General features: G+C 70.7%; 45 protein-coding genes and 1 pseudogene (2 of these 46 running past the window's edge). 23 read left to right on the forward strand and 23 right to left on the reverse strand.

Annotated elements, in window-relative coordinates; translation table 11 throughout:
• Positions 1–792 carry the 5' portion of an FAD-dependent oxidoreductase gene (locus tag H958_RS0119315; RefSeq protein ID WP_028059867.1) on the reverse strand. It extends 696 nt beyond the left edge of the window, so the window shows 792 of its 1,488 coding nt (coding positions 1–792); its start codon is at positions 790–792; its stop codon lies off the left edge, out of view.
• A gap of 312 nt (positions 793–1,104) precedes the next feature.
• On the opposite strand from H958_RS0119315, the gene H958_RS0119320 reads away from it, so the two are divergent.
• A complete protein-coding gene (locus tag H958_RS0119320) occupies positions 1,105–1,404 on the forward strand; it encodes a hypothetical protein (RefSeq protein WP_051324527.1) in 300 nt (99 codons plus the stop codon).
• A 108-nt stretch (positions 1,405–1,512) separates the two neighbouring features.
• Here the strand turns inward: H958_RS0119320 and H958_RS0119325 are convergent, their stop codons facing one another.
• Positions 1,513–2,634 (reverse strand): BNR-4 repeat-containing protein, encoded by a 1,122-nt coding sequence (locus tag H958_RS0119325; protein WP_028059869.1) that lies wholly within the window; start codon positions 2,632–2,634, stop codon positions 1,513–1,515.
• A 120-nt stretch (positions 2,635–2,754) separates the two neighbouring features.
• On the opposite strand from H958_RS0119325, the gene H958_RS43675 reads away from it, so the two are divergent.
• Both H958_RS43675 and H958_RS47705 read left to right on the forward strand, forming a co-directional pair.
• Positions 2,755–5,316, forward strand: coding sequence for a GAF domain-containing protein (locus tag H958_RS43675; protein WP_051324528.1), 2,562 nt, complete (start codon positions 2,755–2,757; stop codon positions 5,314–5,316).
• A 301-nt stretch (positions 5,317–5,617) separates the two neighbouring features.
• Positions 5,618–6,724, forward strand: coding sequence for an isochorismatase family protein (locus tag H958_RS47705; protein ID WP_231379304.1), 1,107 nt, complete (start codon positions 5,618–5,620; stop codon positions 6,722–6,724).
• A gap of 30 nt (positions 6,725–6,754) precedes the next feature.
• Here the strand turns inward: H958_RS47705 and H958_RS38720 are convergent, their stop codons facing one another.
• Entirely contained in the window at positions 6,755–7,273 is a 519-nt protein-coding gene (locus tag H958_RS38720; protein ID WP_051324529.1) for a carbonic anhydrase, read from the reverse strand.
• Positions 7,274–7,352: 79 nt separating this feature from the next.
• Here H958_RS38720 and H958_RS0119345 point away from each other — a divergent pair, with 79 nt between their 5' ends.
• The gene (locus tag H958_RS0119345) at positions 7,353–7,703 is read left to right on the forward strand and encodes a VOC family protein (protein WP_028059871.1); all 351 of its coding nucleotides are present in this window, start codon (positions 7,353–7,355) and stop codon (positions 7,701–7,703) included.
• 14 nt (positions 7,704–7,717) lie between these two features.
• On the opposite strand, the gene H958_RS38725 is transcribed toward H958_RS0119345, so the two are convergent.
• Positions 7,718–8,212, reverse strand: coding sequence for a YciE/YciF ferroxidase family protein (locus H958_RS38725; RefSeq protein WP_051324530.1), 495 nt, complete (start codon positions 8,210–8,212; stop codon positions 7,718–7,720).
• 173 nt (positions 8,213–8,385) lie between these two features.
• On the opposite strand from H958_RS38725, the gene H958_RS0119355 reads away from it, so the two are divergent.
• Together H958_RS0119355 and H958_RS0119360 are read left to right on the forward strand one after the other, a co-directional pair.
• Positions 8,386–8,610 (forward strand): hypothetical protein, encoded by a 225-nt coding sequence (locus tag H958_RS0119355; protein WP_028059872.1) that lies wholly within the window; start codon positions 8,386–8,388, stop codon positions 8,608–8,610.
• 120 nt (positions 8,611–8,730) lie between these two features.
• Positions 8,731–9,261, forward strand: coding sequence for a DUF6328 family protein (locus H958_RS0119360; RefSeq protein ID WP_028059873.1), 531 nt, complete (start codon positions 8,731–8,733; stop codon positions 9,259–9,261).
• 81 nt (positions 9,262–9,342) lie between these two features.
• Here the strand turns inward: H958_RS0119360 and H958_RS38730 are convergent, their stop codons facing one another.
• On the reverse strand, positions 9,343–9,861 hold the full coding sequence (locus tag H958_RS38730) for a hypothetical protein (RefSeq protein WP_051324531.1): 519 nt from the start codon (positions 9,859–9,861) through the stop codon (positions 9,343–9,345).
• Positions 9,862–10,022: 161 nt separating this feature from the next.
• Here H958_RS38730 and H958_RS0119370 point away from each other — a divergent pair, with 161 nt between their 5' ends.
• Entirely contained in the window at positions 10,023–11,573 is a 1,551-nt protein-coding gene (locus tag H958_RS0119370; protein ID WP_051324532.1) for an aminotransferase class I/II-fold pyridoxal phosphate-dependent enzyme, read from the forward strand.
• Between the two features lie 20 nt (positions 11,574–11,593).
• On the opposite strand, the gene asnB is transcribed toward H958_RS0119370, so the two are convergent.
• Genes asnB through H958_RS0119385 form a run of 3 tightly spaced genes read right to left on the reverse strand, consistent with a single transcriptional unit; the run spans position 11,594 to position 15,169 of the window.
• Positions 11,594–13,447 (reverse strand): asparagine synthase (glutamine-hydrolyzing), encoded by a 1,854-nt coding sequence (asnB, locus tag H958_RS0119375; RefSeq protein ID WP_028059875.1) that lies wholly within the window; start codon positions 13,445–13,447, stop codon positions 11,594–11,596.
• A 4-nt stretch (positions 13,448–13,451) separates the two neighbouring features.
• Positions 13,452–14,162, reverse strand: a complete 711-nt coding sequence (locus H958_RS38735; protein ID WP_051324533.1) for a sugar transferase — start codon at positions 14,160–14,162, stop codon at positions 13,452–13,454.
• A complete protein-coding gene (locus H958_RS0119385; RefSeq protein ID WP_028059876.1) occupies positions 14,159–15,169 on the reverse strand; it encodes a DUF354 domain-containing protein in 1,011 nt (336 codons plus the stop codon). The genes H958_RS38735 and H958_RS0119385 overlap by 4 nt, the downstream gene beginning before the upstream one ends.
• 204 nt (positions 15,170–15,373) lie before the next feature.
• On the opposite strand from H958_RS0119385, the gene H958_RS0119390 reads away from it, so the two are divergent.
• Positions 15,374–17,254, forward strand: coding sequence for a sulfatase-like hydrolase/transferase (locus H958_RS0119390; RefSeq protein WP_028059877.1), 1,881 nt, complete (start codon positions 15,374–15,376; stop codon positions 17,252–17,254).
• A gap of 380 nt (positions 17,255–17,634) precedes the next feature.
• Positions 17,635–19,203, forward strand: coding sequence for a sensor histidine kinase (locus H958_RS0119395; protein ID WP_051324534.1), 1,569 nt, complete (start codon positions 17,635–17,637; stop codon positions 19,201–19,203).
• Between the two features lie 3 nt (positions 19,204–19,206).
• Here H958_RS0119395 and H958_RS38745 read toward each other — a convergent pair whose 3' ends face one another.
• Both H958_RS38745 and H958_RS0119405 read right to left on the reverse strand, forming a co-directional pair.
• On the reverse strand, positions 19,207–21,375 hold the full coding sequence (locus H958_RS38745) for a hydantoinase B/oxoprolinase family protein (RefSeq protein WP_051324535.1): 2,169 nt from the start codon (positions 21,373–21,375) through the stop codon (positions 19,207–19,209).
• Positions 21,372–23,501, reverse strand: a complete 2,130-nt coding sequence (locus tag H958_RS0119405; protein ID WP_028059879.1) for a hydantoinase/oxoprolinase family protein — start codon at positions 23,499–23,501, stop codon at positions 21,372–21,374. Before H958_RS0119405 ends, H958_RS38745 begins: the two co-directional genes overlap by 4 nt.
• 275 nt (positions 23,502–23,776) lie before the next feature.
• Between H958_RS0119405 and H958_RS0119410 the strand changes: the two genes are divergently transcribed.
• Together H958_RS0119410 and H958_RS0119415 are read left to right on the forward strand one after the other, a co-directional pair.
• Entirely contained in the window at positions 23,777–24,355 is a 579-nt protein-coding gene (locus H958_RS0119410; RefSeq protein WP_156028078.1) for a hypothetical protein, read from the forward strand.
• Positions 24,356–24,664: 309 nt separating this feature from the next.
• Positions 24,665–25,654 carry an L-dopachrome tautomerase-related protein gene (locus H958_RS0119415; protein ID WP_196807442.1) on the forward strand — a complete coding sequence of 330 codons (990 nt, stop codon included), beginning with the start codon at positions 24,665–24,667 and terminating at the stop codon, positions 25,652–25,654.
• Positions 25,655–25,907: 253 nt separating this feature from the next.
• Here the strand turns inward: H958_RS0119415 and H958_RS0119420 are convergent, their stop codons facing one another.
• Positions 25,908–26,438, reverse strand: coding sequence for a hypothetical protein (locus H958_RS0119420; protein ID WP_028059882.1), 531 nt, complete (start codon positions 26,436–26,438; stop codon positions 25,908–25,910).
• Between the two features lie 174 nt (positions 26,439–26,612).
• Here H958_RS0119420 and H958_RS0119425 point away from each other — a divergent pair, with 174 nt between their 5' ends.
• Positions 26,613–27,005, forward strand: coding sequence for a nuclear transport factor 2 family protein (locus H958_RS0119425; protein WP_028059883.1), 393 nt, complete (start codon positions 26,613–26,615; stop codon positions 27,003–27,005).
• A gap of 269 nt (positions 27,006–27,274) precedes the next feature.
• Here H958_RS0119425 and H958_RS0119430 read toward each other — a convergent pair whose 3' ends face one another.
• Positions 27,275–28,021 (reverse strand): hypothetical protein, encoded by a 747-nt coding sequence (locus tag H958_RS0119430; protein WP_156028079.1) that lies wholly within the window; start codon positions 28,019–28,021, stop codon positions 27,275–27,277.
• 338 nt (positions 28,022–28,359) lie between these two features.
• On the opposite strand from H958_RS0119430, the gene H958_RS47710 reads away from it, so the two are divergent.
• Positions 28,360–28,533, forward strand: coding sequence for a VOC family protein (locus H958_RS47710; RefSeq protein WP_196807443.1), 174 nt, complete (start codon positions 28,360–28,362; stop codon positions 28,531–28,533).
• 517 nt (positions 28,534–29,050) lie between these two features.
• A complete protein-coding gene (locus H958_RS0119445; protein WP_156028081.1) occupies positions 29,051–29,389 on the forward strand; it encodes a hypothetical protein in 339 nt (112 codons plus the stop codon).
• A 189-nt stretch (positions 29,390–29,578) separates the two neighbouring features.
• Here H958_RS0119445 and H958_RS0119450 read toward each other — a convergent pair whose 3' ends face one another.
• A complete protein-coding gene (locus H958_RS0119450; protein WP_028059886.1) occupies positions 29,579–30,574 on the reverse strand; it encodes a hypothetical protein in 996 nt (331 codons plus the stop codon).
• 523 nt (positions 30,575–31,097) lie between these two features.
• Positions 31,098–31,409, reverse strand: coding sequence for a MarR family winged helix-turn-helix transcriptional regulator (locus tag H958_RS45260; protein WP_081686059.1), 312 nt, complete (start codon positions 31,407–31,409; stop codon positions 31,098–31,100).
• 92 nt (positions 31,410–31,501) lie between these two features.
• Between H958_RS45260 and H958_RS0119460 the strand changes: the two genes are divergently transcribed.
• Together H958_RS0119460 and H958_RS0119465 are read left to right on the forward strand one after the other, a co-directional pair.
• Positions 31,502–32,254: an ABC transporter permease gene (locus tag H958_RS0119460; RefSeq protein WP_196807444.1), complete on the forward strand. Its 753-nt coding sequence runs from the start codon at positions 31,502–31,504 to the stop codon at positions 32,252–32,254.
• Positions 32,255–32,274: 20 nt separating this feature from the next.
• Positions 32,275–32,565 carry a hypothetical protein gene (locus H958_RS0119465; RefSeq protein ID WP_028059888.1) on the forward strand — a complete coding sequence of 97 codons (291 nt, stop codon included), beginning with the start codon at positions 32,275–32,277 and terminating at the stop codon, positions 32,563–32,565.
• 543 nt (positions 32,566–33,108) lie between these two features.
• Here H958_RS0119465 and H958_RS0119470 read toward each other — a convergent pair.
• Positions 33,109–33,825, reverse strand: a complete 717-nt coding sequence (locus tag H958_RS0119470) for a hypothetical protein (protein ID WP_156028083.1) — start codon at positions 33,823–33,825, stop codon at positions 33,109–33,111.
• Between H958_RS0119470 and H958_RS49125 the strand changes: the two are divergent.
• Positions 33,763–33,894: pseudogene (locus tag H958_RS49125) on the forward strand (hypothetical protein); the annotation flags it as partial. The gene H958_RS0119470 and the pseudogene H958_RS49125 sit on opposite strands and share 63 nt — an antisense overlap.
• A gap of 113 nt (positions 33,895–34,007) precedes the next feature.
• Here the strand turns inward: H958_RS49125 and H958_RS0119475 are convergent.
• The 4 genes from H958_RS0119475 to H958_RS0119490 form a co-directional block, all read right to left on the reverse strand.
• Positions 34,008–34,571: a suppressor of fused domain protein gene (locus H958_RS0119475; protein ID WP_037410764.1), complete on the reverse strand. Its 564-nt coding sequence runs from the start codon at positions 34,569–34,571 to the stop codon at positions 34,008–34,010.
• A gap of 9 nt (positions 34,572–34,580) precedes the next feature.
• Entirely contained in the window at positions 34,581–43,961 is a 9,381-nt protein-coding gene (locus tag H958_RS0119480) for a DNRLRE domain-containing protein (RefSeq protein ID WP_081686060.1), read from the reverse strand.
• Positions 43,962–44,435: 474 nt separating this feature from the next.
• Positions 44,436–45,170 (reverse strand): MBL fold metallo-hydrolase, encoded by a 735-nt coding sequence (locus H958_RS0119485; protein WP_156028084.1) that lies wholly within the window; start codon positions 45,168–45,170, stop codon positions 44,436–44,438.
• Positions 45,171–45,416: 246 nt separating this feature from the next.
• Positions 45,417–45,956 carry a site-specific integrase gene (locus H958_RS0119490; RefSeq protein WP_255325437.1) on the reverse strand — a complete coding sequence of 180 codons (540 nt, stop codon included), beginning with the start codon at positions 45,954–45,956 and terminating at the stop codon, positions 45,417–45,419.
• A gap of 251 nt (positions 45,957–46,207) precedes the next feature.
• Here H958_RS0119490 and H958_RS0119495 point away from each other — a divergent pair, with 251 nt between their 5' ends.
• Positions 46,208–46,780, forward strand: coding sequence for a hypothetical protein (locus tag H958_RS0119495; RefSeq protein ID WP_156028085.1), 573 nt, complete (start codon positions 46,208–46,210; stop codon positions 46,778–46,780).
• Between the two features lie 255 nt (positions 46,781–47,035).
• Here the strand turns inward: H958_RS0119495 and H958_RS38755 are convergent, their stop codons facing one another.
• A complete protein-coding gene (locus tag H958_RS38755; RefSeq protein WP_081686061.1) occupies positions 47,036–49,000 on the reverse strand; it encodes a GAF domain-containing protein in 1,965 nt (654 codons plus the stop codon).
• Between the two features lie 359 nt (positions 49,001–49,359).
• On the opposite strand from H958_RS38755, the gene H958_RS0119510 reads away from it, so the two are divergent.
• Both H958_RS0119510 and H958_RS0119515 read left to right on the forward strand, forming a co-directional pair.
• The gene (locus H958_RS0119510) at positions 49,360–49,635 is read left to right on the forward strand and encodes a hypothetical protein (RefSeq protein WP_028059895.1); all 276 of its coding nucleotides are present in this window, start codon (positions 49,360–49,362) and stop codon (positions 49,633–49,635) included.
• A 211-nt stretch (positions 49,636–49,846) separates the two neighbouring features.
• On the forward strand, positions 49,847–50,173 hold the full coding sequence (locus tag H958_RS0119515) for a hypothetical protein (protein ID WP_028059896.1): 327 nt from the start codon (positions 49,847–49,849) through the stop codon (positions 50,171–50,173).
• 473 nt (positions 50,174–50,646) lie between these two features.
• On the opposite strand, the gene H958_RS0119520 is transcribed toward H958_RS0119515, so the two are convergent.
• The 3 genes from H958_RS0119520 to H958_RS0119530 are packed head-to-tail and all read right to left on the reverse strand — an operon-like array spanning position 50,647 to position 55,147.
• Entirely contained in the window at positions 50,647–51,444 is a 798-nt protein-coding gene (locus H958_RS0119520; protein WP_028059897.1) for an SDR family NAD(P)-dependent oxidoreductase, read from the reverse strand.
• Positions 51,441–53,111, reverse strand: coding sequence for a hydantoinase B/oxoprolinase family protein (locus H958_RS0119525; RefSeq protein WP_028059898.1), 1,671 nt, complete (start codon positions 53,109–53,111; stop codon positions 51,441–51,443). The genes H958_RS0119520 and H958_RS0119525 overlap by 4 nt, the downstream gene beginning before the upstream one ends.
• Positions 53,111–55,147, reverse strand: a complete 2,037-nt coding sequence (locus H958_RS0119530) for a hydantoinase/oxoprolinase family protein (protein WP_028059899.1) — start codon at positions 55,145–55,147, stop codon at positions 53,111–53,113. Before H958_RS0119530 ends, H958_RS0119525 begins: the two co-directional genes overlap by 1 nt.
• A gap of 144 nt (positions 55,148–55,291) precedes the next feature.
• Here H958_RS0119530 and H958_RS0119540 point away from each other — a divergent pair, with 144 nt between their 5' ends.
• The 3 genes from H958_RS0119540 to H958_RS0119550 all read left to right on the forward strand — a co-directional run.
• Positions 55,292–56,449, forward strand: a complete 1,158-nt coding sequence (locus tag H958_RS0119540) for an NAD(P)/FAD-dependent oxidoreductase (RefSeq protein ID WP_407641158.1) — start codon at positions 55,292–55,294, stop codon at positions 56,447–56,449.
• Positions 56,439–57,170, forward strand: a complete 732-nt coding sequence (locus H958_RS43680) for a GntR family transcriptional regulator (RefSeq protein ID WP_051324536.1) — start codon at positions 56,439–56,441, stop codon at positions 57,168–57,170. The genes H958_RS0119540 and H958_RS43680 overlap by 11 nt, the downstream gene beginning before the upstream one ends.
• A 461-nt stretch (positions 57,171–57,631) precedes the next feature.
• Positions 57,632–57,671: the start of an NAD-dependent epimerase/dehydratase family protein gene (locus tag H958_RS0119550; protein ID WP_028059901.1), read on the forward strand. It continues 893 nt past the right edge of the window; 40 of the gene's 933 nt are visible here — the first part of the coding sequence; the start codon lies at positions 57,632–57,634; its stop codon lies beyond the right edge, outside the window.

The raw sequence follows: 57,671 nt of genomic DNA on the forward strand, positions 1-57,671 counted from the left end.
GATCGACATCCCGCTCGGCAGCGGACCGCGGACCCGCACCGCGACGCAATACGAGCGCTGCACCTCGAGCCGGGTGAAGAACAGGCCGCGGTCCAAGAACGGATAGTGCGACGCCACGACGACGCGGTCGGCGGTCACCGTGCCGTTGGTCGTGCGGATACGGCATGGCGCGGCGTCGCTCACGCTCAGTGCGCGCACGCCTTCGGCGACCAGCGAGCCGTCGCCCGCGACGGCCTCGGCGAGACCTTGCACGTAGCGGACCGGATGGAACGCGATCTGTCCCCGCAGTCGTACCGCGCCGGCGACCGGGAACGGCAGATCCACCGCGTCCGTCAACTCGACCGGCAGCCCGGCGGTGCGAGCGGCATCGAACTCCTCCTCGACGGCGCCGAGCTCGCCTGCGTCGGCCGCGTAGGTGAACGCGTCGCGCCGTTCGAGGTCGCAGTCGATGTCCTGCTCGCGGGCAAGCCCGGCGACCCGATCGACGGCCGCGGCGCTCGCCTGCGCGTACACGGCCGCCGCTTCGGGTCCGTGCGCGCGGCGGATCGTCGTGTACACCGTGCCCTGCAGCGCGGTGACCTTGGCGGTGTTGCAACCGGTCACCCCGTGACCTACTCGTCCGGCCTCGATCACCAGCACGCGAGCGCCGTCACGCTTGAGCAGCACGGCCGTGGTGAGGCCGGCGATCCCGCCGCCGATGATCGCGACGTCGACGTGGACGTCGACCGGCGGTGACAACGCCGCTCGGGCGCGCCCATCCAGCCACAGCGAGCCCGCGGCGGAGGTCGTCATGAAGTCATGAGTGGGTGGCGCTGACGCACAGTGGCGGTATCTACCCACTGCACCTTCGCAACCATCGACTCGATGACGGCCGCCACGGGCCTCGCCGCGGCGCGGATCGGGCGCGTGCCGGTCTGCTGACATCGGGTCACCCCGCGGACGCCCGGTTTTCGGGCGGGATCGAGCGGGGGTAGCGCGCAGGTCTGCGCCGGAGCCATGGGTCCGGTCGCTCCTTCTCCCTGGGAGGTGACCGTTGGTCATGGTCGACGCTTCGGACATTCCGTGGGAGACGCACGATCAGTCGATGTCCTTCAGGAGACTCTCATGAGCACACAGACCGGAACCCGCGACGACGGAATCACCGGCGCCCGCACCGCCCCGGCGCGTACCCGCCGCCAGACCACGGAGACGAAGGCGGCCTTCAAGACCACGGAGTTCTTCGCCTTCGTCGCGGTGCTCGTCGGCATCCTCGTCGCCGCGATGGTGGTCGACGAGACCAACGCCGGCGGCTTCGGCGCTCGCCAGGCCTGGCTGTACGTCACCATCCTCACCGTCGGCTACATGGTCAGCCGCGGCCTGGCCAAGTCCGGAAGTCGCGACCCGTACGACGCGGACGACCGCTGAGGGCGTGAGCCCGATCCTCGGACGGCGCGAGGGCGCGGCCGCTACGGCCGCGCCCCGCGGCGCCCCGGGAGCTGACCGGGTATGGCCGGCGACGGTCGACGCGTGCGGTCAGCCGGAGACGATCGCGGTGCGGTAGCGACGGTAGTTGACGTATCCGCCGCGCATCCAGAGCGGCCCGCCGCCGCGCGCGACGACGGGACGGACGTTCTTCTCGCCCGACCCGCTCGTGATGGCGGTGCGCTGCCACGTGGCGCCGGCGTCGCCCGTGTGCCATCGCTCGATCTCCCACTGCTCGCCGACCCGCCGGGAGAGATACACGACCGCGGGATCGGCGTGGTCGAACACGATGCCGCCGGAGTACTGCTGCTCGGCCCCGTCGTCGTCGAAGAAGCCGCCGGCGGGCGTGAGCTGGCGATCCGCCCAGGCGCTCCCGGTCCAGCACGCGTGGCGGTAGCGATGATCCGTGGCGGAGCGGAACACGGCATAGACGACCCGCGGCCGACCGCTGCCGTCGAACGCGACGTCGTGGACCCAGGCGTGATCGCGCCGGCGCGTCACGTCCCAGATCAGGTCGGCGTCGGCGGGGCTGAACGGTGGCCCGGGGATTCGCCGTCCACCGGCTCGGTACCACGCCCCGCCCGTGTAGCGGGCGTAGTAGAGGCTCGTCGCGGTCTCGCGTGGATGTCCGTCGGTGAACGCCACGTGGATCGTCTCGCCCCCATCGGAGGCGATCTTGACGTAGGGCCGCTGCCCCGGGACGCGGACGAGCGTCGCCGCCGGCGCCCAGCTGAGCCCGTCGACGGACGTCGAGAACGCGGGATTCCAGTCGCCGCCGCGCCAGAACAGGTGGATGCGCCCATCCTCGCCGGCGAGTTGGACCGGGTTGGGATACGTATATCCGCGCGACCCCGGCGTGTTGACCCCGACTCGCTGCTCGACGTCCCACTCGATTCCGTCCGAGCTGAGCCGGGAGTACATCTGCGGACCGCCGTGCGCCGAGTAGAACGCCTGCACGCGCCCGTCCGCGCGCAGCAGCAGCGCCGGATTGTTGTGGTCGTCCACACCCAGACCGGCATGCAGCGTCGCCGTCGTGACCACCGATCCGGCGTCGCTGACCGTCGCGACGCGGATGTCGCCGGCCCCGTCGACCCATCCCACGTGCAGCACGTCGCCCGCGACGATCGCCCGCGGCTCGGCGAACCAGCACCAAGCGCCCGAGCCGAGCTCCACGGCACGATCCTAACGGGGCGCCACTCGGGCGCGCCCACGTTGTCGGGTCAGCGGCGTGCCGGTGCGGCACCGTCAGCCGCTCGTTCTGGGGCATAATCCGGAACGAAGGAGCGCGTCGACGTGGGCAGGCCGCATCCGCCGCAGTCCGGGATCGAGCTGGAGGAGTTCTTCGACCTCTCGATCGACCTCCTGTGCATCGTCGGCTTCGACGGCTACTTCAAGCGCGTGAACGCGTCGCTCGAGCGCACGCTCGGGTATCCGAAGCCGGAGCTCTACTCGCTGTCGGTCTTCGACATCACTCATCCGGACGACGTGGAGCCATCGCGCGAGGCGCTGGGGCGTCTTGCGGAGGGACACGATCTGGTCGGGTTCGAGGCCCGCGTCATCTGCGGCGACGGCTCGGTGCGGTGGCTCGAGTGGAACACGCGGACGATGCCGGAGCGGGGCGTCGTGTACGGCGTCGCCAGGGACACGACCGAGCGCCGGCGCGCCGAGGCCGAGCTGGGCGAGGCGCACCGCATGCTCGAGGCACGTCGCGACGAGCTGCGCATGCTCGCCGAGGAGCAGGCCGCGCTGCGGCGGGTGGCCACGCTGGTCGCTCGCGAGACCCCGCCCGACGAGGTGTTCGCCGCCGTGGCGAGGGAGGTCGGCGAGATCCTGGGCGTGGACGCCACGCACCTGGGACGCTACGACCCGGACGGCACGGTCGTCAGCGTGGCGCAGTGGGGCCGCTATCCGGGCGTCCCGGTCGGGGCACGATTTCCGCTCGAGGGCGACAATGTGTCCACGCGGGTGCTGCGGACCGGGCGACCGGCACGCATGGACGGCTACGCGGACGCCCCCGGCGTCATCGCGGCCACGGTGCGGCAGATCGGCATCCGCGTCTCCATCGCCGCCCCGATCTCCGTCGAGGGGCGGACCTGGGGCGTGATGATCGCCACGTCGAAGGGTGAGACCCCGTTTCCTGCCGAGACCGAGTCGCGCCTGCAGAACTTCACAGAGCTCTTGGCGACGGCGATCTCCAATGCCAGCGCCCACGACAAGGTCCGCGTCCTGGCGGACGAGCAGGCGGCGCTGCGCCGAGTCGCCACCCTCGTCGCGCAGCAGACGCCCCAGGCGGATGTCTTCCGGGCGGTCGCCGAGGAGATCGGCCGGCTGCTCGCCGTCGGCTCGATCGAGATGCTCCGCTACGAGGAGGACCGCTTCGGGGTCGTCGTCGCGAGCGCGGGCCCGGTCACCGAGGTGATCCCGATCGGGACGCGGGCACCGCTCGAGGGCCGGAACGTCGCATCGCTGGTGTTCCAGACCGGTCGCGCGGCGCGTCTCGACCACCACCGGGAGGAGGCGACCGGACCGTTCGCCGAGCGCCTGGCGGCGGCGGGGGTGCGCTCGATGGTGGGCACGCCGATCATGGTCGAGCGGCGGCTCTGGGGCGCGATGCTGGCCGTCACGCACGATGCCCCGCTGCCCCCTGACACCGAGTCGCGCATCGGCCAGTTCACCGACTTGATGGCCACGGCGGTCGCGAACGCCGAAGCGCGGGCCGAGGTGGCGCGCCTGGCCGACGAGCAGGCGGCGCTTCGGCGCGTGGCCACGCTGGTCGCGCAGGGCGCCCCGCCCAGTGCGGTCTTCGACGCCGTCACGGGCGAGGTGGCGGAGCTCTTGGACGTCTCGGCGGTGTCGCTCGCCCGGTACGAGGACGACGTGCTCACCGTGGTCGCCCAGCGCGGGGTCTCCTATGTGCAGATCGGCGAGCGCTTCCCGGTCGGAGGCGCGAACGTCACGTCGACCGTGCTGCGCACGAGACGGACCGCGCGACTCGATGACTTCGCGCAGGCGACCGGCCCGATCGGCGATCTCGCGCGCCGGGCCGGCGTCCGGTCGGTGGTCGCGGCACCCGTCGTCGTGGACGGCCGCATCTGGGGCATGCTGGCCGCGATCTGGACGGACCACGGGCCGCCGCCCGACGACACCGAGGAGCGGATGGCCACGTTCGCCGAGCTGCTCGATACCGCGATCGCCAACGCCGACAGCCGGGTCCAGCTCACCGCGTCGCGCGCCCGCGTGCTCGCCGCAGGCGACGACGCGCGCAGGCGCGTGGTGCGAGATCTTCACGACGGCGCACAGCAGAGGCTCGTGCACACGGTCGTGACTCTGCAGCTCGCGCAGCAGGCGTTCAACGAGGACCCGGGCGACGCAGAGGCGTTCGTGGCGCAAGCGCTCAGCAACGCGGAGCAGGCGACGGCCGAGCTGCGCGAGCTGGCGCGCGGAATCCTGCCGTTCGTGCTGACCCACGGAGGGCTGCGCGCCGGCGTCGACGCGGTCGTGGCGCGCCTCGATCTCCCGGTCGATGTCGACGTCTTGAACGAGCGGCTGCCTCCGGACATCGAGGCCAGCGCGTACTTCATCGTCGCCGAGGCGCTCACCAACGTCGTCAAGCACGCCCGGGCGACGCGGGCGACGGTGACGGCAGCGGTCGATGACGGCGTCCTCACCCTCCAGGTGCGCGACGATGGAGTCGGCGGCGCGAATCCCGAGGGGCACGGCCTCGTGGGCATCGCCGACCGGGTCGACGCGCTGGGCGGCCGGCTGCGGATCGAAAGCACGCACGGCGAGGGCACGGTCCTGGCCGCCTGGCTGCCGTCGTCGACCGGGTGGCCGCGCGGGTCGGAACGTCGTTGAACGCGACGCGAAAGGGGCTTCATGGAGGTTGGGATCGGGCTGCCGGCGACCATTCCCGGGGTCGAGCGCGCGCAGTTGCTCGAGTGGGCCGCTCGAGCCGAGCGCCGCGGCTTTTCGAGTCTCGGGACGATCGACCGCATCGTGTACGGCAACTGCGAGCCGCTGATCGCGTTGGCCGCGGCCGCGGCGGTGACCGAGCGAATTCGCCTCGCGACGACGATCTTGATCGCGCCGTACCGCGGCAACGCCGCGCTGGTCGCCAAGCAAGCCGCAACGCTGGACGTGCTCTCGGGCGGCCGGCTTGTGCTGGGCGTCGCGGTCGGGGGGGCGCGAGGACGACTACAGCGCGTCAGAGGTCCACTTCCGGACCCGGGGGCGTCGCTTCGAGCAGATGCTCGAGAGATGGCAGCGGATCTGGACGGGGGAGCGGTTCGGGAGCGCCGGGGCGATCGGCCCTCGCCCGCCGAAGGGCCGCCCGACGTTGCTCATGGGCGGCTCGGCCGCCGTCGTCTTCGAGCGGGCGGCGAGGTACGCGGACGGCTGGGTCATGGGCGGCGGCAGCCCCGAGAACCTCAAGGACGGCATCGAGCGGCTCAATACCGCCTGGGCGGCCGCCGGGCGCGACGGGACGTGCAACGGCGGCGTCCGAGGTCGTCCGCCGTCTTGCCGTACCGGGACCTGGGATCGTCCGCGCGCTCCCGCGACCACGCGCCTGAAGCGCCGCGGCGCGCGTGTAGCGTCTCGACACATGGACCGCTTCAACGGGTTGGACGTGCCGGAGACGCTCGACGACGCCCTGCGGCCGCAGACGCTCGCGTTGCTCGTCTACGACATGCAGGTCGGCGTGCTGGGACAGATCTCGGGCGCCGAGGAGGTGCTGGCCAACGTGCTCCGCGTGCTCGACGCCGCGCGCGAGCGCAAGGTCCGCACGATCTTCCTGCGCCATTACTTCATGCCGACGCGGCTCGCGGGAGCGTACGCGCTGCGCCAGGCGAAGCTGTGGCAGGCCCAGGCGCGGGCAGCGGATACGCGTCCGCTGATCCCCTATGGATCGCCGGAGTTCGAGCTCGTCCCCGAGGTCGTGCCGGAGCCGCACGAGGCGGTCGTCGACAAGGTCACGATGTCGGCCTTCGAGGGCACGCCGCTCGACATCGTCCTGCGCGACTGCGGCGTGCGCAGCTACCTGATCGTGGGCGTGGCGCTCGAGGTGGGCATCGAGCCGACCGTTCGCCACTCGGCCGATCTCGGATACGTCCCGGTCGTCGTGCGCGACGCATGCGGTGCCGGGAACGCGGAGGCCGCCGAGCGCTCGCTTCGCGCCCTCGACTTCGCGGGCGACGCCCTCATCGCCGACACGGCGGAGGTATGCGCGGCCCTGGCTCGCTCTCCTGTGGCCGAATTGGGCTGAGGCGCGTTTGCCCACGCCTCGGCACGCCGCTCAGGCGATGAGCTCGACGCGTCCCGTCGTGAGGCTGTACCGGCCGCCGACGATCATCAGCCGGCCGGCCTTGATCTTCTCCGCGAGACCCGGCTCGTTCTTGCGCTGTGCGACCGTCAGCTTGGTCTGTGCTCGGACCATGTTGTCGACCATGTCGCCGCTCTGGCCCACGGCGATGTCGTAGGCGGGGCGCAGCGCGTCGACCACCGCTTGGACGTGGCCGGGAGCGGGCGTGTTCGTCCGGATCGACTCGATCGCCGCCGTCACCGCGCCACAGGCCTCGTGGCCGAGGACGAAGATCAGCGGGGTTCCCGTCTCGTCGGGCCCGAACTCCACGCTGCCGAGCGCGACGGCGTCGGCGGTCTGGGCGCCCGTGCGGGTGGCGAAGAGGTCGCCGAGCCCGCGGTCGAAGACGATCTCGGGCGGTACCCGGGAGTCGATGCAGGAGAAGACGACGGCGAACGGCATCTGGCCCTTGGCCAGGCGCCGGCGTCGCTGGACCGTCTGGTTGGGGTGCACGGCAAGGCCGCGCGGGCGCCGCGTCGGCGCGCGGTCGGGAGCCGGACCTACTGCAGCTTCTCGACCTACACTCGCCGCGGTGTCGATGCATCTCTTCGCGGGTCTGCGCGTGCGGGATTTCCAAGCGGCCCGACAGTGGTATGAGCGGCTGCTCGGCGAGCCGACGTTCTTCCCCCACGCCACGGAGGCGGTGTGGACGCTTGCCGAAGCCCGGTCGGTCTACGTGGTGGAGCACGCCGAAGGCGCGGGCAACTCCGTCGTGACGATCTTCATCGACGATCTGGATGCACGCGTGGCCGCGATCGCTGCCCGCGGGCTCGAGCCCGACGAGCGCCTGACGTACTCCAACGGCGTACGCAAGGCGCTCTACCGCGACCCCGACGGCAACGAGCTGGGATTCGGCGGCGCGCCGCTCGGCACCGGTTCGTAGCGGCGCCTGTACGGCTAGCGCGGCAAGGCGGCTGCGATCTGCTCGGCGGACCGCTTGACCTCCTCGAGCGTGTGCTGCTCCTGCGCGAGGTTCTGCTGCAACAGCGAGACGACGTCGTCGCGCCCCATCGCACGCGCGTTGGTGATCAACGACTCATAGACCGCGATCTCGTGGTGCTCGGTCTCCGCCGCGCCCGACACGATGATCGAGTCCACGATCGAGTCGTCGGTCTTCTTGACGTTCGTCTTGCCTTCCTTGTGGATCGCCTCGATCGCCGGGCACGGCGAGTCGTCAACCTCCCAGCCAAAGGCCGAGAACGCCTGCTCGAGGTTGTCGATCTGCTGCCGGGTCTCGTCCATATGGTGGCGGAACAGCTCCTTCAGCTTGGCGTCCTGGGCCTCCTCCATGTTGTCGGCGAGGATCTTGTCCAGGACGGTGTGCTCCATCTTCAGCGCCGCGCCGAGCTGGTAGTTGAACGCCTCCTCCGGCGTGTTCAGTCGCTCGAACATGTGACCCCTTCGGTCGTGATTGCCAGATGCCTTGCGACTACCCATCGGGCACCACCGGCGTGCGTCCGTATGAGCGAGAGCGGATCTGCGCGCGCCATCTGGGCCCCGCACTCATGGTCGTTCACCGGCGTCGTCGTCGGTGATCGGCTCCGGCGATCGGGTAGGCCGATCGCATGGATGAGGAACAGCAGCGCCGCTTCAAGCAGGCCGTCGAACGCAAGGCGCAGCAGAGCGAGGACGCGTCGCATGCGACCGATCAGGGCCGAGCTGCCGAACGCACCGGCGTCCGAGGCGACCAGGAAAGCCTGCGCAGCGCGGCCCAGGTGCAGGACGAGATGAGCCCGCGCGAGAAGAACACGCGGCACAAGAAGGTCACCGCGGACAAGTGGAATCAGTGAGCTGAACATGCCGAGCGACGGCACGCGCGACAATGCTCGTCCCTTACCGCGGCGCGCCGGTGACGCGGCCTGCAGGCGGCGCCCGTTGATCACCGGGCCTTCGCTGGGTAGCACCCGACGATGACCCGGCTCGCACCGCCGCTGTCTGAACGCAATGAGACCGAGCTCGAGCGCGCCGACCGCCACCTGGCCGAGCTCATGCAGGAGGTGCGGGTCGCCCAGACCGGCGTGCAGGTCCTGTTCGGCTTCCTCCTCACCGTCCCATTCAGCGCGCGCTTTGCATCGCTCGCCGGCGTCGAGCGAATCCTCTACTTCGCGACGCTCGCGCTCGCCGGCGCGGCCGCGATGCTGCTGATCGCCCCGAGCTCACAGCACCGCGTCCTCTTCCGCTGCGGCGATAAGCCCTACATCGTGCGGATGGCCAACCGCTACGCGATCGCGGGCTTCGCCTGCGTCGCCCTGGCGATGGCCGGCGCGCTGCTGTTGGTCGCCGAGGTCGTCTTCGGCAGCGGGCTCGCCGGACTCGTGGGCGCCGCAGCCGGCGCCGGTGCCCTCTGGTGCTGGTACCTGCAACCGCTGCGCCGCCGGCTGCTCCTCCACCGTCGAAGCCGGCCGCCGGCCGGCCACACGGCAGCGGCGGCTCCACGGTGATCGGCCAGAGGCGGCGCCTGAGCGCGAGAGCGGTCTCAGAACGCGGGCCCTACACCCGGCGCGGCGACTCATAGAGCGGGACTAGACGAAGCCCTTCAGCCGTCGGCCGAGCGCAGGGCGCCGCGCGGAGCTCGCCGGCGTCGGTGCGACCAGCACGTCGCTGAGCGCTCCCGTGACGAACGCGTACAGCGCCTTGTGAGAGAGGTCGATCATCAGCTCGTCGCGCGGCCACGTCCACGGCGGCGCGCCTGCGCCCGTGAGGTTCTCGAGCGTCTGATCGAAGCTGAGCCGCAGGTTGGTGTGCATCAGCGACGCGAACGGGCCGCGGAGGTTCGCGGCCGACATGACGCCTCGCAGCGCGCCGCCGGCGGCACCCGCCGCATAGTGCATCGCCCAGTTGCGCACCAGGCGGTCGGCATCCGGGTCCGGGAGGCCGAGCAGCCGCGCGAGCGTGTGCGCGGGTACGTAGGAGTCGGGGCGATGAGTGACGAGCTGCTCAGCTTTCGACGCCGCCGCCATGGCCGCGGCGCCGCCGAGGCCGGAGAGCGCGCCGAGCGCAGCGCCCTTGCCGACCGCGGAGAGGTGTCGGGAGGGGGACATGGACCTGCGCTACCCCGATCGCGCGCGCCGGCAGCGGGACCTACGCGTGCCGGCGGAGCCGGGGCATGGACTCCACGGGCGCGATCCAGGTCGGTGGCGGCCGCCGAGGCCTCGCTCCTCACGTTCGATCGGCCGGCGCCCGGTGTGGGTAGGAGCCCGGTATGGAGCCCACGCCAGTGAAGAAGGCGGTCAACCGCGTCAAGGCATCGATCGAGCAGCGCCGCGGACCCGTGGAGAAGGACCAGAGAGCGGCGCCGATCGCGGACGCGGTCGGCGCGTACTGGGAGCGCGACACGCTGACGTTCGGCATCCCCGCGCACAACGGCGGCCGCGGGCCGCTGCCCGAGGTGGCCAAGTGGGCGGGGCTGGACGCCGTCCGCACCGACGTGTCGATGAGCCATGGCGTGGACACGCGCGACCGCGCGTGGCAGGTGCAGTCGACGGCGCAGCAGCTGTTCGCGGAGGCCGTGGGAGCCAAGCAGGTGCTGTTCTCGACCAACGGCTCCTCGATGAACGTGCACGTGGCGGTCATGACGGTCGCCGGACCAGGCGACACGCTCGTGCTCGCCCGCAACGGCCACAAGTCCGCGTTCGCCTCACTCGTCCTCTCCGGCGCGCGGCCGATCTATGTCGACCCGTACTACGACGAGCAGCTCGAGATCGCGCTCGGGCCGCTGCCCGCCGACTTCGCCGCGATCCTCGACGCGCACCCGGAGGCGCGGGCCGGGCTCGTGTTCACCCCGAGCTACTACGGCACCAGCGCCGACGTCCGCGCGCTCGCGGACGCCTGCCACGAGCGCGGCATCCCGCTGGTGACCGACGACGCGTGGGCGCTCGACTACGCCTTCGCCGACCACCCCGCCCTGCCGGAGGGCGCGCTCGCCCAAGGCTCCGACCTGGCGATCGGCTCGGTCCACAAGACGCTCAGCGGCCTGGCGCAGACGTCCGTGCTGTCGATCGGCTCGGATCGCATCGACAGCGAGCGGCTGCAGCTCTGCTTCGAGCTGGAGGAGTCCACCAGCGCCTCGACGCTGCTGCTGTCGAGCATCGATGGCGCGCGGCGCCAGTTCGTGCGCGAGGGGCGCGAACTGCTCGACCGCGCGGTGAAGGCGGCGCGACTGCTGCGCGAGCGGCTCGCCGCCGAGGTGCCCGAGCTGCGCGTGATCGGCGTCGACGAGCTCGCCTCGCGGCCCGGGGTGACCGGCGTCGACCCCACGCACGTCCTGATCGAGACCGCCCCGGTCGGGCTGACCGGCTACCAGGCCGACGACTGGCTGCGCGACGAGCGCCACGTCGACGTCGAGCTCGTCGACCACCGCCGCATCATGCCGCTCGTCTCGTTCGCCCACGGCGAGCAGGAGATCGACCGGCTCGTGAGCGCGCTGCGCGACCTCGTCGATGAGCACGGCGAGCCCGGCTCGGACACCGACGTCGCGCGGCTGCCCAGCCGGCGCGAGCTGCGAACCGAGCAGGCGATGCTCCCGCGCGACGCGGTCTTCGCCGCCACCGAGGCCGTCAAGCCGCGCCAGGCGGCGGGGCGGATCAGCGCCGAGCTGATCACGCCGTACCCACCGGGCATCCCGGCGATCGCGCCGGGCGAGCTGATCGACGAGCCGCTGATCGCCTACCTCGAGGAGATCGTCGCCAACGGCGCCTTCCTCGAGGGCGCGGCCGATGCGAGCCTCGGCAGCTTCCGCGTCGTGACGGAGTAGCGCCTGGCCGCGTTCGGTCGCTAGCCGCGCCTGCCGTCGAGCCAGAGCGACAGCGCCATCAGCCCCCAGAGCTGGCGGGACATGTCCTCCCTCCCGGCGGCGTGGCGCTCGAGCACCTGGCCGGCGGCCGTGGCGTCGAGAACGCTCTGGGCGCGCAGTCGCGCCGGGGAGAGCACCTCGCGCGCGAACGGCAGCAGCGGGCCGCGCAGCCAGGCTGCGGCGGGGATCGAGAAGCCGCGCTTGCGGCCGTGGACTACCTGTCGCGGGAGCAGCGGCGCGACGGCGCGGCGCAGCAGACGCTTCTTGGCGAGGCCGCGGACCTTGTCGCGCGTGCGCAGCGCGAGCGCGAGCTCAGCCACGTGCGCGTCGAGGAACGGAACGCGCGCCTCGAGCGAGTGCGCCATGCTCATGCGGTCCGTCTTGAGCAGCAGGTCGTCGACGAGGTAGATCCCGAGGTCGAGGTCCTGCAGCCGCGCGAGCGGCGCTGCCCCCTCGGTCTCGGCCCAGCGCGCTCGGTGCGCGGCCAAGGGGTCGCCGCCTGCGGCGCCGAGCAGCGCGCGCCGCTGCTCGGCGCCGAAGATCTCCTTGAACCCCTGGTGCGCCTCGAGCGGCGGAAGGTGGGCGGCGCGCGTGAAGCGCTTGAGCTTGTAGTCGAGTGGCACGCGGCCGTTGCCGGACGGCAGCCGCTCGACGACCGGTGAGAGCGCCCGGGCGGCGCGGCCGAAGCGCGCCGCGAGCAGCCCGGCGGCGTAGGTCTCGTAGCCGCCGAAGAGCTCGTCGCCCCCCTCCCCTGACAGGACCACCTTGACGTGGCCGGCGGCCAGCCGGGAGACGAGGTACGTAGGGAGCGCCGACGAGTCGCCGAGCGGCTCGTCACAGGCGGCGGCGATCACGGGCAGCAGCTCGGCGGCATCCGGCCCGACCACGAGCTCGTGGTGGTCGGTGCCGTAGCTGCGCGCGACCAGGCGCGCACGCTCGAGCTCGTCGAAGGAGCGCTCCCGGAAGCCGATCGAGAACGTCTGCACCGGCTGCCCGCTCTCCTGGGCGGCGAGCGCGGTGAGCGCCGAGGAGTCGATCCCGCCCGAGAGCAGGACGCCGACCGGGACGTCGGCCACCAGGTGCGCCCGAACGCTGTCGCGCAACCGGGCGCGCAGCTCGGCCGCGAGGACGTCGCCCGGCTCGGACCGCACCATGCTCACCGGACGCGGCCGGCACCAGCGCGCGATCTCGACCCGCCCATCCTCCGCGTCCCACGTCAGCCAGTGGCCGGCCGGCAGCTTGCGCGCCGCCGCGTAGGCGGTCATCGGCGCGGGAATCGAGTTGAAGGCGAGGTAGGCCTCGAGCGCGACCGGGTCCAGCTCGCGCGGGAAGCCGGGAGCGAGCGCCAGCGCCGAGAGCTCGGACGCGAACGCGAGGCCGCCGTCGCGCAGGCGGGCGTGGAACAGCGGCTTGATCCCGAAGCGGTCGCGGGCCAGCACCAGGCGGCGGGCGCGGGCGTCCCACAGCGCGATCGCGAACATGCCGCGCAGCTGCTCGAACGCGGCGAGGCCGTCCTGCTCATAGAGGTGGCCGATGACCTCGGTGTCGCAGCGCGTCCGGAAGCGGTGCCCGCGCGCCTCGAGAACGCGGCGCAGCGCGGCGTGGTTGTAGATCTCGCCGTTCTGCACGACGGTGACGGCGCCGTCTTCTGTGGCGATCGGCTGGTCGCCGTGCTCGAGGTCGATGATCGCCAGCCGGCGCGCGTCGAGCGCGACCGGCCCGAGGGCCGCCTCGCCGTGCGCATCGGGTCCCCGGTGCGCAAGCGCCGCGCTCATCGCGCGCAGTGCGCCCGCGTCGACCGCCCCGGTCGCGGCGATGCCGCAGATCCCGCACATCGCGCTAGACGTACGGGCGGGGACGGGCCAGCCGGCCGAGTACGAGCCCGAGCGTCTGCGCGAGGATCGTCAGGTACAGCCGGACGGAGCGGTCGGCGATGAACTCGAGGTCGTGCACCAGCTTCTCGGCCCATGTCATCTCGCGCGAGAGGCGCAGCTGCGCGAGGCCGGTGATCCCCGGCCGCACCACCAGCCGCTGCCAGTAGGCCGGGATGCCGTAGCAGAGGTCCAGGAAGAACGCCGGCCGAATCGGACGCGGACCGACGAGGCTCATGTCGCCGCGCAGCACGTTGTAGAGCTGCGGCAGCTCGTCGAGCTTGGCCGCCCGCAGGCGTCGCCCGACGCGCGTCATCTCGCTCGCGGTCAGCTGGTCGAGCTCCCCGCCGAGGCGGCGACCGAGGCGCTGCTCAGCTCCAGGGCGCAGCGTGCGGAACTTGTACATCATGAAGATCCGCCCGGCGCGGCCCACCCGCTCGCCGCGGTAGAGCACCGGGCGGCCCGAGGCGCGCACCGCCAGCGCGCAGAGCGCCAGCAGCGGCGCCGCCACGGCCAGGGCGACCGCCGAGATGACGAGATCGAGGGCGCGCAGCGCGCGATCGACCGGGCGCTTCTCGAACTCGTGCGCCATCCGCGCATACCGGCTGACGATCGAGTCCTCGGCCGCCAGCCGGCGATCGGCCGCCTCCGTGGCGGGATCGGCGCCGATCAGGTTCATGCGGCCGCCCCGAGGATGAGATCGGCGAGCACGCCCGGATCGCGCCGATGCAGCTGCGGAGCCCCGGGCGGCCGCTTGACGAGCTCCAGCGCGCGCGGATCGCTCAGCGGCCGCAGCCGCCCCTGCCTGACCAGCGCCTCGTCGACGCCGCCGAGCCGGCCGCCGTACGTCGTGTAGACGGGCGTGCCGAGCGCGACCGCCTCGCGGTTCATCGTGCCGCCCGCCGACACCACGAGATCGGCGAACGCGATCAGGCTCTGCGCGTCGACCGCGCCGTCTGGGACCACGAGCGACGGCAGGCGCAGCGCCCGCACCGTCAGCCGCTGCAGCTCCGTGCGCGGGATGACGACCGCCTGCACGTCCTCACGCCGGCCGAGCGACTCCAGCAACGCCGGAAACAGCTTGTTGGACCGCCGGTGATACAGCGACACATCCGGCGGCGGGCGCAGCACCACAAGAACCCGCTCGCGCTCGACGCCCAGCTGGTCGAGCACACCGACATCGGGCTCGAAGTCGGCGAGGTAGTACTCCTCCTTGAGACCCGGATACTGGCGCAACTTCGCCGGCTCCACGCCGTAGCGCCGCAGCCGGGCCGCAGGGATCATGTCGGGCGTCAGCACTCGCCGCGCGAGCCGGCAGCCGATCTGGTGCTGGGTCGTCGCCCACTCGTAGTCGAACGCGTTGACCTCCGGCACGCGCAGCGCCTTCGCCGCCAGCGCGAGATCGTTGGAGCCGTGCGCCACCGCGAGATCGAACCGGCCCCGCCGCCCATACGCGATCATCGCGCTCGTCCGGCTCGCGAGCGCACCGAGCTTGCGCACACGCGAGGCGCCGCCGTGTTGCCCGATCGCCGTGTGGGCGATGCCGAACCGCTCCAGCAGCGGCAACGTCTGCGCGTAGTCGCGTGCAGTCACTCGCACCTCGTGTCCTGCGCGCCGCATCTGCGCGATCACCGGCCGGAACACGACCGGATGCGCCGGCGCGGTCATGTCGAACCACACCCTCATCCGTGCGCCCTACCCTCCGGAGGGGCCGCGCCAAGCGTCCTGCGACCACGGTGCACCCGCACACCGCCGCAGCTGCTGCGCGCCCGATGGCGCCGCGGCGTTTCCGCGCGGTGGACGGCCGCAACGACACGCGCTTAGAGTCGATCGCCAGCTGAGGATGTTCCCTCGGGCGCGCGTAGCCCGCAAGGGCGAGGGAGGGACACGATGAGTGACCATGGCCGGCGCAGCGACGAGGAGCGCGCCGCGAGGCGGGAGCTCGACCGCCGGGAGTTTCTGAAGTCCATCGGGATCGCAGCCGCCGGCGGCGTGATCGCCGATCTACGCATCTTCGACAGCATGGGCGCGGCGAGCATGGCCGGGGCCCGAGCGGGCCGGACGAGGCCGAACATCCTCGTGGTGCTCGTCGACGAGATGCGCTTCCCCACCGTCTTCCCGCAAGGCATCACCACACCGGCGGCATTCCTGCGCAAGTTCATGCCGAACGTGTACGAGCTCTGGCGCCACGGCGTGAAGTTCACGAACCACCACACGGCCGGCAACGCCTGCAGCCCGGCTCGGGCGGCGATCGCGACCGGCCTGTACCCGCATCAGGAATGGCTGCTGGCGACGCGCACCGCGGCCGGTCCTTCGCTGCAGACCGCCTTCCCGACGTACGGCAAGCTGCTGCGCCGCCTCGGCTATCGGACGCCGTACGTCGGCAAGTGGCACCTGTCGAACGCGCCGAGCGACGGGAGCACGGCGGGCTATCTGGAGGATTACGGCTTCGACGGGATGACCAACCCCGATCCGCTCGGACAGAACGGCGAAGGACAGGCGAAGGACGCCGGCATCGCCGGGCAGGCGGCGGCGTGGCTGCAGAACCAGAGTCCGGCCCGGCAGCCGTACTGCCTCACCGTCAGCTTCGTCAATCCGCATGACCGGCAGTTCTTCTGGGCCGGTACCGAGGGCACCGGCTACGAGCGCCTGTTCGCCGGGCAGGCGCTCAAGCCGTACATCACCAGCTTCTCGTCCGTCCCGGGCCAGGACGCTCCGCCGGCGCTCGGATACCCCGACGTGCCGCCCAACTGGGAGTCGGCCGCGACGCTTGAGGCGAACAAGCCGCCGAGCCAGATGCTCTTCCGCGCGTTCCAGCAACTCGTGTGGGGAGCGGCCAGCGATGACAGAGCGGCGAACGGCTTCGCCCTCGCTCCGTCCTCGAACCAGCCGATGCGCCTCGGCGTCGGCGTCGCACCCTTCAGCTATTGGAGCCGCGGACTCGACGAGTACACCTACGTGCTGACGATGGTCGACGAGCAGGTCGGTCGAGTGATCGCGAGCGTGCCGAAGCAGCAACTGCGCAACACGGTGATCGTGTTCGCGTCCGATCACGGGGAGTACGACGGAGCTCATGGCTTCCTCGCCGGCAAGCTCGGCACCGCGTACGACGAGGCCTGGCACATCCCGATGATCGTGGCCGATCCGAGCGGCCGGGTCACGGAGGCGATCGACAGGCCGCGAACGCAGCTGACGTCGAGCGTCGACTTCATGCCGATGCTCGTGACCCTGGGCAACGGCGGCAGCCGCTCGTGGATGAAGGGAAGCCTCCGTCAGATCTACTCCGAACGCCTCAACCTCGTGCGATTGCTGCGCGACCCGCGCGCCGCGGGGCGCGATCACGTGCTGTTCGCCACCGACGAGATCGTCCCGGTCGCGCTGAACGACATGCGTGCCCCCCTGCACCTCCTCGGGGTGCGGACTCGTGAGGCCAAGTTGTCCACGTACAGCCACTGGCACCGCGGCACGGCGGTTCCGGCTGCCGACGGCATGGCGCTCGAGTACTACGACTACAGCACCGAGGCGGGACGGGCGGAGATGCGCAGCACGCCGGAGGACCCGCAGGCCAAAGCGCTCGCAAGGAAGCTGTTCGACGAGTTCGTGCCGCGCGCAATGCAGGCACCGCTTCCCACAAGCTCGCTGCGTCAAGCGTCGCGACGGGGCCGCGAGAGCTATCTCGCCTTCGGCGCCCTGGCGAACGCCTACAGCGTCAAGCAGCTCATCGACGGCGAGAAGCTCAAGACGGTCCTGGGCTATGGCCTGCACATGTGATGCAGCGAGCGGGACGGGACGCTGTCAAGCTCGATGGTGAACGTCATCACGATCATCGCCCCGTCGCTCCGGTGCGACGATCTGAACACCGAAGACGTCCCGCTGGGCCTGATCGAGACCAGGACGTTCGGCTCGCGCGTGATCTACGAGCGCTACGGACGCGCCCGCGACGAGTCGGACCGACACCGCCGGCCTCCGTCCTTGCACACCTGCGGCGGGCTGTGCAGTTTGCCCGCCGGAACCGGCGTCTGGTCACCGTGTCGGCGCCCAGAGTTGCCGATACCGTGCCGCGCTGGGACGATTCGGCGAGGTGTGCGACCGTGCCGGCACGGCGGCGATCCATGACTTGGAAGGCGGCTCTCTGACCTGTCGCGATTCTGGTGGCCGCTGAGACTTCCCCAGACGACATCCTCACCAAGATCGCGGAGGAGGTCGGGCTGCTCCTGCGCGTCGAGGTCGTGGTCATCCACCGCTTCGAGTCCGACGGGGACGGCACCGTCGTGGCGCGCTGGGGCGAGCAGGTCGGCGACGCCTTCCCGGTCGGGCGGCGCGCGCGGCCGGATGGCAGGAGCGCGACCGCCGCGGTCTACCGGACGCAGCAGCCCGCTCGCTTCGAGCACTACGAGGCCGCCTCGGGCTCGATCGGCCTCGGCGCCCGCTCCTTGGGCGTCAGGACGGGGATCGCCAGTCCGATCCTCGTCGAGGGGCGCCTCTGGGGCGCGATCGCGGCGGGCACGACGCGGCTCGACCCGCTGCCCGCCGACGCGGAATCGCGCCTCGCCGGGTTCGCCGACCTGGCGGCGACGGCGATCGCGAGCGTCGAGGCGCGGGCGGAGATCCAGCGGCTGGCCGACGAGCAGGCGGCGCTTCGGCGGGTCGCGACCATGGTCGCCCAGGGACGTCCGCCGGATGAGGTCTTCGCGACCGTCGCCACCGAGGTGGGCCGGGTCGGCGGCGCCGAGACCGCGGTGATCCACCGCTTCGACCCGGACGGCCTGAGCACGATCGTCGCCAGCTACGGCCGGCTGCAGGATTCGTTCTGGGTCGGCAGCCGCTGGAGCATGGAGGGCCAGAGCGTCGCGGCAGGCGTCTATCGCACGGGCAAGCCCGCGCGCTTCGATCACTACGAGACCGCGGCCGGCTCGATCGGCGTGAGCGCTCACGACCTCGGCATCCGCTCGGGGGTCGCGAGCCCGATCGTGGTCAACGGGCGCCTGTGGGGCGCGATCGCGGCCGGGACGACCCGGCCGCGGCCCTTGCCGCCCGATGCCGAGCCGCGGATGGCCGCCTTCACGGAGCTGGCGGCGACGGCGATCGCCAACGTTCAGGCGCGCGCGGACCTCGCCGCCTCGCGCGCGCGGATCGTGCTCACCGCGGACGAGGAGCGCACCCGCGTGGCGCGCGATCTCCACGACGGCGCGCAGCAGCGCCTCGTGCACACCATCCTCGTGCTCAAGCTGGCCTCGAACACGCTGGAGCGCGACCCGCACGAGTCCGCCCCGCTCGTCGAGGAGGCCCTCCAACAGGCGCAGATCGCCATGGACGAGCTGCGCGAGCTCGCCCACGGCATCCTGCCGTCCGTCCTCACACGCGGCGGGCTGCGCGCTGCGGTCGACTCGATCGTCTCGCGGATGTCGATCCCGGTCGACGTCGACATCTCCGTCGGCCGGTGCGCTCGCGCGGTCGAGGCGACCGCGTACTTCGTGGTGGCCGAGGCGCTCACCAACGTCGCCAAGCATTCGCGAGCCAAGCGCGCCACGGTCAGCGCCCACCTGGACAACGGCATCCTGCAGCTCGAGGTGCGCGACGACGGGATCGGCGGCGCTCGCCGCGACGGCACCGGACTGGTCGGGCTCAGCGACCGGGTGGCGGCGTTCGAGGGCAGCCTCCGGGTCGTGAACCCGGCGCAGGGCGGCACCGTGGTCGAGGCGTCGATCCCGGTCCGCTGACGCTCACTCCAGCTCCGTAAGACGGAAGTCGACCGTCAGCGGCGCCTCGAGGTGCTGGAAGTCCAGCCACAGCGACCGCCCCGTGAGCGGGTCGATGTACTGGCGGAACTCGAGCCGCTCGTCGAGCACCAGCTGCGGCCCGAGCTCCGCGGCGGCCGGCACGCGGTAGGGCGCCGTCTCGCGCCAGTTGGAGCCGAGCGGGCCGAGCACCGCGCCCGACCCCGCGGCCTGCACGACGATCTCCTCGCCGTCGCGGCAGACGTTGAGCACGTCCCCCCACCGGTGCAGGATCTCGAGGTCGCGGACCTCGTAGTGGTCGCGGCGGTTGCGCAGATCGGCCAGCCGCGCTCGGCGTAGCTCGTCGCGGCGGGCCTCGGTCGCGGCGGCGTCATAGCCACCGTCGCCGGTCACGACCACGCCGTAGACGTCACGTGCCACGGCGGCGTCGGAGCTGCCCTCGTGCACGTTGGCGGCCACCAGCGCGGCATCCCGCTCGAGCGGGTCGCCGAAGCCGCCGCCGTTCTGCGTGACGTTGTTGATCACGTCGCCGCGCGTCATCGGGACGGTCTCCTTCGCCGACGGGATGCGGTGGGCACCCTGGAGATCGCGCATCTGCTCGTGCACGGCGCCGGCCGCCATGTCCGCCTGCCAGTCGGCGCCGGAGACGAGCTCGTAACGCGACGTGCCGCCGGGGTAGCCCCCGAAGAGCCCAACGCCCGTCGGGATCACCACTCCCTGCGCGATGCAGGTCGCGGTGACGGTGTCCGAGTCGTGCACGGCCAGCGCGAACTCGATGCCGTTGCCGCCGCGGTGCGCGCCCGCGCCGCCGGAGTCCTTGACCTCGCGCCGCCACAGGTAGAGCAGCGGCTGGTGGTTCTCATGCAGCTCGACGTCGTTGGAGCCGCCGCCGAGGATGATCAGCGAGCCGCCGGCCGAGACACCGTCGCGGTGCCGGAAGGCCGGCCCGCCCCAGCCCAGCGAGTCCATGATCATCGTCGCGAACGGCTCGCCGTACTGGTTGAGGCCGCCGAACTGGCTGAGCACCCACGACCCGTCGGGCGGCCCGAACGCGAAGTCCGCGTACTCGCTGGAGAACGCCAGCAGCTTCGCAAGGCAGCCGGCCGCCAGCGAGAGCGCGACCCACGAGCCCGACACCGAGCCCGCCGAGATCGGCGCCGGCTCCTCTGCGCTCACGCAGGTGTTCGGCGGGATCTCGAGCGAGACCGGCCGCATCAACCCCGCGTTCCACTGCAGCGCCGAGCCGAACACGCCGAGGATCGCGCACCCGACAGCGCCGTAGGTCGCCGAGCGCGAGGCGTTGCCGGTGCCGACGATCGAGGGGCTCGAGCCCGCGAAGTCGAACACCAGCTCCTGGCCGCGCTTGCGCAGCGTGCAGTCGACGCGGTAGAGGTTGTTGGCGTGGCCGTCGTGGTCGATGTACCCGGCGGTCTGGAAATCGCCATCCGGCAGGCGGCCCAGCGCGTAGCGCATGCCGTCCTCGGTCAGAGCGATCGTCCGCTCGATCGTGTCGAGCACCGCGTCGCCGCCGTATTGCCTGCACGTCTCTTCCAGCCGCGCCTGGGCCACCCGGTGCGACGAGAGGAAGGCCGAGAAGTCGTTGGCCACCATCGAGGGCATACGGGAGTTGGCGAGGATCGTGTCCCACAGCGCGCGGTTGACCTTGCCGGCATCGACGATCCGGTTGATCGGGACGCGGATGCCCTCCTGGTAGACCTCGGTCGCGGTCGGGCACCACGAGCCTGGATTCATGCCCCCGAGATCCATCACGTGGGCCATGCAGCCCGTCCACGCCCGGACCTCGCCCTCATGGAAGAACGGCGAGACGAACTGCACGTCGGACTGATGGATGCCGGCGACGAACGGGTCGTTGGTGATGAACACGTCGCCGGCGCGGATGTCGTCGCCGAAGCGGCTGATGACCTCCTTGACGAATAGCTGCATCGTGTAGATCGGCAGCATGTAGAACACGCCCGACACGGCGAGATCGCCGTTGCGCGCGTAGATCGCGAAGTTGTAGTCCGTGGCGTGGACCACGGGCGACCCGGACGCGTGCACGATCGTCGTCGAGCCCTCGTCGTTGATGGACCACAACCGGTGCCTGATCACCTCGTAGGTGATGGAGTCGAGCGTGCGCGCGTCGGTGATGCTCATCGCGATCCCTCCGCCTCGAGGAAGACGTTGCGGTTGGCGTCCACCGACGCGACCTGATCGACCCCGACGACGATCGTCGTGTCGGGGAGCTCGACGATCGCCGGGCCGGAGAACGTGCTGTCGAGCCGCAGCGCGGTCTCGTCGTAGATTGCGGCGTCGTGCCAGCCGCCGCCCAGGTACACCGGCCGCCGCCGCGGCTCGTGTACGCCGGCGCCGTCGTGCGGGGCGCCGGCCGCCAGGCTGGGCTTCGCGAGCCGGCCGGTCATCACCACCCGCCAGGTGACCATCTCGACCCCGGCGGCGGTGAAGGCCGAGCCCTCGCCGAAGCGCAGCTCGTAGTTCTCGATGAAGCGCGCGACCAGCGCGTCGAGGCCGTCCGCGGTGATCGGCCGCGCCGGGATCTCGACGGTCAGCTCGTGGATCTGGAAGCGGAAGCGCATGTCCACGAACGCCGTCGTCTCGATCTCGCCCGGCGGCACGGATTGCGCGCTCATCGTCTCGCGTGCGTCGCGCTCGAGCGCATCGAGCACGGAGTTCACCGCGCCCGCGTCCACGTACCCGGAGGCGCCTTCGCTGCCGGGCGGCGTGAAGAAGGACCGCGTCTGTGCGCGCGTGATGACGAGGTCGGAGGCCAGGATGCCGTAGGCCGAGTGCACCGAGGCCGTGACGGGGACGATCAGGCGTTTGACGCCGAGCTCGGCGCCGTAGGCGTGCGCGTGCACGGGCCCGGCGCCGCCGAAGGCGAGCAGCACGAACTCGCGCGGGTCGAAGCCCTTGTGGATCGTGACGCTGCGGACGAGGTCGGCCATCTTGGAGTCCACGATCCGCTTGATCCCGGCCGCCGCGTCCTCGACCGACAGGCCGAGCGGCCCGGCGATCCGCTCCCGGATGGCGTGGCGGGCGCGCTCGGGATCGAGCCGGATGCGGCCGCCGAGGAAGTTCTCGGGGTTGATCAGGCCGAGGACGACGTCGGCGTCGGTGACCGTGGGCTCGGTCCCGCCCTCTCCGTAGCAGGCGGGGCCGGGAACCGCCCCGGCGCTCTCCGGCCCGACCGTCAGCAGCCCGTTGCCGGCGCGGGCGATGCTGCCGCCGCCGGCGCCGATCGTCGCGATCGCGACCGAAGGCGTGGCGATGGGCTGGTTCGCCATCACGGTCGAGGCTTGGATCAGCGGCCGGCCGTCGACGACCATCCCGACGTCGAAGCTCGTCCCCCCCATGTCGGTCGTGATGACGTTGCGCTCGCCGAGCTGCTCGCCGACGAACCGTGAGCCGACGACGCCGCCGACCGGTCCCGAGAGCAGGATGCTGACCGGCTCGTCCGCCACCTGCGCGACGGCGCCGACGCCGCCGTTGGAGAGCATCAGCAGCGGCGGGGACGACAGGCCGGCGTCCTGCAGCTCGCGATGCATGGCGCGGGTCGAGCGCGCGACGTCGGGGCCGAGGAAGGCGTTGACCACCGCGGTCACCGTGCGCTCGTACTCGTTGATCCTGGGCAGCAGGTCGCTGGAGGCGGTGACGAACGCGTCCGGCGCCTCCTCGAGCACGATCTGCTTGACCCGCTGCTCGTGCTCGGGATGCTTGAACGACCACAGCAGGGAGACGACGAACGCCTCGGCGCCCTCGTCGAGCAGCTCCCGGACGGCCGTGCGGGCGGCGTCCTCGTCGAGCGGCCGCAGCACCTGCCCCTTGTAATCCACCCGCTCGGAGACCTCGCGCGTGAGCCGGCGCTCGACGAACGGTCGCGGCTTGACGAGGTGGCGGAAGTTCTTCAGCGCCGCCTCGTCCATCCCGAACGCCTTCCACGCGCGCGAGACGAACAGGGTGTCGCCGAAGCCCGCGGTGTGCAGCGTCCCGACCGTCGCTCCCCGGCGCTGCAGCAGTCCGTTGGTGGCCACGGTGGTGCCCTGGCTGAACAGCTTGACGGCGCGCATGAACTCCGAGAGGCCGAGTCCTCGCTCCTGGCCGGCCAGCTCGCACGTGGCCAGGACGCCGCCGACGAGGTTGCCCGGGGTGCTCGCCGCCTTGTAGCGATGCAGCACTCCGGACGCGTCGCTGACGACGGTGTCGGTGAACGTGCCACCGACGTCCGAGGCGACGTAGAAACCGTCCGCTACGAGCTCGCCCATGGCCTCTCCTCCTCATCCCTTGCCCGTCGCACAACGGGCCGGTCCGCGACTCTAGGTCATCGGCGAGCGCATCTCTCGAGGGGTTAACACGTTCGGGCCACCAACGTCGGGATCAGCCCCCGCGATCGGAGTCCTATAGCTCCCATGCTTGATGTAGACGGCGCCCGCGACACGATTCAACTCCTGGGGTGCGTCGACCACGTAGCGATTGCCGTGCTCCTATTGCACAGAAGCACCACAGTTCCTGGCCTGGATGTGCACCGCAGGTCAGTACGGTGGCCGCGCATTATGAGAACGGTGCGGTTGCTGATCCAGCTTGTCCTGCAGCCGCGGCCATCCCGCCCGCTGGGTGCGCGGCCGGCCCGAGCGGCACGACTGCCGATTCGGTGACGATCGGGGGGCGGCGCGCGGTCCTGCTCGACGCCGACCCGTGCATGTGGAATGGCGACAGCGGCTGCACGGACCACAGCCTCGGCGGCCGCGACGGTTCTCTGTGCCTCGACGGCAAGCGCTTGCTCAGCCTGGACGCGGGAGCCGGCGCGCGGCGTGTCAGCGCCAGCGCGGGCGAACGCGGCGATCACCAGTGGATCACCCGGGCCGTCGCAAAGGGACGCATCGAACCCGCTGTGAGACCGCCCACCGCACGCCGATTCTCGATCGCGCTCCCGCGATCGCTCCCCGCCGGCCTGCGCGTGCTGCATGTCGACATCCGCTACGGCGACGACGTCATCACGCCCTACACGCCGTTCAATGACCGATGGGAGACCGGCGACACCCCGCAACGCTTCAAGCGCGGCATCTACGCGATCCGGATCCGCACGGCTCCGGTCGGCGAGTGCCGACCGGAGCGCTGACGCACGATTCGACCGTCCATGCCCGGCGCGCCACGACGCCGCCCCACACGCGATCGTCGCATCCGTGGTGCGTCAAGACGGACGCGCCACGCCCCGTGAACCCGGCACCGTCGTCACTGGCCCGAGCTCGCGGTTTCGTGACCTCACGGCTCGCCGGGCGCAGGCGACCGGATGCGGAGCCGCACCGTGAATCTCCACCGGCGCTTCGTGCGGCGGTAGGCTCGCCACATGTCCGGTCAACTGTCTACTGTGCGGCCGGTCGGGAGCGCCGAGCTCGTGCACGCATTCCCGGTCCAGATGCCGACCGGCGTGACCGTCGCCGACGACGGGCGGCTGTTCGTGTGTTATCCGCGCTGGGGCGACCCGGTCGACTTCACCGTCGCCGAGCTTCGCGACGGCGGGGAGCGCGCCTACCCGAGCGCGGAGTTGAACGGCTTGGACAAGGAGCGTCCTGGTGACTGCTTGGTCTCAGTCCAGAGCGTCGTCGTCGATCCGAGCGGTCGGCTCTGGCTGCTCGACACTGGCGCGACCGAGTTCGGCCCCGCAATCCCGCACGGGCCGAAGCTGGTGTGCGTCGATCCGGCGTCAGACGAGGTCGTGCAGACGATTCGGTTCTCCTCCGACGTCGCGCTCGAAACGACCTACCTCAATGACATCCGGTTCGACCTGCGGCGCGGCGATGCCGGTATGGCGTTCATCACGGATTCCGGTGTGGGCCTGGGACCCACGGGACTGATCGTCGTCGATCTGGCCTCCGGGCGGAGCTGGCGCAAGCTCACCGGCCATCCGGCGATGCTGCCCGTGGACGGCTTCTTGGCGATCATCGAGGGCCGCCCGCTGCCGCTCGGCATAGGGGTCGACGGGATCGCGATATCCGCCGACGGCGACCGTCTCTTCGTTTGTCCGCTGGCGAGCCGTCGCCTGCTCAGTGTGTCCGTCGATGCGCTCGCGAACGAGGACGCCGATGACGATGAGGTCGCGGCGACGCTCGAAGACCACGGAGAGAAGGGCGCGTCCGACGGCCTCGAGTCCGACGCGGACGGGCGGGTCTACGCGAGCAACTACGAGCACGGAGCCATCCTCGTCCGCCAGCCCGGCGGCGAGTGGGAGACGCTCGTCCACCGCGAAGATCTCCTGTTCGTCGACACGCTTGCCGTCGCTGCCGACGGGCACATCTACTACACCGTCAACCAGGTTCATCGCCAACCCGCGTTCCAAGGCGGCAACGACTTGCGCGAACGGCCCTACGCTCTCATGCGAACGCCGATCCAGGGCGCGCCGGTGCGGCTGCGTCGCTGATCGAGACGACCTCGGGAGGGATCATCAGAAACCAGGCGGTTCTGCGCCTCGCCTCCGTGCAACGCGACCACTGCCCGGAATCGCGACCAGGCCGTCGGTGTGGTGCTCTAGGACGGTTGCGGCACGCCGATCTACCGCGTCGCACGCCGGCCGTTGTCGGAGACGCCGCCGCTCCTTCAAGGCGAGCAGCGCGCTAGTGCTGGAGTTACACGGCAAGCCGAGTGTCGAGTTGCATCGAAGTGGAGACGCTGTTTCAGCGCGATGGCCCAATGGGCCGCAGACGCTCGAGGCGCTCAGCGAGCGCCGGATCGTCGATCACTGCGCGAGAGATCCAATACTTGAATGCCGCGTCACGGCCGCTGCGTGCTACCTCGACGGCAACACGGAAGAGCGACCAGTCTCCTGCGAGTTCGCGGTCGCGCAGTTGCTGCAAGGCACCGACGTAGTGGCCGACGACTGCCTCGGCGTCCGCCGACCGGCTCCAGTGGTCCGGTGGACACCGAAGGCCATGGGTTGTCAGCATCGAGTCCATCATGACGCGAGGGCCCCGGAGGAAATCGATCGGGGCCCCTGGGTTGTTCTGTTTCGGCGGCGCCAGCCAGATGTCGATGTCCCCGCGACCACCGTCGACACTCACGGCGACGCGGCCACGGCCGCTGCTGTAGTCCAGGCGAATACGCATCCCTTGCGGGTCCCGTCCAACCGGCGCGTACCCATCGTGTTCGAGCCAGACAAGCCGGTCGATGATGAGGTTGAGGAGCCGCTCGCTCCGTTCCGGACCCATGCCCGCTTCAGGCTAGGGGACCGCGCTCTTCCTGTCGCGTTGAGGCATGAGGAGTAGCGCGCGCCGCGCCCGTGAGCCACTCCTCCCAGGCGATAGCGAAAGCGAGGGTCGAGCGTTGTGGGCCTGCTCGTCGCGGGGTAGCGTAGGCACTACCCGACCGAGAGAGGAGCGGCAATGGCGGTCACGGGCTCGCAGAAGGAAGAGATCACCCGCACGGTCGATCTCTACGTCGAAGGCGTGCGCAACGGCGACGCCGCGAAGCTGCGCGAGGCGTTCCACCCACAAGCATGGATGTTCGGCAGCGTCGCGGGGACGCGCTATGACGAGCCGATCGGCGAGCTGATCGCGCTGGTCGAGGAGCACCCCGCCGACGTCGACGGCAGCTTCCAGGGACGCGTTGTCTCCGTCGAGCAGGTCGGCGACGCGGCCTTCGCCGTACTGGAGGAGCAGGGCTTCTGGGGCACCTTGTCCATGACGGACTTCTTCACCCTCGCGCAGATCGATGGCAGATGGACGATCGTCAACAAGACGTTTGCCCACACCGGAGGTGAGCCGCCGGAGATGTAACGAGCCCCAGGACGCGGCTGGCGCACAAGAACGCCTGACTCGGCATATCACCCGCCGACCGTTTCAGTGGGGCAGGAGTTCAGCTCCGGGCTCAGCCGCGCGCACTCCCGAGTGTACGAACCTCGGGAAGCGGCGGATGAGCCGCCCGATAGCAAGCAGCGCTGCCGCTTCGAGGCGTAGGCAATAGCAGCAGCGCGCAATCTCCGTCTACGCGCCATCGCTTGCGCGAGAAGCGATAGGCGCGCGTGTGGTGCTTCAGGACGGAAGCGCTACGCCCGGGAGGGCGAGCTAGCGAGGACCTGCGCGCGCACGTCGCCGGCGTAGGTAAAGGCGATGTGGTGGCGCACGCGGATCCGCTCGCGGTCCGGCGTCAGCGTCCACGTCTCCCACCATTCGAGCTCGAACGGCGGGTGATGGCGCGGGTTCGCGCGCTCGACGCCGGAGACCCAGAATGTGTGAGGCCGGCCCGGGTCGGCGCGCATCTCGAGGAATCCGATCAGTTCGAGGCCGAGTAGCTTCTGCACCGCGCGAGCGCGAACGAAGTAGCGGTCCAGCGACAATGGGTTCTTGTCGTTGCGCGGGAATGTCGCGTCGTCGGTGTAGAGCGCGCGATAGGCGTCCCAATCACGGGCCGCCGTCATCCGCTCCGCGACCGCCAGCTCAACCGGCTCGGCGCCGGGCGGCGGTCCGGCGGTCGGATCGACCTCTCGCGTCGCCGCGCGCAGCAGCTTCCGGGGAGCAGTTCGCGGCACGTAGACCTTGCAGAACCCCAGCCAGGGCAACACGATGGCGACGAGGTAGGCCAGCCAGACGCTGACGCCGAGCACGATCGAACCGGCGACAACCGCGCCGCAATACGCGAACGGAATGATCCACCTCAACATTGAGGCGCGGAAGTATCCCAAGTCGGAGAGCGTCTCGGTAGCAACCCGACCTACGGACAGGTTCAGGCAGTCGACTCGTACTCGGAAGCCCCAAGGCCGCATCAGACGCGTCGGCGCGCGGCCTTGCTGCAAGACGGCGACATCCGGCGACGCTCCCTGCGTGGTGCTTCGGTTGAGTCACACCGCACGTGCATTCCGGACCAACGGTCGCCGATGGGTCAACGGAAGCGATAGTCCGCTCCGACACCGACGACGCGACGGAGCTGTGGAAGACTCACCTTGATGGCGATCACCGGCGTTCACACGATCCTGTACACCGATGACGAGCCGCCGACCGGGCCTTCTTCGCCGACGTCCTGGGACTGACGTCGGTCGACGCCGGCGACGGTTGGCTCATCTTCGCGCTCCCCCCGGCGGAGCTGGCCACGCACCCGGCGTCGGCGGATGGCGGCGGCTATGAGCTCTATCTGATGTGCGACAACATCAAGGCCACCGTACGCGAGCTCGAAGCCAAGGGCGTCGAGCTCAGCGGCGGCGTGACGCAGCAGCGCTGGGGGCTCATCACCACCATCGACCTGCCCGGCGGCGGCCGACTCGGGCTCTATGAGCCGCTGCACGCGAGCCCGCTGGTACCCCCGAGCTGAGCAAGCCTTCTGCGCCATGTCGGGCGAGCCCGACATGGCGTTCCGCGCGCGGTGCTTGACCAGGTTCGATCCGCTTCGAGACGACACGCAGCAGTCGCCGTGCGTCCTCGGCCCCCTGTCGGAATTCAAGAGATGCCACGCCAGTCGCAAGCGTGGTGCTTCAGGACGAACGGATGACGACCTGGCGCAGCGACGAGATCAACGCCGCTCGCTTCAGGCGAAGGCGGAAGTGACGGCGGAGGTCCCTGCCGGCAATACGCGACGGACGATCACTGACCGCGAACGCTTCGAGTGCGGCGATACTGCGTCGTGTGATCGACATAGTGCCCGTCGAGCTGCTGGGAGGGTTCAACGCGTTCCGGCGGGCGGCCGAGCGTGACGACGGCGCTCCGCCGACGGTGGTGCGCTCAGTGGCGTTGGCCGAGCCGTCTTGGGGGCTCAACGCAACCCAGCGCTAAGCCGCGCGGTGCGCACCGCCTGTCCGGCACGGCGGTTCTTCTTGGTGCCGGGTGACGGTGTGCTCGGCTTCTACGAGCAAGCAGGCGCTGGCGCCGTCCTAAGCATCGACAGGGCCGTCAGCGGCGAGAGCGTCGGTTCGGCCTTTCGAGGGACCGGGCGGCTTGAGGTCTGGGGTCTGCTACCCGACGGCGCCGATCGGGTGACCATCACCCGCCGCAACGGCCAGACCATCGAGGCCTCGGTATCTGACCACGTCTACGCGGTGATCATCGAGGCTCGCACCGCCGACACGCTGCCAGCGAACGTCCGGTATCTCCTCAATGACGGCGCGCGGATCAACCCGGTGCCAGGCGCCGACGAGGAGTTCCTGACGCTATGGAGCCCGCTCCAGCGCTGAGTCGCCCGTTCCGACGTACGACCGCTTCCGAGGTACGAGCGGCACTGCCGGTGCCAGGCGGAAGCAGCAGCGCGATCGACATCGACGGGGCGACATTGGTCACTGGACGAGTTCGAGGTCGAGCCGCTCCGGCGGCTCGCCGTTCCCCTCCACCGTTACCGAGAAGGTGCCGCACTCAGCGACGGCCGCCTAGACTCGGTCCTGCGCCGCGAGCTCGAAGCCATGCCGGTGCCCGAGCACGGTTCCGGCGATCGGCCGCACCGCAACTGTCGCCTCGTCGACGCCGAGCTCATGTGCGACCTCCCCCGCAGCGGGCGCGAACGGACCCCAGTCGGTGATCACCACGCGCCACCCGCCGGCCTCGAACACCAAGGTCCCACCGCCCCACTGCGTTAGCCGTGGACCGGACCGGGCCTGAGTTGGCCACAACCGCGGCACGCCGTCGTACGGCACGACGTGTTGAAAAACGTCGCCGTCGATATCTCGATAGGCGATCTCAGGCTCTTGGCGCAGCGTGCGCAGAGTCGTCTTGCAGATCCAGTAGCCGTTCGCGGCTACCAGCTCCCCGTCGACGCCTACCACCCCGACCGCGCCGGGTGGGAGTCGTCCGGCCAGCACGACCGGGTCGGCTGCGAGGTCCGTGCAGAGAGCCACCGACCAGACCTCGTCGCTGTACCCGACGCTGCCGCAAGCCTCGACCGCGCCCTCGGCGCCGCGCCACACCGCCGCGACGCGGTACTCGTCAATGCGCACCGAGACGAGCACATCGAGCCCGGCCAGCGGGTCCGCCGGCGTATCACCGGGCCGACCGCCCTGGCGCGCGAGCTGCTCCTCCAAAGGCATCAGCATCGACTCGTACACGAGCACGGGCTGCTCGATCAGCTCGTGCGTCCGACGCGCCAACGCGAGATAGAAGCGCTCCACAGGCTCCCACTCCGCGCCATCCGCGACACGGGCCCGCAAGACCCTGATCGCCTCGCCGTCGCCATCGAGCATGCCAAGCTCGTCCATCGTGTCGCCGTTGATCCCGAGCGGCGGCTCAAGGTCGGGCAGTCCCCAGGCCACGGCCGACAGGGACTCTCCGTCCGGATAGAGCATCAGGCCCACGCACCCACGGCGATCCAGCGCGGTGACACTCGCGGCGACTTCGGCGACCGCCGCCTCGATCAGCGCGTCCTCGTCCACTCCGCCAGTGTCTCAACCCGTTCCCACGGAACGCCGCAGCAACCGTCTGCCCGCTCAGAGTCTCGAAGTCCCCGTTTCGTACCACCAGGTATCTCGTCCGGTTTCGCTCAGGATCGGGCTTGTGCCGCTCGTTCCGCAGCCTCATCGAGCGTCTGGCTAACGGTCGACCACGACGCGCTGCCTTGTGCCGCTGACCTCCGAAGCCACATCGCCCGGCTATATGGGCGCGTCCCGCCACGCTTCAGCCTGCCACTCCGAGCGCACCAGCGGGCGGTGCGATGACGTCGCGCTCACAAGGAGGGGGGCGCACTATCTCGGTCCGGTGTCGGTCCGGGCCTGCGCGCAGCCTCGATCTGGGATCGCGCGCGCCAAGGCTTGCGGGCACGGGATCGATGACGCCCCGTCAAGGACGACCGCCGGGACCACAACCTGTAGAATCGCAATTCCGTCCTCGCGGATTTGGCTCTGTAGAGCCAAATCTCGTCGGGTTGGATCGAGTTTGTTCGGCTCAGCGAGCGATGGCTTACCGCCTGCCACGCTGAGTCGCGTGGTCGAGCTCATAGGCGATTTCGCGCGGCATCGCCGCGGCTTCCCTCTGCCGTCCGTCCGACCACTCCTCCAGGAGCGATCGCAGCTGGCCCTCGAGCGCCGCGATGAAGCGACGCGCCAGCTGATCGCCCTCAGGCGTCAGGGCGATCACGGACGAACGCCGATCGCGTTTGTCGCTACGTCGCTCGACCCACCCGCGCGAGACTGCCCGGTCGACGTGATGGGTCACGTTGGTCCGGTCGCAGCGCAAAATCTGTGCAAGACGGCCTACGGCCGTCGGCTGCATCGCGGCACAGCGGTCGGCAGGCGGTGCCAACGCTCGCGAGATCCACCCGGACGCGCCCCGGCGCAGCACGCTTCCAGCTGCCGGACTGGCTCTTGCCCTGGCTGAGCGTCCTCGCGGTGCTGGTGCTCTTCGACGTGCTGCCGCGCATCGGCGTCCTCCCCAGCCGGCACTTCCCGCCGATCTCGAGGACGCTGGGCACGGTCGGCGACCAACTGTCCCAGTCGAGCTTCTGGGGAGCCGTCGGCAGCACCCTCGAAGGCTGGGCGCTGGGCCTCGCGGTCGCCGCGGCGCTTCCGCTCGGGATCATCATCGGCTCGAGCAGGCTGCTCTACCGGTCGGTGCGTGCCGTCGTCGAGTTCCTGAGGCCCATACCATCGGTCGCGCTGATCCCGCTTGCGATCCTCGTCTACGGGAGCGGCCTCGAGAGCACCGTCTTCCTCGCCGCGTTCGCCTCCTTCTGGCAGCTCATCGTGCAGGTGCTCTACGGGGTCCAGGACGTGGATCCCGTGGCGACCGACACCGCCCGCTCGTTCGGGTTCTCGCGGGCGCAGCGCCTTCTGCGCGTGACGCTTCCCAGCTCCGTGCCCTACATCGCCACCGGCCTGCGCATCGCCTCCGCCGTGTCGCTGATACTCACCGTCACGGCCGAGCTCGTGATCGGCTCGTCGGGGCTCGGCAGGGCGATCACCGAGGCGCGCTCGGGCGGTGACGTGCAGCTCATGTACGCGCTCATCATCACCACAGGGGTGCTCGGGCTGATCCTCAACATGACCTTCGTCAAGGCCGAGTGGCGCGCGCTCCACTGGCATCACTCGCAACGCGAGTCACGGGGCGCCGCAGGATGAGCGCTCGTCGCGAGCGACTGTTGGCGACCGGGCTCGAGATCGCGGTGCCGCTGGCCCTCCTTGTCCTGTGGGGCCTGCTGTCGGCCGGCAGCAAGATCTATTACTTCCCGCCCCTCACGGACATCTTCGCAGCGTTCAAGGACAACTGGCTGTTCAGCCGGGTGCACAGCGACGTCGTGCCGAGCCTGACGCGCATGTTCGCCGGCTTCCGGATCGCCGTCGTGGCCGGCGTCGGGGCACACGGCAATCGGCGTCAACCGGCGACGGGGTCGAGCCGGCGACCGGTGCCGTGCGGATGTGGTCGGCCATGACTTCGGGGCCGTCGTCGCGTGAGTGCTCGCCGCGCTGCACCCGGCGCGGGTCGGCCGCCTGGTCGCGATGCCCTGTCGGTCATCCCGGCACCGCACAACGCATGACCAACTCGGCCGAGTTCGTCACCGGGCCGTGACGCTTCCAGCGGTGGACGGCGCCAGCCATTGGATGCAGCTCGACCAGCCGGATCGCATCAACGACGCTGCTGCTCGACTTCCTCGCGAACTGCCGCTGACGCACGGCACAACCGGTCCGTGCGGTGACCGCGGATCGCATGAGCGCGTCCAGGTTGCCACACCGATAAGCAAGACCATAACATTTCGCGCGAGTATGTTGCGGCGGGCAGGGGACACTCAGGGCTGGGGCGGGAGCTACGTCGTCGCAGTTCTTGCGGTCGTGTTCGCGTGCGGCAGCTGTGTCGTGCCGGCCGCAGCGACCGCACGGCACGCGCACGGTCGCACCACTAAGCATCTGCACCGCCATCGGCTGCGAGTGTGGGCCACCGATCGTGGGCCCCGAGGTCGGCTACGGCTCGTGGATCCTCAGGCGCGCAGCGAGGCCGTTCCGCGTGACGTGCCGGCGGTCCGCCGGCCGCCGCTCTCGCCCGTCCAGATGCGATCCCCGGTCGCAGACCGCGCGCTCGCCTCGAGCGAGCGCCGCGCACGGCCGCGGGCTCCGCCGCACTCGAGCCAGCGCGAGGCCGCCGCGTGACGGCGAGCGCGCGACCGCTCATCCCGCTCGATGGGAGCGCCGCGGCGTACCGCGGCCTCGTCCGGATCTTCGAAAGCGATCCAGACCTCCTGCAGGGCGTCGACGCCTCCGTCGCCGCCCGCCTGCGACGCCGCGTCGTCGTCGAGAGCTGGGGCCTCGAGCTCGCCGGTCGGCCGCCGGGCGGCCGCGAGCTCGACGGCATCGTCGCCGTGATGCTCCTGGAGGGAGTCCTTGCGCGGCGGGTCAGCCTCGCCGACCGCAACAGCCTCGAGCTCTTCGGCGCCGGGGACCCGCTGCCGCTGCTGGCGTCGCCGGACCCGGATCCGTGGCGACGCACCTGGACGGTGCTCGAACCCGCCCGGCTCGCAATGCTCGGCGACGAGTTCTACGCCGTCGCGGCGCGCGTCCCATCGGTGCTGCGGGTCCTCGAACTGCGCGCCCAGCAGCGGGCCGACGCGCTTGCGCAGCGCTTGGCGATCGCGCAGATGCCCCGGCTGCATGACCGGCTGCTCGCGGTGTTCGGACAACTCGCGGACCGCTGGGGCCACGTGGTGAGCGACGGCACGCGAATCGACCTGCGCCTTTCGCACTCGATGCTTGCCGAGCTCGTCTGCGCGCAGCGCCCCTCGGTGTCGCTCGCCCTCCGCGAGCTATGCCGCGACGGCTCGCTGCACCGCAGCCCGAACGGGTGCTGGTGCCTCCCCCATGCGGCCACGGTCGTGGACGCACGTCAGACGACCGCCGGCCGGGCGCCATCGATGACGTTGGCGCCGCTGCCCTCGAGCGCGTCCTCGAGCGCGGCAGTTCCCTCCTTGCGCGCGAATGCCGCCTCGGCTGAAGTGATCGGTACGAGCCAGAGGAACCGGACGAGGCCGTCCGCGGTCTCGAGCCATTCGAAGTTGGGGCCGTACGGCAGCGGCTTGGAGACCAGCAAGTGATCGGCGGCCGAGCCTTCGAGCCACGGCCGCCCGATGTCGACGATCGCAGCCTCGGTCAGCCCGTAGCGCGGGTCGGCGTGGAAGTACGTCACCATCGCGAGCGTCTCGACATGCCGCGGCGTCTCCTCCGGTGACAGGATCAGGAACTCCACGCGCTCGCCATCGCGTTCGACCTCCGAGGCCCCGAGCGACACGTACGCCCACGGCTCGTCCGGCGTGGCCGCGGAGTAGCGGGCGACGCGAAATTGCGGCAGTTCGCTCCCGATGGGTCCCAGCGTCCACGAGAACTCCTCGCGCGCGCTCGCGGGGAACCACGCATCGACGTGCGCGCGCAGCTGCGATGGGGTCCCGGCCATCAGGGCAATCTAACCGCCGAACAGGTACGCGAGCAGCCTCGAAAGGCGGCTGAGCTCCGCTCCCTGGCTTCGCTGGCAGCTCAGGCACATCGCGCCGTCGAACGCCTCCTCGCTGCGAGCGTAGGCCCTCCGCTGGGCGTCGGTCATGGCGTGCCCGGCGCGCAGGTAGTAGTGCAGTAGCAGCGGGGGCGAATGCTCGGGCACCGGCTGCGTCGCCGTGCCGCTTCGCATCGTGCGCCCGCAGCCCGGGCAGTTCTGGCCCTCGGCCTTGCCGCGGATCGCACGGCCGGCTGAGCTGTTGGTCTGGGCACCGCCGTACTGCGCCCGGCGGTCATAGCGGACGATCGGTCCGGTCGCCTGACGGACCGCCGTCGCCTCCTTGCCCACCGCGCCTTCCAGCCCCCGCGCGGCGGACTTCAGCCCCTTGCCGGCGGCGGCCGACTCCGGACCGACGTCCGGCACACCCTCGAGGCCGATGGCGACGTCCCCGAGCGTGTTGAGCATCGAGATCGCCACACCGGCGGCCGCGTCGACGAGCGCATTGCCCCGTTCGCGCTCGGACGTCATCGGGGTGTCGATCTCGGGCAGCGTGAACGGCTTGCCGTTCGCCGCCCGCGCGTAGTGGCCCGCGGCGTCGTAGATCGGGGTCCGCGGCCGCCCGTTGTTCGGATCGGTGGTCGCCGTCGTCCAGCCGCCGTAGTAGGGACGCGCCGCCTTGGCGAGGCCCCGGACCCGAGCCCGCGCATACGCGCGCGCGGCCTTGACGTCGCCGTCGAAGATCGGCATGTGGCCGTCGTCCTCGACGAACGAGATCGGGTTTCCGCCGGCGAGGCTGTACGGGTTGGCGGTCAGGGGATCGCTCGTCAGGTCGAGCTGGCCGAGCGGGTCCTCGTACATGTCCCGCTGGGCGAACTGGCGGAGGTCGGGCGAGAACTGCCGAGCGCCCATGTCGAGCAGGCCGCTGCCCGGGTCCTGCCGCTTGGCCTCGTAGCGGTACGGGTTGGTCGGCTTGTTGGGCGCCGCCGGCTGCGCGGGATTGTCGGCGTCGCGCTCGCTGGTCAGGTCCTTGTCGTCGTCGCCATAGGCCTGGTAGCCGTAGGCGGCGCGAGCGGAGCCGGCCCCGTCCAGCAAGAGCGAGACGCTGCCGTGGACGTCGTAGCCGTAGCTGAAGACCTGCGGTGACGACGCGCCGTTCTGGGTGGTGAGCTCGACGCGGTCCCCGTTGGCGTCGTAGGAGTAGTCCTTCGTCCGCGGGTCGCCGCCGCCCGCGTCCGCGGCGTCCTCGCGCGTGACCTCGTCGGCGAGGCCGAGGTAGGTGTAGGAAGTCGTGCGACTCGGGCCGGTCCCGTGCCGCTCGACCTTCTGCGCAGGCCGGTCGAGCGGGTCGTACGTCCACGTCGTCTCGCCGTTCTTGATGTCGTCCAGCGTGTCGGCGGGATCCCACTTCGCCGCCCTGAGCAGGCGGTTGAGCCGGTCGTAGCGGTAGTGCTCGAGGACGTTCGGCGAGCGGCTGTCCCCGTCCCAGCTGTCGCAGTCGGACTGCGTGCCCGCGCCCGTGGTGGCGCACGTGAGGTTGCCGTCGGCGTCGTGGTAATAGCGACGCTGGACGTTCCCATCCTTGTCACTGACCGTCGTGAGCTGGTTGGCGTCGTAGTCGTAGGTCGCGGCCAGCGGCGGCGGATCGGTGTCGCCCTGGTAGAACCGGACCACGTTGCCGGGAGCATCGAGGTCGTACTTCGTGTATCGGCTGCCGGTTCCGTAATCCTTGGTCTCGCCGGTGAGGCGGTCGCGCCCGTCGTACGCGTACGTGCGGGTGCAGTCGCTGGTGCGGCACGGCTTGCTCGAGTCGGGCCCGTCGAGCCGGAAGACGTCCTTCGTACGGTTCCCGTCGATGTAACGCCCGTCCGTGTCCAGGTAGGAGACCGTGTGCTGCTCCTTGACGGCCCCGGAGCCGTTCTTCGTGATCAGCGACTCGACGTCGCCGTTCTGGAAGTAGGTCCACGCCGTGCTCTGCGTCGTTGTCCAGTCCCCGGACGAGAGCTTCTGCAGCGTGCGCGACTTGGGCCATCCCGGCGCGAACGACTCGTAGAGGATCTGCCGGTCGTCACCGGTGGCCGAGGCGGAGGAGTCCTTGCCGTGGTCGAGCTGGAGGGTGAGGCGGTCGGCGCCGTCGTAGGTGAACTCGTTCGAGCGGCCGCCCGACAGTCCGCCGGCGGCGTCCTCGTGCCCGTTCTCCAGGCGCGACAGGAGGTTGTCGTTGTCGTCGTAGGCAAGCGTCGTGACCTTCCAGGTGGACTGGTCATCGCGCCGCTCGCGCGTCCGTGTGAGCCGGTCGAAGCCGTCGTAGCCCGCCGTCACGTGCAGCGGTTGCTGGCCCGCGTCCCCGATGCCGTGGTCGGAGTCGGCGCTCTGGAGCTGGTTGTCGGCATCGTATGTGTACGTGGTCCGAGTGCCGTCGCGCGCGGTCTCGGACTGGAGCATCCCGTCCGGGAAGTACGCCCAGCTCGAGTGCCGCTCAGCGCCGTCGCCGAGACGCGCGACGCGCGTCTGCTGCCAGCCCTGCGGCGAGTACCCGTAGGTCACGTTCTGACGCCCAGGCTCGTTGTCGAGGTGCAGCCAGCCGGCGTCCCAGTAGTCGTACGTGCTGCTGTCGTCGGCGGTCAGCGCTGAGGCGCTCGTCTTCGTCGTGGGCAGCGAGAGCAGTGCCAGCCGGCCGTTGCGGTCGTAGTCGCGGTGGACGTACGTGGGCGTCTCCTGCGCGCTGTGCGGGAGGTCGACACGCGTGAGCTGGTCGTTCTCGTCGTACTCGTAGGTCGTGAGGTAGTCGTTCGGCGTGCCACCGCCGGCGGCGTCGAACGCCCGCGGGCTGATCTCCTGGTGGAGGTTGCCCGCGGGGTCGTAGACGTACTGCGTGGTCAGGACGCGGCCGGTCTGGAACGGCTGCTCGTCCTTGACGAGCTGGTCGCGCTGGTTGTAGGTGAGCCGCGCGGGCGTCGCGAGTTGCTGCTCGTCCGTGTACGCCGAGACATTGTCGTCGGTGTCGTAGCGCCACGTGCGCACGTTGCCGCCGCCGTCGGTCCGCTTCAGCAGACGGTGGGCGAGGTCGTAGTCGAACTTGGTCGTGTACTGCGCGTCCGCGTACGGCGAGCACGTGACGTCGGCCGGGCCTGCCTTCGGCCGCGTGACCGAGCGCAGATCGCCGGCGATGTCGTAGCAGTACTGCGTCCTCAAGGTCCGGCTGATCGAGCCCGATCCGTCGTAGTCGTACCGCTTCTCGCTGACGACGCGGTCGAGCGCGTCGTAGCCGAGGATCGTCGAGAAGTCCTTGTCCGGCGACGCCGTGGCGACGCCCTTCGGATCGGTGACCTGGATGAGCCGGCCGGCGTCGTCGTAGTCGTACTTCGTGCGCTCGCCTGCCGGGTCCGCGCTCGTGTCCGGCCCCGTGTCGAGCGTGACACGGTCCATCGCGTCGTACATGTGCGTGGTCGTGTCGCCCCGGCCGGTGTCCTGGCGGCCCTCGTGCGGGGCGACCTCGCTGAGGACGTTGTCGTTCGCGTCGAAGTCGGCGTCGGACCACAGCAGGATCCCACGTTCGAGGCGCGTCGACTTCGGGGCGCTCTGGCGCCCGAGGCGGTGGAAGGCGTCGTAGTAGAAGTAGCTGCGGTACTCGTGCGGGTCGACGCCGCTCTCGTTCGAGTGCTCGGCATCCTGCACCCACTGGAGCAGGCCGTCGGCGTCGTATCCGAGCCGAGTGACGTAGTCGAAGCCGGGAGTCGCGCGCCGGGCGACGCTGCGCGGATCGCGGACCACGGTCGGCAGGCCGTTCGCGTCGTAGGCCTCGAACGCCGTCGCGTGCCCGTTGGGGTCGGTCACGCGCGCGACCGTGCCGTCCGGGTTGTAGTCGTAGGTCGTGACCTTGCCCGACGCGCGGTTCTCGGGGTCGAGGACGGTGTGCAGATTGCCCTTGGCGTCGTACGTGAAGTCGTACTGGTAGTCGTCGGCCGGCGAGGCGGTGGCCATCCCGGCGGGGCTCGTCGTCGTGGCCAGCCGGCTGATGTGCGCGACCTGCCGTCCGGTCTGCCAGCGGCCCGGCGCATCTCCGCCGTCGACGGCGGGATGGTCGTAGGTGAGATGCGTCCAGCTCTGCTCCAGCGCAGGCTGGATCTGGTTGACGCGCTTGACGTCGGTGATGTACCCGTTGTCGTCGTAGTCGTAGGTGGTGTACGCGCCGCTCGGCTCGGTGAGTTGGTGCACCATCCGGTCGGCGGTCCAGCTGACGGCGACGACATCGTTGTTCGGGTTGGTCAGTGACGTCAACTTCCCGTCGGCGTCGTATGCGTACTTGCTGACGCGCGCGAGCGGCGCGGTCTGCGTCGTCACGCGGTTGGTCGTGTCGTATGCCCACGTGGTCCGGGTGCCATCGCGCGCGGTCCGCGCGGCGAGCTTCCAGCGGTCCTGTCCCGTCGTCGGGCCGTTGTAGTCGAACGTGGTCTCGTGGCCGCGCGGGTCGGCGACGCTGAAGAGCCGCGTCGACTCGTTCGGCGTCTTCGGGTCCGGGTCGACGCGCTGCGCGGCGACGGCGATCGCCGGCCCGCTACCCGCCGAGTCGGTGTAGGTGAAGACGAACGACCGGTCCGGCAGGGGCGAGCCGTCCGCCTTCGTCCCGCCGGCCTGAGTCAGCCGCAGCAGGTTGCCGTCGTCGTAGTAGCTGAAGCGCAGCGCCTGATCGCCGCCGTGATCGGTGATGCGCTTGATCTGCCCGCGGACGTGAGGTGCCTTGGCGTCCGCCTTCGAGTAGTACTCGATCGTGAAGGCGCGATCGGGCGCAGCGCTCGATCCAGTGCCTGCCGCATCGGTCACCGCGACGATGCGCTTCTTCGGGCCGCCCGGATCCTCACCCGGAGGCGTGTCCTGCAGCGTGAACGTGATCCGGTTGCCGTTGTTGTCCTCGACCGATGTCGGATAGCCGTCCTGGTCGTAGAAGAACGTGGTCTCGTCGGGACGGGTGAACGCCCAGGCGCGCGCCGGGTCGGTGTCCGAGTAGTGGCGGAGGTAGAGGTGGACGCCGGCCGGTTCGGTCCAGTAGACGGTGCCGTCGGCGGCCTGGTGGCCCGTGAAGCGATGCGTGGTGCCGTCGCCGTCGACGATGTCGATGAAGCGGTTGGCGCGGCCGGCGATGTCGTCGGCCTTGTTCGGGTGGATGTCGATCGGAGCGCCGAACCGCGTGAGCGTGGAGATCGAAAGCGAGAAGTTGTTGCCGACGGGCGACCCGCTGCCCTTCTCGAGGCTGTTGTACGTGAGGTCGAGGACCGTCGACAGCCCCCGGCCGGGCTCATCCCACGGCGTCCAGCGCAGGATGCTGTTGCCGTTGGCCACGTTCAGCAGATGCTGCAGCCCTGCGCCGAGCTCGCTGCCCGTGTAGTGGTAGTAGCGCTCGAGCCCGAGCCCGGTCGCGAGGGCCTTGTCGACGATCACGGGGTTCTGCAGCGGCGGCGAGCCCTTGTCCGCGAACCAGGTCCCCGTCGACTGCTCGTAGAGGTCGAGGCGCAGCCGGAACTGCGCGCGGTTGACCCCGTCGGCGAGCGCCGGCGGATCGACCAGCGCACGCACGGTCCGCGCCGCCCCGGGTGCCACGTCGCCGCCGAGCGCGATCGCCGGGCCGTCGGTGGGTGCCGGCGCGCTGCCGGTCGCGTCGAGCGGGTACCAGCGGGCGCGGAGCACGACGTCGTTGCCGCTCAGCGTCGCGGAGGAGCGGTTGGTCACGGTGACGTCGATGCCGGCCTGGTCCTGCGAGCCGGTCGCAGGGTCGTAGACCATCGCGGCAGGGAACGGCGTCGACGTGAGGTCCTGCTGGTAGCGGGTCCCGGTCGCGTTGGCCACCTGAACCGTGGCCGTGGCGGAGGTCGTGACCTGCCCGTCGCCGTCGTAGGCGCGCGTGGTGAGCGCGTGCTGTCCGTCGAAGGCCGGGTTGGCAGGGTCGAGTGTCTTGAGCGTGCCGGCGTACGGGGCGGTGGTGTCCTCGTCGTAGCGGACGCCGTCGACGAGGAACTCGACGCGGCTGACCGACTTGTCGTCGTTCGCGTCGGCGCTCACGGCGACATTGCCGGCGACCGTCGGCGTGCGCCCGCGGCCTACATCGTCGTGGAGCTTGATGGCGGTGGCGCCGAGCGCCTTGTCGTAGACCGCGACGTCGTCGACGGTGATGTCGGTGTCGAGCGTCGCGCCGAGCGCGATCGCCGCGCTCGTGTTGAGCGCGGCGGCACTCCGTGTAGCGGTCGCGGCCTCGACGCCGTTGACGTAGAGCCGCAGCGTCGTGCCGTCGTACGTCCCGGCGAGCGACATCCTCCCCGGCGTGACGGCCGCGCCGGCGGTCACGACGGTCCCCGCCGCATTGATGCTCCACTGGACCCGCTGCGTGCCGACCGCGTCCTTCGTCGCCGCGAGCATCCAACCACCGGCGGACCCCCAGTTGCGCGCGACGATGCGGTCGAACGCGCCCGCCGTCGCGACGCCGGTGTAGGAGACCCACGCCTCGGCGGTCAGCTGGGATCCCAACAGCCCGCTGAGGCCCGAGCTGGCGACTTGACCGTCCTTGTTGCTGTTGCGCAGCAGCACGGCCTTGTCGGCGTCGGACGTGATCAGCCCGGGCTGCGCGAGCGTGTAGCTGTTGCCGTACGCGGCCGTGCGCCCGTTGCCGGAGCTGTCGGCGGCGGTGGTTCCGCCGGCCTCGCCGAGGCGCCAGAACGCCGCGGGGCCGTCGGCGCGGACGACGTCCGCGTACGCGTTCCCTGGCGAGGTCACCTTTGTCGTCGGCGGCGCGGAGTTCGCGACGGTCACGGCGACGCCGCGCGAGGTCGTGACGTTCCCGACGTCGTCGGTGGCGCGCGCGGTCAGGGTGTGCTGGCCGTTCGCCGTGCCGGTCGTGCTCCACGCGGCCGCGAACGGCGCGGTCGTGTCGCTGCCGATCGAGGCGCCGTCCACCAGGAATTCCACCTGGTCGACGCGCCGGTCGTCGGCGGCGGCCGTCGTCACAGTGACGGTCCCTCGTGCAACGTCGCCGTTCTGCGGGGAGGACATGGTCACGGCCGGTGACTCGCTCCGGCTGCCGTCGGCGTAGGTGACGGTGAGCTTCGGACGGTCCGCCGGGTCCCAGGTGTCGTCCGCGGCGACGTAGCCGATCCACCGGCCGAGGACGTCCGGCTCGCTCTCCGCCTTGAGGAGCACGCCGAGGTTGGGCGCGCTGCCGTCGGTCCACTTCTGCACCATCGACGTGACCGAGAACCTGTCGGTCGTAGCGGGAGCCCCCGAGGCGTGCGAGACGGTCGACGCGGCCGACGGATCGAAGTCCGCGCCGTCCGCCGCCCATGGGATCCCGCCGTGCCGGCTGGTCCAGGTGGCGCCGTCGGCGGCGCACGTCCCGACGCCCGTGCCGGCGGCCCAGTCGCCGGTGATCCGGTGCGCCCCGATGGTGATCGCCGCGTCGGCCGTTCCGGTCATCGTCAGCGAGAGCGACGCGCTGCTGACGGTGGCGCCGGCCGGGATCAGGGAGGTGTCGAACTCGAGCAGTGCCCGCTCGAGGATGCCGTCGGAGCCGACGTCGAGCGTGCTCATGGCGCCGAAGGAGCGGCACGCCTCCGACGCAGTCTCGTCCATGTACGGGTTGTGCCGGATATAGGTGTCGATGCCGGAATCCGGACCCGGCTGCAATACGGTCCGCGCCTGACCGCTCGCGGGCAGCGCGACCGTCTGAGCGCTGGAGGCGGCTCCGTTGACGACGACCTTGTACGTGTATGTCGTCGACGGCGCGGCCGTGGTGTCCCTGAAGCTCGTGACCGCGGGGTCCGCGATGCGGGTCAGGAGCGTGCTGCTCGACGGCGTGAAGCCCGTCGAGGTCGAGCGATGCACCTCGTAGCCGCCGAACACGCCGCCGCTCGAGCCGTCCCACCGGGTCCAGGTCAGCTCGGCTCCGTTGGAGTGGACGGTCTGCGGTGCGTCCAACGTGACGGCGTCGGTGCCGTACGTCACGACGATCTGAGGCGTCAGCGACGGGTCGGCGTCCTCGATGTAGGGGCCGCCCGCACCCAGGGGCTCAGTCGAGCGCTTGATGACGAGGCCGTCGTTGGGCTGGGTCCCGGCCAGCCACGCCTTCAGGGTCTCCGTGATGTTCCACGTCAGCCAGTGGTCCTGCTGGTCCGCCGGGAGCGTGGCGGTGCCGAGGGCCGTCGAGTCATAGACGAAAGAGCTCGTCGTGCTGCCCCACGGCTGCGTGAGGCGGTGGACGTCGAACGTGTGGCTGTGCGCGCCGCAGGGCTCGGTCGTGTCGACGCAGACGCCGCCGACGCTGTAGATCTGCAACTGGGCGCCGCTGACCGTCGCGTTGGCCGGGAAGCCACTGAGGTCGAATTGCGTCCCGATCCGGTATGCCTTGGTCGAGCTCGTGCCGAGGTACAGCCACCCGGGGGCCGACGTGGCGCAACGCGAGCAGGCCGCGTCGTAGTTGACGGACGCCCATTCGCCGATCGTGTACGTCGGGTCGATGGTCACCGGGAAGTGGCGGGACGGGCTCCCGAGCCAGCGGCGGTCGACGGCTATGGCGACGTCGTAGCCGTCGCCGGCGCGCTTGACGGTCGTCCGCACGTGGGCGGGGTCGTGCGTGACGCCGCGGTCGGTGGTGCGGGCGTCGCCGACGGTCGCCGGCAGCAGGCGCAGTGCGACCGCGCTGCTCGACGGGGCCTTGAACAGCCACCCGCCGTCGTGCGTCGCAATCGCGCGGAGGTCCGCCGCCCCGCCGAGGTGGAAGACGTAGTTCGAGGGCGCGCGCCGGTCGTGCAGCACAAGCGTCTGCTCGATCCCGGTGGCGGTCGTGCGGTCCACGAGGGTGGCGCCAGGGCGGACGCCGGGGTAGGCGATCGTCGAGCCGCTCACGGTTCCGGCGACGGGCGTGGCACCTCGCAGGATCAGCCCGTACCGCCGCCCCGCGACCGAGAAGGCGGCATGCTCGCCGCTCGCCGCGGCTGCGAACGACGCGTCGAAGCTGGTCCCGCGCGCGCGGAACTGCTTGCCCGGCGGGGCGAACGGATCCGCCGGGAGCGTGGCGAGCTCCGGGCGCAGCCGGGTGTCGATCGCGTGCCAGCCGCGCGCGTCGCGGTAGCGAACCGGTGCCGCGGCGATCTCCTTGCGGAAGCGGCCGCCGCCGAGCGCGAACGTGCGCGACGTCGGCGTACGGAGGGACAGCACCTCGGCGCCCGCCTGGGCGGGGCGCGGGCGTGCCGGCACTCCGTCCGGCGCGCCGGCCGCCACGCACAGCGCGGCGACCGCCGCGGTGACGAGAACGCCGTGGCGCTGCCTGAATCGTCCGGCTGCCGCACCCCTGCGTTCGACGTCACCCATGACCTGCTCCCTCCCCTAGTCCGCCGCCGGGCGCGGAGCTTCCACGAGGACGGGGCGAGCGCGCACGCGCCGGGAAGGCGGCTGACCGCCGGGTGGGTGGGGATGTAAGGCGCCTGCCCGCCGCCCAGGGCCTCCCACTCGGTCGAAGCGCACTTGGCGGCCGCGGCTCACAGGACGGTGCGTTGTATGCATCGACGTCTCGCTCCGTGCTCCGACGATCAGCGATAGCGCCTCGACGGCCCGACAGCGTGCTGCCGCGCCCTCGCACCGAGCCGATCGCTGCCGCCGCGCGGTGAGACGCGACGCTCTATGCGCGACAGCCTTCGCGTGACCGCAGCACTCGACGAGCGGGCGCGGGTCGCTGTCGCTCGTTGCGCGATGCGAAAGCGGTGCGGTGGAGGCAGTCGCCGCTGCTGGCCTGCGAAAGCAGGAGTCGCCTCGCGAACCGAAGCTGCGGGCCGGCGACTCAAGGGCCTAACTCAAAGAGCTGCCGCCTTCGCTGCGAGCGCTGGGCGAGGTCCGTTTGACTGCTCGCTCCGGGCGCTGCCAGGGGGCGCTTTTGAGCGCGCGCTGCAGCGCGGCCTTGCCGTCGCCGATGGCAGGCCGGCCGTGTGTTACGAGGACGTGGTCGATATCCAGCTCGACCAGACGCTGAAGAGTCGGCAGGTAGCGCGCGTGCCACCACTGCCGGCGGCCTTCGCTGTCCAACGGGGCCGCCCAAACGCGCAGTTGGCCACCGTCTGTGTCGACGACTGCGTCGCCGAAGACCAGGGCGCGGACGACAGGGATCTCGATCGACTGCTGCGAGCTGGGCGGCCTGCCGATCGAGTGGAAGCGAGCGATCCCGGCGACGTGGCCTCCGCCGGTGACGGCCTCGAAGCCGGAGACGTCGCTGAGTCGTGTCGCGACAGCGGGATGCCCGTAGATGCGTGCCTTCGCGCCGCGGTAGCGGCGCCACAGGGATTCGGAGCTGCGGGTGTGGTAGGGCATGGTGACGAGGATCCGAACGCGGTCGCGGACGAGGTCGTCCAGCACGTCCAGGGCCGGGTCGTCGTCGCCATCCACCAGCGGGTCGAGCAGCAGCACGTCGCTCTTGAGAGCGATGGCGTAACTCGTCCTGCCGCCGAACTCGCCCGGATGCAACCCTCGCGGGCGGCGCTCCCAGCGCCAGAGCCCGGTCACGATTTCCTCGATATCGCCGATCGCCATCATCCCCTCCGTCCGGGCCGCTGGAACCTGCGCAGCGAGATCCCTGTCGGACGTCGGCGGGCGCGGGAATCCGCCGCGACCCTATCGCGGGCTATCGCATGGAGGCTCAAGGAACAGTGGCCCTGCGGTAGACCCTCGCCGCGAGGCGAGCGCCTGCACCGGCGCGCGGGGCGGGTCCAACCGTGGTGCTTTAGGACGCGAGCGACACGCGCTACGGCAAGCCGCGGAGTCCAACGATCGCGGGGATCATCGGCGGCCGGCGGCGATGGACGATGTCGATGATTTCGGCGGCGTCGATGCCTTGCAGGTGACCGAGGTCACGCCGAGGTCGCTGTGGCCGAGCTGGCGCTGGATGATGTTGATCGGCACGCCCTCGCGTGCGAGCTCGATCGCATGCGCGTGCCGGAGCTGGTGGGGAGCGAAGCGTCGGCGCACAGCGGCACGCGCGGCAGCACGATGCAGCGCCGCGCGCGCCGCGCCGGTCGGCCACGGCCCTCCCGCGCGTGAGCCCTCGATCACGCAGAACAACGGCCCGTACGGAAGCGTCTTGCGCGCCTCTAGCCAGGGTGTTACGTGTTCCCAGCCCCAGTCGTCCATGCCGATCTCTCGCCGGCGTCCGCCTTTGCCGCGGCGCACGACGATCGAGCCTCGGCGCGGATCGAGATCGTGCTCAGTCAACAGCAGCGCCTCGTGAATGCGCAGACCAGCACGCCACAACACGACGATCAACCCACGCAGCCGCTCACCGCGCAGCCCGACCCCGGCCGAGCGCATGACCGCGACGATCTCCTCGACCCGCGGCGGATCGGCCGGATATCGCCGGCCTTTGTTTGCGTGGCGCTCTGCCGGCGTTGTAGCCCGGCAGCGTCGCCGGCGAGCGCCGCTGTGGCGACGGAATTAGCGCGGTCATCGAGACCTCCCGACCCTTGCAGAACACCACGCGCACAACGCGCGTGGCCTCGTTCAATCATCCGCCTGCACAGAATCACCGCAGTCCCCATGCGAGTTGCCCACGTCACTAGAGCTATCTTCAGTGCGTGATCGCACTCCTTGCAATCTTCGCCGCCGTGGCGCTTCCGGCCAAGCCCCATACCTGCGGGACCAAGGCGCTCTACGGCCGGACGCTGGCGATCCGCGTGACCGGCAAGTCGCTGCCCTGCTCCGACGTCCGCTCGATCGTCAAGGGCAGCTGTGACACGAACGGCAAGACGTGGTCGTGCTTCTCCGGCCGCGAGTCGGATCCGGCGCTGGTCTGGTTTCGCTCAAAGGAACGCTTCAAAGAGCACTGGTCAACGACGATCGAGGCCATCCGGCCCAGCTGCAAGCGCACGCCGGCCATCACGCACGCCGATTGGGTCAAGCCCGACGGCGGCGCGTTCCCATCGAGAGAGCAGATCCTCGGCGACGACCTGCTCCGCTGTCATCGCCTCGACGGCATGACCCACGCCCAAGTGCTCGCGCTGCTCGGCCAGCCCGACGACGACAACGGCAAGACGGCCGACTGGGAGGTCGGCCTCGAACGCGACTCGTTCTTCCAGGTTGACAGCGAGTACCTCGCCGCGAGGTTCGTCGGCGGGAAGTTCAACAATGCGTCGTTCGAGCAAGGCTAACGCGCGTTACCGCTCCTCGGCCGACTCGAGCCGACACGCGCAGAGCTGCGCGTGGCGCTTGAGGACGGATGGGTCACGCCGCAGGAGCATCGCGGGGCTGCGCCGCTCCGTTCAGGCGAAAGCAGCAGCGCGTGGTCGGTGCGGCCTATCGACGCGGGAGTGCCGAGGTGCATGAAAGGCGGCTGCGAGATGCGTCGCTGCTGCTTGCGGGCTCGGAGCAGCAGTCGACGCGCGAGCGCTCGACTGACGCGGGAGCTAGCCGGGGAGGGGGATGGCGGCCGCGACGAGGGTGCCGCTGTCGGCCGGGCTGTCGACCCGGAGCTCGCCGTCGAGAGCGGCGAGCCGGTCCGCCAGCCCGATGAGGCCACTGCCGCCGCCGCGCCGGGCGCCTCCGACGCCGTCGTCGCGCACGTGGACCGCGAGCGTGCCGTCCTCGATCCGCGCCATCACCTCGGCGCGTCCGGCGCAAGCGTGCTTGGCCACGTTGGTCAGCGCCTCGGCGACGACGAAGTAGGCGGTCGCCTCGACCGCGGCAGGCAGCCGACCCACCGCCACATCGATCTCGACCGGCACCGGCATCCGCGAAGCCAGCGCGTCCACTCCCGCGCGCAGCCCGCCCTGGGTGAGGACGCCCGGGAGGATGCCGTGCGCGAGCTCGCGCAGCTCGACGTTCGCGCGCTCCGCGTGGTCGAGCGCCTCGCCGACGAGCGCCGGGGCGGCCTCCTGCTCGCGCTCAAGCGCCCGGCGCGCCAGCTTCAACGTGATGATCGTCTGGACGAGCCGCTGCTGCGCGCCGTCGTGCAGATCGCGAACGACGCGCCGGCGCTCCTGGTCGGTCGCCACCACGATCCGCGCCCGCGACGCCGCAAGCTCCGTCCGCGCTTCGGCGTTCGCGATCGCCGTCGCCACGAGCTCCGTGAACGAGGCGAGGCGCGCCTCGGTGTCGGCCGGCAGCGGCTGCTCAGGGCCCGAGCTCGCGGTCATCACACCCCACAGGCGGCCCTCGACGACGATCGGCGCCCCGACCGATGAGTGCAGGCCCTGCTCGCGAATGGCGACGGCGAGCGGGCCGGAGGCATCGGCATAGCTGTCGATGCGGGCGGGACAGCCGGTCTGGAAGACCACCGTGCTGACGGTCTTTCCCCCGAGCGGCCACCGACCGCCGACGGGGAAGCGGTCGCGCACCGCATCCGAGGCCGCGACAACGGTCATCGTGCCGTCGGGCTCGTAGCGGGCCATGGCGGCGGATTCGACCGGGAGCACGCGCCCGACCTCCTCGGTGACCGCCGCGAACACCTCATCCGGCGGCACCGCCCGCGCCACTAGCGTCGCGACGCGCCGCAACGCCGCTTGCTCCTCGGCCAGCCGGGCGAGATCAGCCCGGCTCTCGGTGTTCGCGATGGCCGTGGCGACGAGCTCGGTAAAGGCGGCGATCCTCGCCTCGGCGTCCTTTGGGAGCGGCCGGTCACTCCTCGAGGAGGCGATCATCACACCCCAGGGGCGCTGGTCGACGACGATCGGGGCGCCCACCGACGAGCGCAGGCGCAGCTTCCGGCCCAGCGCGGCCCCCGCGCCGGAAGCCTGCTCGTAGCCGAGCATCCGCGCAGGCCGGCCGGTCCGCAACACCGACCCTGCGACGCTCTCGCCTTCGAGCTCGACGCGGGTGCCGACCGGAACTTGATCTCCGGCGGAGCTCCACGCGGCGACTCCCGTCGCTGTCCCGTCGCCCTCGTAGCGCCCCATGTGCGTCGCGTCGACACCAAGGAGCAGGCCGACCTCACGCGCGACCGCCGCAAACACCTCCGGCGGCGCGACCCCTTCAGCGACCAGCGTCGCAACCCGTCGCAGCGCGGCCTGCTGGTCGGCAAGGCGCGCCGATCGGCGCGCCTCGCGCCGGGAACGCGCGGCGAGCTGGCTGACCACCAATGACGCCACCAGGAACGCCACAACTACTGACCAGCGGTCCGACGTGCCGGGATCCAAGCTGTACCGGGGAGGCAGGAAGAAGTAGCTGAACGCCGCCATGCTCGCCACCGACACCGCGCCCGCGACCGCGGCGCCATACACGAGCGCAATCGGGACGACTGCCAACAGGTAGAGCACGCCCAGACCCAGAGCCGGCACACGCGGCTCCAGAAGCGCGATCACCGCGGTGATCGCGGCGACAAGCACCACACTCGCGAGCACTGCCTGCAGCCAGCGAGGGATCGGTGATGTCATGGCATGATCATCCTCGCACCGGCGCGCGTCTTGCAGAGCTTTCCGGCTCCCTCCCGCCCGCGGCCGCCAAGCGGCACCGACGTTCAAGCCATCGTTGGCGATCCTCGGGCGGGCCAAGGGGAACGGCCGCTGCTGCTCGTCGACGAAACCAGTGCTCTGCGGCGACCGACTCAAGCCCGAGTTCGCTGCTCCCGCGGACGATCACGGCAACCGCGACGAGAGTTCGGGCAACATACCGCCGCGCTGCCGGTCTGAGTGAGGCAAAGGGGATAGCCGTTATGAACGAGGCCGGCCTGCTGTATTCCGCCGCAACGGTGCTGCGGTCGTCGACATGCTGCGGGAACGGGTAGAGAGGGACCATGTCTCGGCGGATCATGCTGATGACCGGTCTTGGCGCGGTCTTTCTCGCGGGCGCGTTCTTGTTCCTTCATACGGGTGGGCGCGCTGACGATGTCTGCGAGCGGGAGCGTTTCGTGCCGGCGGACGGGCTCTCGCTCTGGCCGCCAGGCGCGCGCTGCAGCTTCGGCGAGCCTCAGCGGACCGACGTCCTCGTCAATCCGTGGCTTGGCCTGGCGCTGGTCGCGATACTCGCCGCAATGGCCACGACCTACGGTCACCGCTCCACGCGAGCGTGACGACGGGGCACGCGAGTCCTCGATTCCACCGGCCGCGCTCGCGGCGTCAGGCGAAAGGAGCAGCGCGCCGGACGATGGCCCCGCGCAAGCGGCTTGAGCGGTTGGCGGGTCCGGCTCCAAGCCATGGTCGGCGTTTCCGGCTGAGATGCCGGCCAACCCGCCCAGACGGGCCTTATCGTCGGATGCTGCCTCGGCCGATACGAACAGCGTCGTGCTGTCTCGCATCCTTTTCAGCGGCATGTTCGCCGCAATACTCGCCGCTCTCGTCCACAGCGGGGCGCTCGACGACGTCGAGGCCGTGACGTCTTGGAACGTCGCGATACTCGCATTTGCAGGTATCTTTGGAGCCGCGGGCTTCGTCGCAGGTCGCTGGTGGGCATTGTGGCTCGTACCACTCGGGTGGCTGACCTTCGTTCCCGGAGGGTCGGACGAACAGCTCGCGCTTGCCCTCGTCATCTGCGTGCCCGCGGCCATCCTGGGTGTGAGCGTGGGCGTGGCGCTTCGCCGCATGCTCGGATACCGGTCGTCGGACGAATAGCGGCAGCGCCGCGATGAGCCAGACCATGTGCAGCGTCGCTGTCGCAAACGAGTCAAAACCGCTAGCGGACAGGACCGCCGCATAGCTCGAGAGACGACAGCCGGCGCGCGTGGTGCTTCAGGACGGAAGGACCTCGGCCTTGTCAACATTCGCTTGCTCGCGAGCGGCGGGGGTGCGGCTTTAAGAGTTGTGTGGCCGAACGATCCCGGAGAGGTGCCGTCGCGGTGTCGGCGGGAGGCGGCATCATCGTGGGTGTGTGCTGGCCCGGGCTGGATTGTGACGCTGCTGGGGGCGTTCTGGGGGGCGTTCGCCGCGTCAGGTCCAGTCTCTTGGGGTCGGTTCGTACCGGTCAGTCCTCTCCGGCCGCTTTGACCCCTTCACGGCGGCGACGGCGGGCGTAACGCCGCGTGTCCAGGACGGGCGTCGGGAACCCCGCGCGATCGCGGCTGTCGGCCGCGATCGCCCGGTAGGCCCTAGGAGAGCGTGGGGAAGTTCGTGACGGGGAACGTCTCGATCTCGGGGGAGCGCTGCTGGAACAGCACGCCGCCGTCGACGACCACGAAGCTGCCGGTCACGTAAGCGGCATCGTCGGAGGCGAGGAAGACGGCCGGGCCGGCGAGATCTTCCGACTTGCCGGCGCGCTGGAGCGGGACAGTCGCCGCGGTCTTGCCGAGCGCCTCTGGAGGCGCGTCGTCGGGCGCGATCAGGCCGGGGACGAGGCCGACGACGCGGATGTTGTACGGCGCGAGGTCGAGCGCGAGGGCGCGGGTCAGCGCCTCGATGCCGCCCTTGGAGGCGTCGTAGGCCGTCATGCCGCGATGGGCGCGGGTGGCGCCGCCTGAGGAGGTGGTGATGATCACGCCGCCGCCGTTGCGCGCCATGTGATGCGCGGCCGCGACGGAGCACATGTAGTGGCCGCGGAGATTCGCGGCGATCACGCTGTCGAAGAACTCGACGTCGGCCTCGAGCACGTGCTTGACGGCGTCGCGGACCTTGCCCGCGTTGCAGACCATCACGTTAATCGCGCCGAAGGCATCCAGGGTGGCTTGGATGAGGGCGTCGACCTGGTCCTTTCGGGAGACGTCGGTCGTGACGGCGATCGCCTCGCCGCCGTGGGCCTTGATCCGTTCGGCGACCGCGTTCGCGTTGTCGCCGTCGATGTCGGTGACGACGACCTTGGCGCCTTCCTGGGCGTAGCGGGTCGCGATCGCGGCGCCGATTCCGCGTCCCGAGCCCGTCACGACCGCGACCTTGCCGGCCAGCTTGCTCATGCTTCCTCCTGGATGTCGAAGTCCTCGGGCAGCAGCACGCGGCCCTGTCGCTGTTGCCGGATGCGCACGCCGTAGAGTCGTTCGGCGGCCTCGATGCTCACGTAGCCGTCGACGACGTCACGCAGAACGGCCTTGTGGTCGCGTTCGCGCGGGTCGCCCACGCCGCCGCCGCCGGGCAGGGCGAGGCGAACCTCTGCTGTCGGAGCAAGGCTGGTGAGGCGCTTCGTCGGGATCGGCCGACCGTCGACGGTGACCTCGCCGACAGCGCCTTCATGGCCGCCGTCGGTGCCCGGAGCCGGGACCGTCGTGCGGTCGGCGAGCGCGGACACGCGCCACTCCGGCTCGCCGTCGCGCAGCGTCATCACCGACGTCTGGCCGAGCCCGCCACGCCAGCGCCCGGCGCCGCCGGAGTCCATCCGCAGCGACCGTTCCCGCTGCACCAGCGGCGCCGACAGCTCGAGCACCTCGGTCGGCACCGATGCCACCGCCGACGGAAAGCCCGTCGCATTGCGGCCGTCGCGACCATGCCAAGCACCGGATCCGCCGGACTGAAACAGCGTCAGGTTCAGTGGGCTCCACACGCTGATCCACACGGCATCGGCGCTGCCCGCGGGGTGACGCTCGAGCACCGGCGTCAAGGCGGCGAGCACGAGCCCAGGGACGAAGTGGCCGACGACGTGCCGCGACGCGACCGGCGCCGGCGGGCGGCAGTTGAGGATGCTGCCCTCCGGGACCGTCACGTGCACCGGCGTGAACGAGCCGTCGTTGTGCGGGACAGCGGGCGCGACCGCCGCCTTCAGCGCAAAGGACGCGTACGCGTGCGTGTAGTTGAGGACGACATTGATGCCGTGCTCGCTCTGCGGCGAGGAGCCCGCGAAGTCGAGCGTGATCTCGTCGCCGTCGATGATCGCGGCGAGCCGCAGCTCGATCCGCTCGCCGTGGCCGTCGCTGTAGCCGACCGCCTCATACCGACCGTCGGGCAGCGCCGCGATCGCCGCGCGCATGGCCGTCTCCGAGCGGCGGCGGATCTCAGCGCCGACCTCCTCGAGGTCCTCGAGCTTCAGGTCGTCGACGCAGCGCAGCAGGCTGCGGGCGCCGACGTCGTTCGCCGCGGCCTGCGCGTAGAGATCTCCAACGGTCTCACGCGGTGTGCGGACGTTGGCGCGGATGACAGCCAGCAGGTCCTCGTTCATCTCGCCGCGGCGGGCGAGCTTCATGATCGGCAGCCGTAGGCCTTCCTCGTAGACGTCGCTCGCTTCGGCGGAGAGCAGGCGGCCGCCGATGTCGGGCGCGTGGCAGGTCGACGCGAACAGGCCGATCATGCGCTCGCCGCGGAAGACCGGCGTGACGACGGTGAGGTCGTTGATCTGGCCGGCGGTCATCCACGGGTCGTTGGTGACCAGGACGTCGCCGGGCTGCAGCGTCTCGGGCGGATACGCGTCGACGATGTACTTCAGGCCCGTGGCCATCGCGTTGATGTGGCCCGGAGTGCCGCTGTGCGACTGGCCGAGCATCCGGCCCTCGCGGTCGAACACACCACACGCCAAGTCCTCCGACTCGCGGACGATCGTGGAGAACGCGGTGCGGACGAGCGTCGCCTGCTGCTCATCGAGAATCGAGGCCAGCCGGCCGGCGGCGATCCCCACAGTCACCGGGTCGAGCGTCATCACGTCACCTCCACGACCAGGCTGCCGTCCGTCGCCACGCGGGCCGACGCGCCTGGTCCGACGACGGTCGTCGACTCGCGCTCCTCCACGATCGCCGGGCCCTCGACCTGCGTGTCCGGCCCCATCCGATACCGGTCGTAGATCGGCGTCTCCACGTAGCCGCCGCCGAAATAGACGCTGCGCGTGCCCTTCCTCGCGTTTCCGCCTCGTGTCGAATCCGCAACGAGGAGCAGCTCTGGATCCGGCCCCCGAGTCATGACTCGCCAGCTGATCGCCTCGATCGGAACGTCAGGACCTGTGCGCCCATGCGCCCGCACGTAGGCCGCCTCAAAGGCCTGCTTGAGATCCTCGCCCGGCTTCACGGGGACCGTCACCTCGAAGCCCTGGCCGACATAGCGCATGTCGATCGAGCGCTCATGCGTGATCTGCGACTCGCCGACCCCCGACAGAGCGAGGACCTGAGCGCCCTGCCGCTCGAGTTCGACGAAGAGCGGCTCCGCGCGCGAGAGGGTCTCTCCGTCGACCGGCTCGAGCCGGCTACGCACAGAGTCCGTGGCCAGCGGGGCGGCGAGTACGCCGATGCTGCTCATCACGCCGGCCGCGGCCGGCACGATGACGGTCGTCGTACCGAGCGCCGCGCCGACGCCGAACGCGTGCACCGGCCCGGCCCCGCCGAACGCGAACAGCGGGAGCCCGGTCGCGTCGTGACCGCGCTCGGCCGCGTGCACGCGCGCGGCGCTCGCCATGTCCTCGTTGACGAGCCGGTGGATGCCCCACGCCGCCTCCTCCACGGTCAGGCCCAGCGGCTCGGCGATGTGCTCGGAGATCGCGGTGCGCGCCGCGTCGACGTCGAGCGTCATCTCGCCACCGAGAAAGAACCCGGGGTCGAGGTAACCGAGGACCAGGTCGGCGTCCGTGACCGTCGGCCGTGTGCCACCACCGCCGTAGCAGGCCGGGCCCGGATCGGCGCCCGCCGACTCGGGCCCGCAGGCCAGCAGCCCGAGTGCGTCCACCCCCGCCAACGAGCCACCGCCGACGCCGATCTCGATCATGTCGATCGTCGGCGTCTTGATCGGCAGGCCTGACCCGCGCGTGAAGCGATCCGTACGGGCCGCCTCGAACTCGTGCGTGACGAGTGGCCGCCCGTCCTCGATCAGGCACAGCTTCGCCGTCGTCCCGCCCATGTCGAACGACATCAGGTCCTTGAAGCCGTTCAGGCCGGCGAAGCGGGCGGCCGCGAGCGCGCCGGCGGCCGGGCCGGACTCGAGCATGCGGATCGGCCGCTCCGCGGCGTCCCGCGCGATGGCAATGCCGCCGTTGGAGAGCATCACGCGTAGACGGCCGCCCGCGCCGAGCCCCGCGAGGCGATCCTCGAGATCGGCGAGATAGCGCACCACGCGGTCCTGGACGTAGACGCTTGCCGCTGTCGTCTGCGTTCGCTCGTACTCGCGGATCTCGGGCGCGACGTCGCTCGACAGTGCGACACGCAGGCCCGGCGCCGCGTGCTCCACGGCAGCGCGCGCGGCCCGCTCGTTGGCGGGGTTCGCGAAGCTGTGCAGAAAGCAGACGGCGATCGCCTCGATCCCGCGCTCGGCCAGCTCGCGCGCCAGCGCCTCGACCTCCTGGGAGTCGAGCGGCTGCTCGATCGTCCCGTCGGCCAGGGTGCGCTCGCGCACGTCAAAGCGCAGATGACGCGGCACGAGTGGCTCCGGCCGCCACACGTCGAGCCGATAGATGTCAGGCCGCCGTTCCCGTGCGAGCTCCATCACGTCGCGGAAGCCGGCCGTCGCCAGCAGCGCGACCTTCGCGCCCTTGCGCTCGATCAGCGCGTTGGTGACGAGCGTGGTCGCGTGCACCACCTGGGTCAGATCGTCGCCGCCGAAACGCTGGCGCTCGAGCGCGTCGCGCAGAACCGTCTCGACGCTGTCCGCCGGCGCGGACGGCGTGCCGAGCGCCTTGCCGATCGCCACGATCCCGTCCGGCCCGGCGATGCACAGGTCCGTGAACGTCCCGCCGATGTCTACGCCGGCCCTCACAGCGCCTGGTCCAGATCGCCCCACAGATCCTCCACGCGCGCGGCGCGTCGGGCGTGGATCGCGACGGTTTCCGACCGGAGCTCTGGCATGCGGCGGACGATACAGATATTGCAGACAATCTACAAAATCGCTAGGCTCGGCGGCATGCCCCGCCTTCCGCTGCCCTCGGGTGCAGACGTCGTGATCATCGGAGGCGGCGTCGTCGGCGCGAGCGCCGCGTTCCATCTCGCCGAGGCCGGTGCAGACGTTGTCCTGCTCGAGCGCGACCAACTCGCGAGCGGCTCCACTTCCAAAGCGGCGGGCGGTCTACGCGCGCAGTTCTCGGACTCGCTCAACATCGAGCTCGGTAAGCGCAGCCTGGAGGCCTACAAGCGCTTCGCGGAGCGGCCCGGGTGGGAGATCGACTACGAGGAGATCGGCTACCTCTTCGTGCTCACCACCGAGGCGGAGCTCGATGTCTTCCGGCGCAGTGTCGCGCTGCAGAACCAGCTCGGGGTGCCATCACGGATCGTCACTCCCGAAGAAGCGCTCAAGCTCTGCCCACTGCTCGCGGGCGACGACATCCTCGCCGCGAGCTACTGCCCTACCGACGCGCACGCCACGCCCGAATCCGTCGTCCAGGGCTACGCATACGGCGCACGACAGCACGGCGCACACATCGCTGTGTCGACCCGGGCTGACGGGATCGACGTCGTCGATGGCGTCATCACCGGCGTGCGTACCCCTCGCGGGACCGTCGCCACCGGCACGGTCATCAGCGCGGCCGGCGCATGGTCCCGGGCATGCGGGGAGATGGCGGGCGTGCGACTCGATGTCACCCCGATGCGCCGTCAGGTGCTGTTCACCGCACCGATGGGCGACCTGCCGGCCAAGCTGCCGCTGACGATCGACTTCACGAGCGGCTTCTACTTCCACCGCGAAGGCCGCGGATTGCTGATGAGCGTGAGCGACCCGGACGAGCAGCCAGGCTTCTCAACCGAGACGACCGATGACTGGATCCCCCGCCTGCTCGAGGTCGCCGAGCACCGGGCGCCGCGAATTGCCTCGGCGCCGATCCAGGGCGGCTGGGCCGGCCTGTACGACATGAGCCCCGACGGCAACGCGATGATCGGCGAGTTCGAGCAGATCTCGCGCTTCCTCTACGCCACCGGATTCTCCGGCCACGGCTTCCTTCAGGGACCCGCAACTGGCGAGATACTGCGCGACCTCGTGCTTGGCCGCGAGCTATTCGTCGACGTCACACCAATGAGCGCCGAGCGCTTCGACAGCGGAGCACTGGCACCCGAGTTCAATGTCGTCTGAACCACGCCCTCGCGGACCCGCGCCGTCCAACGTCGACCTCGCCGTCGAGGGCATCCGCGACGCAATCGTCTCCGGCCGCCTTCGTCCCGGCGAGCGCATCAAAGAGATCCCGCTGGCCGAGGGCCTCGGCTTCTCGCGCGCGCCGGTACGCGACGCACTCCGGCTGCTCGAGCGTGACGGGCTCGTCATGCTCGTCCCCAACCGTGGTGCCATCGTCCCCGAACTGCGCGCCGTCGACGTGCTTGAGGTCTACGCGCTGCGGGCCTCGCTCGGCACACTCGCGCTGCATAAGCTCATGCTCGAGCCGGAACCGCTGGCGCTCGGCCCGCTCGAACGCGAATTGACGCGGCTCGTCCGCGCGGGCGAACGGCAGCGCGCTGACGATGCGATCGAGGCCGACCTGGCCTACCAAGCAGCGGTCATCGCCGCCGCCGGTCTGCCGCGCGTGGCGGGCGAGTTCGGGCGCCTCACCTGGCAGGTACGCATGTTCCTCGGCGCGCTCAACATCGGCCTACTGGATTCCCTGCCGCGCGTGGTCGGCGAGGTCCAGGCGCTGCATGAGGCGATCGCCGCCCACGATGCCGAGGCGGCAGGCCGGCTCTGGCAGGAAAAGTTCGAGCGCTGGATCGCCGACCTCATCGGCCGGCTCGACGAGGAGTTCGACCACGAGCTATGGCTTGCGCTCACTCGCGGCGCCGGCGAACTCGCGCGGCGCGACTGACATAGAACCTCGTCCGCCTCCCTCGATACACGTGGTGCATTAGGACGGTTGGGTCACGCGGACTCGGGCATCGCGGACCCGACGCTCGTCACTCCGTTCAGGCGATTGCGCAAGCGGAGACCGTGAGCGGCAGCGAGGCTGGGTCGGAGCGTCGACCTGTGCCTATGCAAGACGCCGGGACAGGACCGGCTGGCGGCGCTGCTGCTCCTCGTCCGAGGCAGCGGCGACATCGGCCACTACGCCAGCTCCTGCTCCCCCGGGCGAAAGCAGGCGCCGCGTCCTGGTTCTGGCGACGAGCAGAGAACTCGTCCGCTGCCGGGAGACACCTGCATTGCCCCGGGTGCGGTGCATCTCGGCGACGGCGGGCCCGCGCTCACGTGCTGGGCCGCTCGGAGGTGTCACAGCCGAGGCTGCCGTCTTGTCTTGAGGGGTGTAGGTGATCCTCGGTCAAGGAGTTGATGATGAAGGTGTTTGTGGCTGGTGCGACGGGAGCGATCGGCA

It is taken from the genome of Candidatus Solirubrobacter pratensis, from assembly GCF_000425945.1.
Taxonomy (GTDB): domain Bacteria; phylum Actinomycetota; class Thermoleophilia; order Solirubrobacterales; family Solirubrobacteraceae; genus Solirubrobacter; species Solirubrobacter pratensis.

Bases quoted from the DNA above. Each gene is read 5' to 3' on its own strand.
- H958_RS0119520 (WP_028059897.1), bottom strand. From the start codon at position 51,444: ATGAGCAAGCTGGCCGGCAAGGTCGCGGTCGTGACGGGCTCGGGACGC.
- H958_RS38730 (WP_051324531.1), bottom strand. From the start codon at position 9,861: ATGTCCCCCTCCCGACACCTCTCCGCGGTCGGCAAGGGCGCTGCGCTC.
- H958_RS0119480 (WP_081686060.1), bottom strand. From the start codon at position 43,961: ATGGGTGACGTCGAACGCAGGGGTGCGGCAGCCGGACGATTCAGGCAG.
- H958_RS47710 (WP_196807443.1), top strand. From the start codon at position 28,360: ATGTGCGACAACATCAAGGCCACCGTACGCGAGCTCGAAGCCAAGGGC.
- H958_RS45260 (WP_081686059.1), bottom strand. From the start codon at position 31,409: ATGCAGCCGACGGCCGTAGGCCGTCTTGCACAGATTTTGCGCTGCGAC.
- H958_RS38745 (WP_051324535.1), bottom strand. From the start codon at position 21,375: ATGAGCATCACCGACGCGCGCACGCTCGACTCCATCACCTACGAGGTG.
- H958_RS0119370 (WP_051324532.1), top strand. From the start codon at position 10,023: ATGGAGCCCACGCCAGTGAAGAAGGCGGTCAACCGCGTCAAGGCATCG.
- H958_RS0119385 (WP_028059876.1), bottom strand. From the start codon at position 15,169: ATGAGGGTGTGGTTCGACATGACCGCGCCGGCGCATCCGGTCGTGTTC.
- H958_RS0119405 (WP_028059879.1), bottom strand. From the start codon at position 23,501: ATGGGCGAGCTCGTAGCGGACGGTTTCTACGTCGCCTCGGACGTCGGT.
- H958_RS0119485 (WP_156028084.1), bottom strand. From the start codon at position 45,170: ATGGCGATCGGCGATATCGAGGAAATCGTGACCGGGCTCTGGCGCTGG.
- H958_RS0119420 (WP_028059882.1), bottom strand. From the start codon at position 26,438: ATGGGTCCGGAACGGAGCGAGCGGCTCCTCAACCTCATCATCGACCGG.
- H958_RS0119540 (WP_407641158.1), top strand. From the start codon at position 55,292: ATGCCCCGCCTTCCGCTGCCCTCGGGTGCAGACGTCGTGATCATCGGA.
- H958_RS0119425 (WP_028059883.1), top strand. From the start codon at position 26,613: ATGGCGGTCACGGGCTCGCAGAAGGAAGAGATCACCCGCACGGTCGAT.
- asnB (WP_028059875.1), bottom strand. From the start codon at position 13,447: ATGTGCGGGATCTGCGGCATCGCCGCGACCGGGGCGGTCGACGCGGGC.
- H958_RS38735 (WP_051324533.1), bottom strand. From the start codon at position 14,162: ATGAACCTGATCGGCGCCGATCCCGCCACGGAGGCGGCCGATCGCCGG.
- H958_RS38725 (WP_051324530.1), bottom strand. From the start codon at position 8,212: ATGTTCGAGCGACTGAACACGCCGGAGGAGGCGTTCAACTACCAGCTC.
- H958_RS0119320 (WP_051324527.1), top strand. From the start codon at position 1,105: ATGAGCACACAGACCGGAACCCGCGACGACGGAATCACCGGCGCCCGC.
- H958_RS0119355 (WP_028059872.1), top strand. From the start codon at position 8,386: ATGGATGAGGAACAGCAGCGCCGCTTCAAGCAGGCCGTCGAACGCAAG.
- H958_RS0119510 (WP_028059895.1), top strand. From the start codon at position 49,360: ATGTCTCGGCGGATCATGCTGATGACCGGTCTTGGCGCGGTCTTTCTC.
- H958_RS38755 (WP_081686061.1), bottom strand. From the start codon at position 49,000: ATGACATCACCGATCCCTCGCTGGCTGCAGGCAGTGCTCGCGAGTGTG.
- H958_RS0119475 (WP_037410764.1), bottom strand. From the start codon at position 34,571: ATGGCCGGGACCCCATCGCAGCTGCGCGCGCACGTCGATGCGTGGTTC.
- H958_RS43680 (WP_051324536.1), top strand. From the start codon at position 56,439: ATGTCGTCTGAACCACGCCCTCGCGGACCCGCGCCGTCCAACGTCGAC.
- H958_RS0119360 (WP_028059873.1), top strand. From the start codon at position 8,731: ATGACCCGGCTCGCACCGCCGCTGTCTGAACGCAATGAGACCGAGCTC.
- H958_RS0119390 (WP_028059877.1), top strand. From the start codon at position 15,374: ATGAGTGACCATGGCCGGCGCAGCGACGAGGAGCGCGCCGCGAGGCGG.
- H958_RS0119525 (WP_028059898.1), bottom strand. From the start codon at position 53,111: ATGACGCTCGACCCGGTGACTGTGGGGATCGCCGCCGGCCGGCTGGCC.